General features: G+C 56.8%; 47 protein-coding genes (2 of these 47 running past the window's edge). 13 read left to right on the plus strand and 34 right to left on the minus strand.

What is annotated here, in order from left to right:
* A protein-coding gene (gene katA, locus NR114_RS16755; protein WP_048759292.1) for a catalase KatA crosses the window boundary here: on the plus strand, nt 1–238 show its end. Its footprint begins 1,199 nt before the window's first position; the window shows 238 of its 1,437 coding nt (coding positions 1,200–1,437); its start codon lies off the left edge, out of view; it ends in the stop codon at nt 236–238.
* 178 nt (nt 239–416) lie between these two features.
* Here the strand turns inward: katA and menE are convergent, their stop codons facing one another.
* The 6 genes from menE to menF form a co-directional block, all read right to left on the minus strand.
* Complete coding sequence (menE, locus tag NR114_RS16760; RefSeq protein WP_048763028.1) at nt 417–1,802, minus strand: o-succinylbenzoate--CoA ligase; 1,386 nt, start codon at nt 1,800–1,802, stop codon at nt 417–419.
* Nucleotides 1,790–2,761, minus strand: a complete 972-nt coding sequence (menC, locus tag NR114_RS16765) for an o-succinylbenzoate synthase (protein WP_174574544.1) — start codon at nt 2,759–2,761, stop codon at nt 1,790–1,792. The genes menE and menC overlap by 13 nt, the downstream gene beginning before the upstream one ends.
* Nucleotides 2,762–2,772: 11 nt before the next feature.
* Nucleotides 2,773–3,630 carry a 1,4-dihydroxy-2-naphthoyl-CoA synthase gene (menB, locus tag NR114_RS16770; RefSeq protein WP_020827822.1) on the minus strand — a complete coding sequence of 286 codons (858 nt, stop codon included), beginning with the start codon at nt 3,628–3,630 and terminating at the stop codon, nt 2,773–2,775.
* Between the two features lie 11 nt (nt 3,631–3,641).
* Nucleotides 3,642–4,409 (minus strand): 2-succinyl-6-hydroxy-2,4-cyclohexadiene-1-carboxylate synthase, encoded by a 768-nt coding sequence (gene menH, locus NR114_RS16775; protein ID WP_020827823.1) that lies wholly within the window; start codon nt 4,407–4,409, stop codon nt 3,642–3,644.
* A complete protein-coding gene (gene menD / locus NR114_RS16780; RefSeq protein WP_115058422.1) occupies nt 4,409–6,082 on the minus strand; it encodes a 2-succinyl-5-enolpyruvyl-6-hydroxy-3-cyclohexene-1-carboxylic-acid synthase in 1,674 nt (557 codons plus the stop codon). The genes menH and menD overlap by 1 nt, the downstream gene beginning before the upstream one ends.
* A 251-nt stretch (nt 6,083–6,333) precedes the next feature.
* On the minus strand, nt 6,334–7,626 hold the full coding sequence (gene menF, locus NR114_RS16785) for an isochorismate synthase MenF (RefSeq protein ID WP_234528932.1): 1,293 nt from the start codon (nt 7,624–7,626) through the stop codon (nt 6,334–6,336).
* Between the two features lie 287 nt (nt 7,627–7,913).
* Between menF and NR114_RS16790 the strand changes: the two genes are divergently transcribed.
* The gene (locus NR114_RS16790; RefSeq protein ID WP_256813470.1) at nt 7,914–16,556 is read left to right on the plus strand and encodes a GH36-type glycosyl hydrolase domain-containing protein; all 8,643 of its coding nucleotides are present in this window, start codon (nt 7,914–7,916) and stop codon (nt 16,554–16,556) included.
* 43 nt (nt 16,557–16,599) lie between these two features.
* Here the strand turns inward: NR114_RS16790 and elaB are convergent, their stop codons facing one another.
* The 3 genes from elaB to idnO form a co-directional block, all read right to left on the minus strand.
* On the minus strand, nt 16,600–16,911 hold the full coding sequence (gene elaB / locus NR114_RS16795; RefSeq protein WP_020827827.1) for a stress response protein ElaB: 312 nt from the start codon (nt 16,909–16,911) through the stop codon (nt 16,600–16,602).
* Between the two features lie 86 nt (nt 16,912–16,997).
* Nucleotides 16,998–18,029: an L-idonate 5-dehydrogenase gene (gene idnD, locus NR114_RS16800; RefSeq protein WP_234528930.1), complete on the minus strand. Its 1,032-nt coding sequence runs from the start codon at nt 18,027–18,029 to the stop codon at nt 16,998–17,000.
* Nucleotides 18,030–18,053: 24 nt separating this feature from the next.
* The gene (gene idnO / locus NR114_RS16805) at nt 18,054–18,818 is read right to left on the minus strand and encodes a gluconate 5-dehydrogenase (RefSeq protein ID WP_020827829.1); all 765 of its coding nucleotides are present in this window, start codon (nt 18,816–18,818) and stop codon (nt 18,054–18,056) included.
* A 269-nt stretch (nt 18,819–19,087) separates the two neighbouring features.
* Between idnO and NR114_RS16810 the strand changes: the two genes are divergently transcribed.
* Nucleotides 19,088–20,071, plus strand: coding sequence for a LacI family DNA-binding transcriptional regulator (locus NR114_RS16810; RefSeq protein WP_020827830.1), 984 nt, complete (start codon nt 19,088–19,090; stop codon nt 20,069–20,071).
* Nucleotide 20,072: 1 nt separating this feature from the next.
* On the opposite strand, the gene NR114_RS16815 is transcribed toward NR114_RS16810, so the two are convergent.
* The 5 genes from NR114_RS16815 to NR114_RS16835 form a co-directional block, all read right to left on the minus strand.
* Nucleotides 20,073–20,567: a DUF1097 domain-containing protein gene (locus tag NR114_RS16815; RefSeq protein ID WP_020827831.1), complete on the minus strand. Its 495-nt coding sequence runs from the start codon at nt 20,565–20,567 to the stop codon at nt 20,073–20,075.
* Nucleotides 20,568–20,832: 265 nt separating this feature from the next.
* Nucleotides 20,833–22,077 carry an MFS transporter gene (locus NR114_RS16820; RefSeq protein WP_020827832.1) on the minus strand — a complete coding sequence of 415 codons (1,245 nt, stop codon included), beginning with the start codon at nt 22,075–22,077 and terminating at the stop codon, nt 20,833–20,835.
* Between the two features lie 170 nt (nt 22,078–22,247).
* On the minus strand, nt 22,248–23,111 hold the full coding sequence (locus NR114_RS16825; RefSeq protein WP_115058415.1) for a DMT family transporter: 864 nt from the start codon (nt 23,109–23,111) through the stop codon (nt 22,248–22,250).
* Between the two features lie 112 nt (nt 23,112–23,223).
* Nucleotides 23,224–23,649 carry a cupin domain-containing protein gene (locus NR114_RS16830; protein WP_046373055.1) on the minus strand — a complete coding sequence of 142 codons (426 nt, stop codon included), beginning with the start codon at nt 23,647–23,649 and terminating at the stop codon, nt 23,224–23,226.
* A 90-nt stretch (nt 23,650–23,739) separates the two neighbouring features.
* Nucleotides 23,740–25,569 carry a thiamine pyrophosphate-binding protein gene (locus tag NR114_RS16835; RefSeq protein WP_048763014.1) on the minus strand — a complete coding sequence of 610 codons (1,830 nt, stop codon included), beginning with the start codon at nt 25,567–25,569 and terminating at the stop codon, nt 23,740–23,742.
* Between the two features lie 338 nt (nt 25,570–25,907).
* On the opposite strand from NR114_RS16835, the gene NR114_RS16840 reads away from it, so the two are divergent.
* The 3 genes from NR114_RS16840 (at nt 25,908) to NR114_RS16850 (ending at nt 27,578) form a co-directional block, all read left to right on the plus strand.
* Complete coding sequence (locus NR114_RS16840) at nt 25,908–26,783, plus strand: LysR family transcriptional regulator (RefSeq protein WP_020827837.1); 876 nt, start codon at nt 25,908–25,910, stop codon at nt 26,781–26,783.
* A gap of 129 nt (nt 26,784–26,912) precedes the next feature.
* Nucleotides 26,913–27,173 carry a type II toxin-antitoxin system RelE/ParE family toxin gene (locus tag NR114_RS16845; protein WP_115060981.1) on the plus strand — a complete coding sequence of 87 codons (261 nt, stop codon included), beginning with the start codon at nt 26,913–26,915 and terminating at the stop codon, nt 27,171–27,173.
* Nucleotides 27,174–27,212: 39 nt separating this feature from the next.
* A complete protein-coding gene (locus tag NR114_RS16850) occupies nt 27,213–27,578 on the plus strand; it encodes a helix-turn-helix domain-containing protein (protein WP_020827839.1) in 366 nt (121 codons plus the stop codon).
* A 62-nt stretch (nt 27,579–27,640) separates the two neighbouring features.
* On the opposite strand, the gene nuoN is transcribed toward NR114_RS16850, so the two are convergent.
* The 14 genes from nuoN to lrhA form a co-directional block, all read right to left on the minus strand.
* Nucleotides 27,641–29,098: an NADH-quinone oxidoreductase subunit NuoN gene (nuoN, locus tag NR114_RS16855; RefSeq protein ID WP_044552632.1), complete on the minus strand. Its 1,458-nt coding sequence runs from the start codon at nt 29,096–29,098 to the stop codon at nt 27,641–27,643.
* Between the two features lie 6 nt (nt 29,099–29,104).
* Nucleotides 29,105–30,634, minus strand: coding sequence for an NADH-quinone oxidoreductase subunit M (gene nuoM / locus NR114_RS16860; protein WP_020827841.1), 1,530 nt, complete (start codon nt 30,632–30,634; stop codon nt 29,105–29,107).
* Between the two features lie 100 nt (nt 30,635–30,734).
* The gene (nuoL, locus tag NR114_RS16865) at nt 30,735–32,582 is read right to left on the minus strand and encodes an NADH-quinone oxidoreductase subunit L (protein WP_020827842.1); all 1,848 of its coding nucleotides are present in this window, start codon (nt 32,580–32,582) and stop codon (nt 30,735–30,737) included.
* A complete protein-coding gene (nuoK, locus tag NR114_RS16870; protein ID WP_012146014.1) occupies nt 32,579–32,881 on the minus strand; it encodes an NADH-quinone oxidoreductase subunit NuoK in 303 nt (100 codons plus the stop codon). The genes nuoL and nuoK overlap by 4 nt, the downstream gene beginning before the upstream one ends.
* On the minus strand, nt 32,878–33,438 hold the full coding sequence (nuoJ, locus tag NR114_RS16875; RefSeq protein ID WP_020827843.1) for an NADH-quinone oxidoreductase subunit J: 561 nt from the start codon (nt 33,436–33,438) through the stop codon (nt 32,878–32,880). Before nuoJ ends, nuoK begins: the two co-directional genes overlap by 4 nt.
* Before the next feature lie 13 nt (nt 33,439–33,451).
* A complete protein-coding gene (gene nuoI / locus NR114_RS16880; protein WP_004947256.1) occupies nt 33,452–33,994 on the minus strand; it encodes an NADH-quinone oxidoreductase subunit NuoI in 543 nt (180 codons plus the stop codon).
* A gap of 14 nt (nt 33,995–34,008) precedes the next feature.
* Nucleotides 34,009–34,986: an NADH-quinone oxidoreductase subunit NuoH gene (gene nuoH / locus NR114_RS16885; RefSeq protein ID WP_020827844.1), complete on the minus strand. Its 978-nt coding sequence runs from the start codon at nt 34,984–34,986 to the stop codon at nt 34,009–34,011.
* On the minus strand, nt 34,983–37,721 hold the full coding sequence (gene nuoG / locus NR114_RS16890) for an NADH-quinone oxidoreductase subunit NuoG (protein WP_115060980.1): 2,739 nt from the start codon (nt 37,719–37,721) through the stop codon (nt 34,983–34,985). Before nuoG ends, nuoH begins: the two co-directional genes overlap by 4 nt.
* A 79-nt stretch (nt 37,722–37,800) precedes the next feature.
* Nucleotides 37,801–39,153: an NADH-quinone oxidoreductase subunit NuoF gene (gene nuoF / locus NR114_RS16895; RefSeq protein WP_020827846.1), complete on the minus strand. Its 1,353-nt coding sequence runs from the start codon at nt 39,151–39,153 to the stop codon at nt 37,801–37,803.
* Nucleotides 39,150–39,701: an NADH-quinone oxidoreductase subunit NuoE gene (gene nuoE / locus NR114_RS16900; RefSeq protein ID WP_104410952.1), complete on the minus strand. Its 552-nt coding sequence runs from the start codon at nt 39,699–39,701 to the stop codon at nt 39,150–39,152. Before nuoE ends, nuoF begins: the two co-directional genes overlap by 4 nt.
* A gap of 2 nt (nt 39,702–39,703) precedes the next feature.
* Nucleotides 39,704–41,500: an NADH-quinone oxidoreductase subunit C/D gene (nuoC, locus tag NR114_RS16905; RefSeq protein ID WP_020827848.1), complete on the minus strand. Its 1,797-nt coding sequence runs from the start codon at nt 41,498–41,500 to the stop codon at nt 39,704–39,706.
* Nucleotides 41,501–41,596: 96 nt separating this feature from the next.
* Complete coding sequence (locus NR114_RS16910; RefSeq protein ID WP_012146021.1) at nt 41,597–42,271, minus strand: NADH-quinone oxidoreductase subunit B family protein; 675 nt, start codon at nt 42,269–42,271, stop codon at nt 41,597–41,599.
* A gap of 23 nt (nt 42,272–42,294) precedes the next feature.
* A complete protein-coding gene (locus tag NR114_RS16915) occupies nt 42,295–42,732 on the minus strand; it encodes an NADH-quinone oxidoreductase subunit A (protein WP_020827849.1) in 438 nt (145 codons plus the stop codon).
* 711 nt (nt 42,733–43,443) lie between these two features.
* Nucleotides 43,444–44,385, minus strand: coding sequence for a transcriptional regulator LrhA (lrhA, locus tag NR114_RS16920; protein WP_041414784.1), 942 nt, complete (start codon nt 44,383–44,385; stop codon nt 43,444–43,446).
* Nucleotides 44,386–45,244: 859 nt separating this feature from the next.
* Between lrhA and NR114_RS16925 the strand changes: the two genes are divergently transcribed.
* Together NR114_RS16925 and yfbR are read left to right on the plus strand one after the other, a co-directional pair.
* Nucleotides 45,245–46,459, plus strand: coding sequence for a pyridoxal phosphate-dependent aminotransferase (locus NR114_RS16925; RefSeq protein WP_020827851.1), 1,215 nt, complete (start codon nt 45,245–45,247; stop codon nt 46,457–46,459).
* Nucleotides 46,460–46,576: 117 nt separating this feature from the next.
* Nucleotides 46,577–47,176 (plus strand): 5'-deoxynucleotidase, encoded by a 600-nt coding sequence (yfbR, locus tag NR114_RS16930; RefSeq protein ID WP_020827852.1) that lies wholly within the window; start codon nt 46,577–46,579, stop codon nt 47,174–47,176.
* 26 nt (nt 47,177–47,202) lie between these two features.
* Here yfbR and NR114_RS16935 read toward each other — a convergent pair whose 3' ends face one another.
* From NR114_RS16935 to yfbV, 4 genes are all read right to left on the minus strand, one after another.
* A complete protein-coding gene (locus NR114_RS16935; protein WP_234528929.1) occupies nt 47,203–49,035 on the minus strand; it encodes an SLC13 family permease in 1,833 nt (610 codons plus the stop codon).
* A 97-nt stretch (nt 49,036–49,132) separates the two neighbouring features.
* Nucleotides 49,133–49,789 (minus strand): sugar phosphatase, encoded by a 657-nt coding sequence (locus NR114_RS16940; protein ID WP_046373051.1) that lies wholly within the window; start codon nt 49,787–49,789, stop codon nt 49,133–49,135.
* A gap of 16 nt (nt 49,790–49,805) precedes the next feature.
* A complete protein-coding gene (locus NR114_RS16945; protein WP_020827855.1) occupies nt 49,806–50,300 on the minus strand; it encodes a YfbU family protein in 495 nt (164 codons plus the stop codon).
* A gap of 146 nt (nt 50,301–50,446) precedes the next feature.
* Complete coding sequence (gene yfbV / locus NR114_RS16950; protein WP_020827856.1) at nt 50,447–50,902, minus strand: terminus macrodomain insulation protein YfbV; 456 nt, start codon at nt 50,900–50,902, stop codon at nt 50,447–50,449.
* A 354-nt stretch (nt 50,903–51,256) separates the two neighbouring features.
* Between yfbV and ackA the strand changes: the two genes are divergently transcribed.
* Nucleotides 51,257–52,459, plus strand: a complete 1,203-nt coding sequence (ackA, locus tag NR114_RS16955) for an acetate kinase (RefSeq protein WP_020827857.1) — start codon at nt 51,257–51,259, stop codon at nt 52,457–52,459.
* A 74-nt stretch (nt 52,460–52,533) separates the two neighbouring features.
* Nucleotides 52,534–54,696 carry a phosphate acetyltransferase gene (gene pta, locus NR114_RS16960; RefSeq protein ID WP_041415539.1) on the plus strand — a complete coding sequence of 721 codons (2,163 nt, stop codon included), beginning with the start codon at nt 52,534–52,536 and terminating at the stop codon, nt 54,694–54,696.
* Nucleotides 54,697–54,762: 66 nt separating this feature from the next.
* Here pta and yfcD read toward each other — a convergent pair whose 3' ends face one another.
* Both yfcD and yfcE read right to left on the minus strand, forming a co-directional pair.
* A complete protein-coding gene (gene yfcD / locus NR114_RS16965; protein WP_020827859.1) occupies nt 54,763–55,320 on the minus strand; it encodes an NUDIX hydrolase YfcD in 558 nt (185 codons plus the stop codon).
* A 90-nt stretch (nt 55,321–55,410) separates the two neighbouring features.
* Nucleotides 55,411–55,962 carry a phosphodiesterase gene (gene yfcE / locus NR114_RS16970; RefSeq protein WP_234528928.1) on the minus strand — a complete coding sequence of 184 codons (552 nt, stop codon included), beginning with the start codon at nt 55,960–55,962 and terminating at the stop codon, nt 55,411–55,413.
* A gap of 259 nt (nt 55,963–56,221) precedes the next feature.
* Between yfcE and yfcG the strand changes: the two genes are divergently transcribed.
* The 3 genes from yfcG to NR114_RS16985 form a co-directional block, all read left to right on the plus strand.
* Entirely contained in the window at nt 56,222–56,851 is a 630-nt protein-coding gene (gene yfcG, locus NR114_RS16975) for a GSH-dependent disulfide bond oxidoreductase (protein ID WP_020827861.1), read from the plus strand.
* Nucleotides 56,852–56,955: 104 nt separating this feature from the next.
* Nucleotides 56,956–57,327, plus strand: a complete 372-nt coding sequence (folX, locus tag NR114_RS16980; RefSeq protein ID WP_012146035.1) for a dihydroneopterin triphosphate 2'-epimerase — start codon at nt 56,956–56,958, stop codon at nt 57,325–57,327.
* A 28-nt stretch (nt 57,328–57,355) separates the two neighbouring features.
* Nucleotides 57,356–57,671, plus strand: partial view of a TIGR01777 family oxidoreductase gene (locus tag NR114_RS16985; protein WP_234528927.1) — the start only. Its footprint extends 599 nt past the window's final position; 316 of the gene's 915 nt are visible here — the first part of the coding sequence; it begins with the start codon at nt 57,356–57,358; the stop codon falls past the right edge of the window.

Consider the following 57,671-nt stretch of genomic DNA (forward strand, 5'->3'; position numbering starts at 1 on the left):
GTTGAGCATTGAAGGAGCCGCCGACCACTGGAATCACCGTGAAGACGGGGATTACTTCAGCCAGCCGCGCGCGCTGTTCAACCTGTTGAGCGCAGAAGAACATCAGCGTATGTTCACCCGTATCGCCGGTGAGCTATCGCAGGTGCCGGAACAGATCCAGCGCCGTCAGGTCGATTTGTTCACCCAAGTGCATCCGGATTACGGCGCTGGCGTAGCCAAAGCGCTGGGCCTGAAATAACCGTCGGCAGTCACTGAGGCCGTTGAAAAGTGCTCTGTTGTTTAATGGTAGGGGCGCAGCATGCTGCGCCCAATAGCATAATCAATGGGTTAAATCGGGTCGAACATGTTCGACCCCTACCGGTTTAGCCGTTTCGCAGGTTTGTCAGCAGTCTGAGGCCGCCTTTGGGCGGCCTTTTTTATCGATGGGATAGTTGTTCAGCCACCCATTGCTGCAGTTGACGGCGGGAGATCTTGATCCCCCCGGTTTTCAACTCGGCGGGCATCGCCAACAAAGCAACCGGCCGTTGGAAATTCACCAGACGATCCTGCGACCACGCCAGCAGATCTTCCAGCAAAAGCGGTACCCCACTGTCGATCACTGCCACTGGTCGTTGGCCAAACTCGGCGTCATCCACCGGCACCACCACCACCTGCAAGATCTGCGAGTGAGCCGCCAGCACGCGTTCGATATCCTCCGGCTGAATGCCTTCCCCACCGCTGAAAAACAGGTTATCCAACCGGCCAATGATCCGCAGTTCACCCTGTTCCATGACGCCGCGATCGCGGGTATGAAACCAGCCTTGATCATCGACGAGCGGCAGCAACGCACCGCGTTGCCAATATCCCAACGCCAGACTCAGCGCACGGATCCACACTTCCTCATTCACCAGCTTAACTTCCCGACCAGCCAATGGCAGCCCAACGCCTGGCAGCCCGTCAGCGCGCTTGGCACACACCGTGGAAGCCAGTTCGGTCAGGCCGTAGCCGCACCAACAGCGAATGCCTGCCGCCTCCGCCTGCGCGGTCAGCTCTGGCGGGATCATCGCGCCCCCGAGCAGCACTTTCTTCAACGTCAGCGCCGCCAGCGGCTGCGCCAACAAACGCCAAAGCTGTGTCGGCACCAGCGAGGCATGGGTACACCCTGCCAATGCGTCAGCCAGAGGATGCATATCACGCACCACCAGTCCGGCCCCCGCCGCCAGCCAGCGCCAGACAATGCCCTGGCCGGAAACGTGAAACAGCGGTAAAGACAGTAGCCAGCGGTCCTGAGGTTGGAAGTCCATCAGCCGCAGTACCCCTTCGGCGCTGGCCAGATGCGCGGCATAGCTGTGCGCAGCGGCCTTTGGTCTGCCGCTGGAGCCGGAGGTCAAGGTCAGCGTCGCCAGCCTTTGCGCATCCCAACGCGGTGGATTCAGCCAGCGAGATTCGGTAGAGGGAGGGGTTAAAGGGATGACCGTGGCCGGTAAGGTCGGTAACCGGTCCGGACTGAAAGCAAAATCGATATCCAGATCAGGCAGCAACGTCGCCAACTGGGCCGCGGGCAGCGCCGGATTCAACGGCAGCAGCCGCGCACCGCACTGCAACAGCGCCAAATAAGCCAACAGCAACGGGTAGCTGTTCTTGCCGCATAACGCCACGCCACAGCCGGGCTCGACGCCCTGATGCTGAAAATCTGCCGCCAGCCTATCCACCTGACGGCGCAACACCAGCCAACTCACCGGCTGGTGCCCCACCGTCACCGCCGTCGCCTGTGGCCGTCGCTGCGCCCACTGCCGCCACGGCCAGTCTTTTAGCTGCGCCATAAACACTCCAGCGCTGATGTATCCAATAGTGGCAGCTCGCTGTCCGGCCAAGGGCGTAGCAGCTGCGCCTGCATCAGATCCAGCGTGTCCAGTCCAGGTACGGTATTCGGCGTCAGCCAGTGCGCGATGCGTGCCAGTTGCGTCAACCCCAGGCTCGATTCGATGCTGGAGCTGATCACCGCCGTTAACCCCGCCGCATGGGCCTGCTCCACCAGGGTACGGCAACGAACCAGACTGCCGGTCAAGGTTGGTTTAATGACGATCGCTGCCACGCCCGGTTCGGCCTGTACCACAAAGTCCGCCTCGCGCACGCTTTCGTCCCAAGCGATAGCAATGCCGGTCGCCAGCGCGAAATCCCGCGATTCATCACGGGTTTTGCAAGGCTCTTCAAGGAAAGCAATGCGTTCACGCAGCGCCGGTGCCACGTATTTAGCGAACCCGTCCGCCTTGGCACGAGTCCAACTGCGGTTAGCGTCCAGCCGCAGACGCAAATCGGGCAGGGCTTCCAGCAAGACGTTGACTATCATGCCGTCGCGCACCGCCTCATACAGCCCAACCTTCACCTTGGCAACTTTCTCTCCCGGCAGCGCGGTCAATACCGCGAACAGCTCGTCAGGATCGCCGGTACACAGCGGCGCTTTGCGGTAATCTGCCTGCAGCGGCAACCGCTGTTCCAATTCCGCCAACGCGCAGCTGGTGCCGAACGCTACCGAAGGCAACGGGCTGTCTGACGGCAAGGTCCCGCCTTGCCAGTCCTGTACCCAGCGCAGCGCAGCCTGCTCGGCCTGCGCCAGCGTTTCCTGGCTGAACTCCGGCAGCGGCGCTATCTCACCCCAGCCTTCCTGCCCGCCCTGCTGCAGATGGATCAGCAAACCATCGCGGGTTTTCAGCCGCTGGTTGCGCAGCACCACGCCAGCCTCCATCGGCAGGCTGTAACGGTAAACGGCGGCGTTACGGATCGGAGCATTCATTACGGATTACGCTTGAATTTGCTGAAGTCCGGCTGGCGTTTTTCGTTGAACGCGTTGCGCCCTTCCTGACCCTCATCAGTCATGTAGAACAGCATGGTGGCGTTACCCGCCAGCTCCTGCAGACCGGCCTGACCGTCGCAGTCGGCATTCAGGGCCGCTTTCAGGCAGCGCAGCGCCATCGGGCTGTTTTGCAGCATTTCACGACACCAGCGTACGGTTTCTTTTTCCAGACTCGCCAAGGGCACCACGGTGTTGACCAGGCCCATGTCCAGCGCGGCGGCAGCATCATACTGACGGCACAGGAACCAGATCTCGCGCGCTTTCTTCTGGCCGACGATACGTGCCATGTAAGAAGCGCCCCAACCGCCGTCGAACGACCCCACTTTCGGCCCGGTCTGGCCGAAGATGGCGTTATCCGCCGCGATGGTCAGGTCGCACATCATATGCAATACGTGACCGCCGCCGATCGAATAGCCGGCAACCATCGCCACCACGGGTTTCGGGCAGGTGCGGATCTGGCGCTGGAAGTCGAGCACGTTCAGATGGTGCACGCCGCTTTCATCCTGATAACCGCCGTAATCGCCGCGCACTTTCTGATCGCCGCCGGAGCAGAAGGCTTTGTCGCCGGCGCCGGTGAGAATAATGGTGCCGATGCCGTCGTCGTAGCGGGCATTGGACAGCGCTTCGATCATCTCTTTCACCGTGTGCGGCCGGAAGGCATTACGCACCTGCGGACGGTTAATGGTGATTTTAGCGATGCCGTCGCTGGACTTGTGGTAGAGGATATCTTCGAAATCACCGGAGCAATCCTGCCACTCGATGGCGGCGTACAGCTGTTCTTCATTCGGATAGAGCATGTTCTGTTCCTTTAACCAGGGTTAACGAGAAAAGTGCGCAGTTCGGCGACGAAATCCTGCGGGTTGGCCAGGTGCGAGTTATGCCCGGCCTGCGGCACGATGCGTAACGGCAACCCGGCGTCACGCGCCAACTGCTGAAATTTGTGATCGTCAGCACCGCACAACACCACCAGCGGTATCGCCAGCTGTTGCAATTGCGGCACCAGACAGGGCTGCTTGCCCAGCGAAGTGGCTTCCAGCATGTCCGCCACTGCCGCGCCGGAATTGTCCTTGCGGGCACCGATCAGCGCATCGCGGTGCACCGCGCTGAGATTGGCGAAGACCGGCTGCTGGTACCAGTCCGCCAGCACCTGTTCAATGGGTTCGTGGCGGAAACGTTCCGCCCAGGCCGCATCATGCGTCAGACGTTGAGCACGCAGGGCCGGATCGGCCAGTCCGGGATTGCCGCCTTCAATAATTACCCCTTGCAGGCCGGTAGTGTCGCCGCAGCAGGCGTGGTACATGGCTATGCGCCCACCCAATGAATAGCCCACCAGCCAATAGCGTTCGATACCGTGCATCTGCAAGGTGCTGCTGATTTGCGTGCTGATATCGTCAAAGCTGCTGCAGGTCACCGCAACGGAATCGCCGTGGCCCGGCAGGTCGATCGCCAGCGACGGCCACTCCGGGCAGCGGGAGGCGATCACCCGCCATTCATTGTTGTTGCCCAACAGGCCATGCAGCCAGATTAACCAGGGCCGATCGGCTTCGCCCTGTTGCAAGACTTTTGTCGCCAGCATTATTGCTCCGCCATCTGTTGCACCAGATGCTGCAACGTCTGTGCACCATCGCTCGGCGGCACCTGCAGCTCAATCAGCGTGGCACCGCTGTGGCGCCACCCCTGTTCCACCGCCTGCAGCAACTGTCCCCAGTTTTCCGGGCGGGCGTAAGCGAGTTGGAACATCGCTGCGGCATGGCTGAACTCCACGTCCTGCGGCATGCAGTAGAAACGCTGCCGGTCTTCTTCCGGCGTTGGCAGCAATGAAAAAATCTGGCCGCCATTATTATTGACCACGATCAGCACCGTTGGCGCAGAGCATTGACGCAGCAGCGCCAGCGCGTTCAGGTCATACAGGGCGGAAAGATCCCCCACCACCGCCAGCGTTGGTTTGGCGGTGGCCCGCTGCACGCCTGCGGCGGTAGAGATCAGGCCGTCGATGCCGCTGGCACCGCGATTGCTGAACACCGGATAACCCGCCGGCAAGCGGGTCAAGGCATCAATCAAGCGTACGATCAGGCTGTTGCCCAGAAACAGCTGGCCGTTTTCCGGTAGCAGCTCCGGCAGGCGGTGCGCCAACTGCGCCTCGCCAAAGCGGTTGACCAGGTGGCCCGAGACTGCGTCCAGCGCGTTATCCGCCAGCTGCGTCAGTTCATCCGCCCAAGGGGTGCGAGGCTGGGCCGGATGCAACTCAAGCCACTGCGCCACGCTGGAACGAATGCGCCGCCCCCGGTGGTGCGCCGGGTCGAGTCGCCCCGGTAAATCGTCGATCAACCAATATTCCTGCGGCTGGCACTGCTCCTGCCACTGCAGCAGGCGTTTACCGGTCAGGCTGCTGCCGAACTGCACCACCAGTTGCGCATCCGCCAGCCGTTTTTGCGCCTGCGGCTGAGCCAACCATAAATCGGCACAGGGCAGCGGTTGCCCGGTCTGAGACAAGACGTCGCCTATCAATGGCCAGCCGAGCATGGCGGCCCATTGCGCCACCTGCTCGCCCTCCTCCGCACTCATGCGGCCCGCCACTACCACGCCCCGTTTTTGCCGCCAGAAGAACCAGTCTGGCTGTTTGAGCACCACGTGTGGATCCATTTCACGCAGCCAGGGCTGGCTGCCTTGCCACCAGTCGCCAAGCGTCGCGGACCAATCGTCGTACTGCTGCTCATCGCCGCCGTACAACGGTTCGGCAAAGGGGCAGTTAATATGCAGCGCGCCGTGATGCAAACGTGCCATGGCGCTGTCGAGGGTGGAAACCAGCCAACTGGCGGAAATATCCGGCGTCGGGCGCGGCAGATCGAGACTCAAAGATGGATGGCTGGCATACAGGCCGTTTTGGCGGATGGCCTGATTGGCACCGCAGTTGATCAGCTCAGGTGGACGATCGGCCGTGAGAAACACCAGCCGTTCGCCGGTCAGTCCGGCTTCGATCAAGGAAGGGTACAGGTTGGCGGCCGCAGTGCCGGAAGTGACGATGACCGCCACCGGCTCCCGCGACGCCTTCGCCAGGCCAAGCGCCAAATGGCCCAGCCCGCGCTCGTCAAAATGGGTATGGCAGATAAAAGACTTGTTGGCCGCCGCAGCCAGCGTCAAAGGCGTAGAGCGCGATCCCGGAGCGATACAAACATGCCGCACTCCATGGCGAGCCAGCGCTTCCAACAGCAACGCCGCCCACCGGCGATTAAAAACACTTGTCGACATAGTTCGCTCACAAGTCGGTTAACAGAATCTGCCTCTGGCACCCGCCGATCGGCGGCATGCCAAAATGATGTTCTGCATTATATGAGTAGTTATCTTTACGACTTTTGCGCCAGCGCAAAAACGCCGTACATCCCGGTGACTTTATGGTAGACAATCAATTGATTTAGAACAAAAAATAAACATAAAAATCACACGCAGTTTACACTCACCGCGCCGTTCTCTCAATAAATCCGTAACCCAAGCAGGGAAATTCAGGGCAAAGCGTCTGGTTGTAACAACGTCAGCAACCCGGCGGCCTTGTTTTCGATCTCCAGCCACTCTTCGGCGGCGTCGGAACCGCTCACGATACCGGCCCCGGCGTACAGCCGTAATCGGTCGCCGTCTAACTGCGCGCAGCGTAGCGATACGCAAAACTCGCTGCGGGACGCGGACAAATAGCCGGCAGAACCGGCATACCAGCCGCGGGAGAAGGGTTCATGCTGCAGGATAAATTCGCGTGCTGCCTGACGCGGCAAGCCGGCGACCGCCGCCGTAGGCTGTAACCGATGCAAGCAATCGGCATCGTCCTCACGTTTCAGCCGGCCTTCAATACGGCGCCGCAGGTGCTGCACCTTACGCAAACGCACCACTTCCGGCGGCAACACATCCACGGCATTAGCTCCCCCTTGCAGGCGCTGGCAGATGTCGTCCACCACCAGCAGATTTTCACGCCGGTTCTTGCCATCCTGCAGCAACCATTGCGCCAGGGCCTGAGCCTGTTGGTGTTCGGGGTGATTAGCCACGGTGCCCGCGAGAGCTTCCGTCAGCAGTTGACGCCCCTTGCGCAGATACAGCCTTTCCGGGCTGGAACCGAGAAAGGCGGAATCTGCATCAAATCGCAGCATATAGTGGTAACATCGGTGGTTCACTCTGCGGCTGGCTTCCATCATCGCCGGCGCAAACAACGGGCCATCCAGCGTCAGTAGCGTACTGCGCGCCAACACCACCTTCTCCATCTGTTGCCGATCTATCGCCTTCAGCGCTTCGTGCAACATGGTTTCCCACCCGGCACGTTCCGGTTGATGCTGCACCTTTCTCACTTTCGCCTTTAATGGCGTCATAGGCCGTGCAGCCACGCTATTTTCCAGCCAGCGCTCGGCGACGAGCGCATCGTCGCGTAGCGAGCTTTCAGAAAACAGATTCAGCATTAATTGTGTTTCACCCTCGCGGGTCAAAATTTCCAGGCGTGGCAAAAATAAATGCGCCGTGCCATCGAAGGCGTTCAGCCCCCACACCCGCGCACCTTCATGCGCCTTGAGAAATGCCTGTGCTTGTTCCGGTTGGGTAAACAGGCGCAGTGCACCGCAGGCCGCGGCCTCTTCATGCCCGTCGCGATGATGCCAGTAAAACTGAGGGAATGTCGGCTGTGCCGCTAACCATGCCAGCAAGGGGGTGGTCAACGGCGCGGGAACGGGAAGTGCAAGCTGGCGGAAGCCGCCCGCCACGGGAAAATGTTGTTCAAACTGCCGGCGTAATAGCCGCAGCAATGCCGAAAGTTGTTCCACGGCCACCTCAATAACCAAACTTAATGTAGGGAATTATACGGTAAATCAAGGATCAACGGCGGAAAAATAGCGTCATAACGCCAACGGCAGGGCCCGCAAATTGTTTATTAAAATTAAACAATCAGCTCAAAAAGCGGCCAAGAATGCATTGTACGACTATACTGAGAAAGCATGTTCCTGCCTGCTGTGAACCCACGCCAGATCTTACTGGCGCTAAAAACAGGATGTTCACGCTCTCCCAGCGGTTTCACCGGCTGTCCTTTGGGTCAGATGTAAGGAGCTTTTGTGTGAAAGAAATACTAATCAATTGGTTAAAAAAACAACGTAAAAATTCGAAAATTAAATCATTGCCGCTGCGGCGTCAAAAAGACGCTCCTGACAACAGCGGCGGTGCCATTAAGGCAGAACTGTTTTCTGTCGATCAAATGGAGCGTTACGGGCAACGCCTGGCGCGTTCCCATAAGCTGGCAACGCGCAAAACGCCCTACTACCTGCTGAAGCGTCTGGACGACAACGAACGCATTTTGGCGGAAAGCTGCCACCAGCTCAGCAACGGCAAGAAAGCCAGCATGACTCCCGCCGGCGAATGGCTGCTGGACAATTACTATCTGATTGAAGAACAAATCCGCGTTGTGCGCCACCACTTGCCGAAAACCTTCGGTCGCGGTCTGCCGCAGCTGGCGCCGCCGCATAACTGTCCGCGGATCTATGACGTGGCTGCCGAAGCCATCGCGCACGGTGACGGCCACTGGGACGCCGAAAGCCTCACGCGGTATATCGCCGCCTATCAAAAAGAAGTCAATCTGACGCTCGGCGAACTCTGGGCGCTGCCCGGCATGCTGCGCCTGGCGTTGATCGAAAACCTGCGCCGAGTCAGCGTGGAAGTCGCACAGGCCCAACAGGAACGCAATCTGGCCGACAGCTGGGTGACGAAAATGCTGGAGTCGGCGGAAAACGATCCCGCCAACCTGATCGTGGTGATCGCCGATATGGCGCGATCCAATCCCCCACGCACCAGCGCCTTTGTTGCCGAGCTGGTGCGCCGCCTGCAGGGGCACGGTACCATGCTGGCGCTCCCACTCACCTGGGTAGAGCAGCGTCTGGCGGAAGTCAGCCTGACCTCAGATGAATTGATCCACCGCTTTAACCAGCAACTGGCCGTCAGCCAGCTGTCGGTCAGCAACAGCATCTCCGGCCTGCGCCAGCTAAGCGAAATGGATTGGGCAGAATTTGTCGAAACCATGAGCCAGGTAGAACAGACCCTGCGTGAAGATCCCGCCGGTGTTTACCCTTTGATGCACTTCACAACCCGCGACAACTACCGCCACGTGATCGAAATGCTGGCGCGCTACTGTCCACGTAATGAAGTGCAGGTCGCTCAACACGTGCTTAATATGGCGCGCGTAGCGGCTGAAGACCCGTCCAGCGATCCACGCCGCAGCCACATCGGTTACTACCTGGTTGACGATGGTCGCCCCGAACTTGAGCAGCAATTGGAAGTGCGGCTCGGTAAAATTACCCGGCTGCGCCATGCATTGAATCAGGCACCGTTGCTTTCCTGGCTCGGCAGCCTGAGCCTGATCACCACCGCGTTTTGCGCGGAACTGCTGCGTCACGCATACAGCACCGGCATCAGTTGGGGACTGGTGCTGCTGTTCTTCCCCATGGCTATCGTGGTCAGCCAGTTCGTGCTCAATTTACTCAGCGAGGTCACTACCCGCAGCCGCACGCCGCAACCCTTGCCGCGGTTAGATTTCTCCTGCGGTATTCCCGCTGAATTCCGCACCCTGGTAGCGATCCCGACGTTAATCGACAGCAAAAGCGGCGTCGATAAACTGATCAATGCGCTTGAGGTTTGTTATCTGGGCAACGCGATGAAACATTTGCACTTTGCCCTGCTCACCGACTTCAACGATGCGCCCCAACAACGGCATGCGGACGACGCAGCCCTGCTGGATTACGCCTGCCGACAGATGGAAGCATTGAACGGACGCTATCCCTGCGAAGGGCCCAGCCACTTTTTCCTGTTTCACCGCGACCGCGAATGGAATGAAAAACAGGGAGTATGGATGGGGTTGGAACGAAAACGCGGCAAACTGAATGCGCTCAACGACTGGCTGCGCAACCGAGGTAACGCCTTCTGCACGCAGATTGGCGATGGGCTGGAGGTGCTGAAAAACGTCAAGTATGTCATTACGCTCGACAGCGATACCGTCCTGCCACGCGAAAGCGCCCATCAGCTGATCGCTGCGATGGCGCACCCGCTCAATCAGCCCCAGTACGATGCGCGCCAGCAACGGGTGGTTGAAGGCTATGCCATTTTGCAACCGCGCATGGCCGAAGAAATCCCCAGCTACGGCCAGGGCCGTTATGCCGCCCTGTGCAGCAGCACGCCGGGTAATGACCCCTATACGCTGATGGCCTCGGATATCTATCAGGATCTGTTTGGCGAAGGCTCGTTTATCGGCAAAGGCATTTACGACGTGGACGTGTTCTCCCACAGCCTGAAAGGCACCTGCCCGGCGAACCTGGTACTGAGTCACGATCTGCTGGAGGGCTGTTACGCCCGCTCCGGCCTGCTGAGCGACGTGCTGCTGTACGAGCAATATCCCAGCAATTATCTGGTGGACGTCGCGCGCCGCACGCGCTGGATCCGCGGCGACTGGCAATTGCTCAACTGGCTTCTGCCCAGGGTTAAAACCGAAGATGGCAGCCGCACCGCCAATCCGCTGAGCACCCTGTCGCGCTGGAAGCTGTTCGATAACCTGCGCCGCAGCCTGACCTCACCCAGCCTGTTGCTGTTACTGTTTTGCGGTTTTGTCTGGCTGCCTAACACCCGTTATTGGCTAGGGATTTTCGCTATCATTCTGCTGCTGCCGACGCTGTTGGCCCTGATACAGGATGTGGTGCGCAAACCGCCGCGCAGGCCTTTCTTGCAACATTTGCTGTTGGCGTTGAACGGTTCGCTACATCGCCTTGCACAGGTCGGGCTACGGTTGGCGACCTTGCCGCATGAAGCACTGTATAGCCTGAAAGCGATTGCCGTGACCCTGTGGCGACTGTTGATTAGCAAGCGCAATCTGCAAGAGTGGACCAGCTACGATCAATCCAAGGCTCGTCAGCAGGTCACGCTGGAAAACTTCTATCGTGCGATGTGGATCAACCCGGTCGCCGGTGCCGCACTGCTGTTGTTCAGTTTTCTGCATAATCCAATGGCGCTGTTTATCACACTACCATTCGCCACTCTGTGGATCCTGTCGCCATTCCTGCTGTACTACCTCAGCCAGGAACCGCAGCGCAGCAAAACCGCCATCAACGACGAACAACGGCGCTTTCTGCGCCAAACCAGCCGCCAAACCTGGGACTTCTTCAATACCTTCGTCAACCAGCAGGAAAACTGGCTGCCGCCGGATAACTACCAGGAAATACCGGAGCCGGTGGTGGCGCACCGTACCTCACCGACCAATATCGGCCTGTCGTTATTGGCAAACCTCACCGCCTATGACTTCGGCTATCTGACGCTCAGCGACGCACTGCGGCGCATCGAACTGACGCTCAACACTCTGGATCGGCTGGAACACTATCGCGGCCATTTGTACAACTGGTACGACACCCGCACCCTGGAGCCGCTGAACCCACGTTATATCTCTAGCGTCGACAGCGGCAACCTGGCCGGTCACCTGCTGACGCTCAGCGCCGGCTTGCCGGCACTGGCCCACCAGCCAGCCATAGATCCGCTGCGGGTGCTGACCGGTCTTGGTGACAGCCTGCAACTGCTGGAACAGCACTGGGGCGACGCCGCACCGAAAAACCTGTCGAAGCTGCGCAACCATTGGGAGCAGGCCCACCACAGCCACCCGGCAGCCCTGCTGGCGGAACTGAATGCCATGCGCAACTACAGCAACGGGCTGCAGGAACCGGCGCTAAATCATGATGAGGAAACCAAACGCTGGGCCGGAGCCTTGCACCAGCAGCTTAACGAACTGTGTGCCGAATGGGCACAGTGGTTCGGCTGGCTGAGTGACGGCATGCCCGAACTGGAGCAGGTGCCCAGCCTACACTGGCTGGCTAACCCGCCTGGCCAGTTGACGCTGTCGCCGGAACAGCAAAATCAGCTGAGCGCGGCGGGTGCGCTGGCGCAGGAACGTCTGACGCAGTTGCAAAGCCTGCAGCAGCGGTTGGAAAAAATGGCGCAAATGGATTTCAACTTCCTGTATGACGAATCAACCCATTTGCTGACCGTTGGCTTTAACTGCGATCAAAACAAGATGGACAGCAGTAAATACGACCTGCTGGCCTCCGAGATTCGTTTAACCAACTACGTCGCCATCGCCACCAATCAGGTACCGCAGCGCAGCTGGTTCGCACTTGGCCGCCTGTTCACCGTGATCGACCACGAACCCGCGCTGATGTCGTGGAGTGGGTCGATGTTTGAGTACCTGATGCCACAGTTGGTGATGCCCGCCTACCCTGATTCACTGCTGGTGCAGATGTGCCATGCGGCGGTGGAGCGGCAGATTGCCTGGGGTAAGGAACGCGGCGTTCCCTGGGGTATTTCCGAATCCGGTTACTTCGGTTTCGACGCCGACCAAAACTATCAGTATCACGCCTTTGGCGTTCCGGGCCTGGGCCTGAGACGCGGGCTGGGTGACGATATGGTGGTGGCGCCTTACGCCACGGTGATGGCGCTGATTGTCGATCCAGACGCCGCTTGCAATAACCTAGTTACGTTGGAGAAAAATGGGGCCAAAGGCCGCTACGGTTTCTACGAAGCGCTGGATTACACCACCGCTCGCCTAAGCCGGGGGCAACTGTATGTCATCATCCGTTCCTATATGGCGCACCACCAGGGCATGAGCTTCCTTGCCCTGTCGCATCTGTTGCTGGATGCGCCTATGGTTGCGCGCTTCGCTGAGTATCCGGCGTTCCAGTCAGCGCGGCTGTTGCTGCAGGAACGGGTGCCGGATGCAGTCGAGCTGTACAGCACCCGTCGCCATTTCGAAACCCACGAGGGTACCATCACCCCGGCCAGCTTCGCCGCACGCGAGTTCAACCGTGTGGACTCCCCGATCCCCGAAGTGCAGTTGCTGTCCAACGCCAACTATCACCTGATGCTCACCCAGGCCGGCGGCAGCTACAGCCGCTGGCAGAATCTGGCCTTGACCCGCTGGCGCGAAGACGCCACCTGCGATAACTGGGGCGCTTTCTGTTACCTGCGCGACCCGCAAACCGGTGAGGTCTGGAGCAATACCTGGCAACCGATCGGTGGTGCCGCCAAGGGGTACAGCGCCGTGTTCAACGACGCCGGGGCCGAGTTCCAGCGTCAGCAAGGGTCGCTGTCGGTGAAAACGCAGGTGGTGGTATCGCCGGAAGATGATATTGAGCTGCGCCGCGTGACGTTGGTCAACCGCAGCAAGCAACCGCGCACCATCGAAATCACCAGCTATGCAGAAGTGGTGCTGGCACCGGCCGGCAATGATCTGGCCCACCCGGCGTTCAGCAACCTGTTCGTACAAACCGAGCTGTTGCCGGATCAAGACGCCATTTTGTGCCACCGCCGCCCGCGCGAACCGAAAGAAAAATGCCCGTGGTTACTGCACATGATGACGGTGCAAGGCCGCACCAGCCAGACGTCGTTCGAAACCGATCGCGCCAAATTTATCGGCCGCGGCCGCACCCCGGCCAATCCGCAGGCGCTGTATCAAAATACCCCGCTAAGCAACAGCGCCGGACCGGTCATTGATCCGATCATCGCTATCCGTCAGCGCGTGGTACTGGAACCAAATGTACCGCTCACACTGGATATCTTCTATGGCGTCAGTGAAGACCGCGCCAGCAGCCTGGCGATGCTGGAAAAATACCGCGATCGCCATTTGGCAGACCGGGTGTTTGAACTGGCCTGGTCGCACAGCCAGGTGGTACTGCGTCAACTGAACGCCAATGAGGATGACGCCAACCTGTTCAATCGTCTGGCCAGCGCGGTGGTCTTCCCGGCGCAGGAAATGCGCGCCGCCAGCAGCGAAATCATTAACAACCGCCGTGGCCAGTCTGGGCTGTGGGGATATTCAATCTCCGGCGATCTGCCGATTGTGCTGTTGACCGTGACCGACGGCGAAAACATCGAGCTGGTTCGGCAACTGATCCAGGCGCACAACTACTGGCGTCTGAAAGGGTTGCAGGTGGATCTGGTGATCCTCAATGAAGATATCGGCGGCTACCGTCAGGATCTGCAAAACCAGATCATGGGCCTGATCGCCGCCGGCATGGAATCGACCCAAACCGATAAGCCGGGCGGCATCTTCGTACGCACCAGCGAACATATGTCACCGGAAGATCATCGTCTGCTGCTCAGCGTCGCGCGTATTTACCTCGACGATCGACGCGGCGGTTTAACCGAGCAGCTCAACCAGCGCCTGCAGTTGCCACAGATCCTGCAGCAACCGCTGTCGCCGGTGACCGCCTCGTCGAAACTGGCGACGGTGGATAATTTGCCGCGCAACCTGCATTCGCCGCAGTTGCCCGACATTGCCGCGCTGCAGTTCTATAACGGCCTCGGCGGCTTCTCGGAGAATGGCCGCGAATATGTGATTGCGATGAACGAAAGCAAGATCACCCCGGCGCCCTGGTCGAACGTGATGGCCAACCCGATGTTCGGCTCGGTGGTTTCGGAAAGCGGCCAGGCCTACACCTGGTACGAAAACGCCCACGAATACCGTCTCACGCCTTGGGACAACGATCCCATCTGTGACCGCAGCGGCGAAGCTTTCTACCTGCGCGACGAAGAGAGCGGCCATTTCTGGTCGCCAACCCCGCTGCCCGCCCGGGGCCGTGGCCATTACCTGACCCGTCACGGTTTCGGCTACAGCGTTTTCGATCACCGCGAAAGCGGCATCGACAGCCAGTTCACCCTGCTGGTGGCCAAAGATGCCCCGGTAAAACTGTTCCTGCTGACGCTGACCAACACCTCAGGACGCACCCGCAAGCTCTCGGCTACCGGTTATGTGGAGTTTATCCTCGGCGATCTGCGGCAAAAGTCGGCCATGCATATCGTCACCCAGGCGGCTTCGTCTGAAAACGGCTGCGGTATCCTGGCGACCAACCACTATGGGGGCAACGGATCGGATCGCACCGCGTTCTTCGGCGTCTCGGGGGCGCATTGTTCGCTCACTGGCGACCGGCGTGAATTTATCGGTCGTAATGGTTCGCTGACCAATCCGGCGGTGCTAAAACTGCGGCGCCTGTCTGACAAAGTCGGCGCCGGTATGGATCCGTGCGGCGCGGTGCAGTCGGCCATCAGCCTGATCGACGGCGATCAACGCAGCTTTGTGTTCGCCCTCGGGTTGGGGCAAAACGCCGAAGAAGCCGAAGCGCTGCTGCACAAATACCTCCAGGAGGACAACCTGCAGGATGAGTTGCAACAGGTGTCTGCGCACTGGGACGGTATTCTCAACAAAGTGCAGATAGGGACGCCGCAACCGGCCGTCGATTTACTGGCCAATGGCTGGCTGCTGTACCAGACCCTTGCCTGCCGTATTCAGGCGCGCAGCGGTTACTACCAATCCGGCGGTGCCTTTGGCTTCCGCGATCAACTGCAGGATACTTTGGCACTGACTCACGCCGCCCCGGAACGGCTGCGGGAACAGATCCTGCTGTGCGCTTCGCGCCAGTTCGTCGAAGGCGACGTGCAACACTGGTGGCATCCGCCGCAGGGCAACGGCGTGCGCACCCGCTGTTCGGATGACTATTTGTGGTTGCCGCTGGCCATTTGCCACTATCTGGACGCCACCGACGATCAGAGCATCCTGGATGAACAGGTGGGCTATCTGGAGGCGCGCAAACTGGCACCCGGCGAGGAGTCTTCCTATGAACAACCGGCGCAGAGCGTAACGCAAGAAACCTTGTATCAGCATGGCGTCCGGGCGTTAAAACACGGATTGAACTTCGGCGAACACGGTCTGCCGCTGATGGGAGCCGGTGACTGGAACGACGGCATGAATATGGTGGGCCTGGAGGGGCGTGGCGAGAGCGTCTGGCTTGGCTTCTTCCTGTTCCATATCCTGCAGCGTTACGGCAAGTTGGCAACCGCGCGTCATGACGACGAACTGGCGACGCTATGCCGCCAACAGGCCGATACGCTGCGCAATAATCTGCGTGACCATGCCTGGGACGGCGAATGGTACCGTCGGGGCTATTTCGACAGCGGGGAGCCGCTGGGCTCTCATCAGTCGGCGGAGTGCCGTATCGACGCCATTGCCCAAAGTTGGTCAGTACTGTCCGGTGCCGGTGATGCGCCGCGCAGCCTGCAAGCCATGCAGTCGCTGGATAAACACCTGGTCGACAACCAGGCCGGCCTGATCAAACTGCTGACGCCGCCTTTTGACGGCAACGGCCCGAATCCGGGCTATATCCGCGGCTATCTGCCTGGCGTGCGGGAAAACGGCGGACAATATACCCATGGCGCGGTGTGGGCGGTGATGGCCTTCGCCGAAATGGGCAATATCGAGCGCGCCTGGGAACTGATGGCGCTGATCAACCCGATCAATCACAGCCTGGACAGTACCGCGGTGGAACGCTACAAGGTCGAGCCGTATGTGGTTACCGCCGATATTTACGCGGTGGCGCCGCACGTCGGTCGCGGCGGCTGGAGCTGGTATACCGGCTCTGCCGGTTGGATGTATCGGCTGATCCTCGAATCACTGCTGGGACTGAAACGCCATGGCGATCGGCTGAGCGTCAACACCCGCCTGCCGGCAGACTGGCCACAGGTGACGCTTAACTACCGGGAGGGTAGCAGCGAATATCGGTTGGTTGTTCGTCAGGGGCAAGGCGCGGCACAGGTCAGCGTCGACGGTGAAAAACAGTCGGAAGCCGTGATAACGCTGGTAGACGATGGCAAAATCCATCAGGTGGAAGTGACATTGGGGCAGTAAATATCGGGGCGCGGCGGGTGCCGCGCCCAACGTCTACAGGCCGTTATTTACGCGCCAGCAACAAGCCCAGTACCAGACCAACCGTGGCGCCAATCCCTACGCTGCACCAGGGGTTTTCACGCACGTAACCGTCGGTTCGGCAAACGGCGTCCTTGGCACGCGCATAGTAGGACTCGGTGGTGTCAGCCAACCGCGACTTGACCTCACTCAATGCCTCTTCGGCATGAGCTTTGATATCGATATAGGCCTGATCGGCACGATCGCCGGAGTACTTCAACACTTCTTCCAGCGTGTCGCTCAGCATTCTCAGATCGTCATCGAGCGTGGTTTGATCCGCATCCGTATTTCTCGCCATGGTAAGTTCTCCGTGTTTAAAAAAAGAAACGGCCCTTAACTATAGACAAGGATCGCCGATCCCCGCCATCAGACTGATGCCTAAAATCAGAACACCAGTTGGACTTTGGCGGCCCGGCTCTTGTCGCCGGCAAACGTCAGCGCCTCAGCCAGTTGACGATTGTCGAACTCGGCGGACAGCAGCGGCAGCGGATTGACTGTTCCCTCGGCCAACCACGTCACCGCCAAGGCGAACTCTTCAACAAACCGGAAGGATCCCAGCAGATTCAGCTCTTTGGCGATCAACAGCATCAGCGGGAAATCCGGGAAGCTGCTTCCCATACCGACTTGCACCACCGTCCCCTTGGCGCGGGTGACCTCCAGACAACGCTGCAACGACAGTGGATGGCCGGAGACTTCAAAAGCGATATCGAAGTACCCTTTTTCCTGCTGATAGCTGCTGAAATCGTCATTGCCGGCGTGCAGACAGCGGGATGCCCCCATCTCTCCAGCGATATCCAGGCAACGCGGGCTGAGATCGGCGCAGACAATTTCGTCGGCACCCAACGCCTTCAGCGCCGCCACCAGCAGGCAGCCGATCGGGCCGACGCCGGACACAAATACCTTTTTCCCTTTCACTTCACCGGGCTGCCTGGCGGCATGTATCGCCACCGCCAGCGGCTCGGCAAAAACCATCACCTTCTCGTCGCAGTTGGCGTCGAACGCAATGCACTGCGCGCTATCAACCACCTTGTACTGGGTAAAAGCGCCGTCAACATGTGGGAAGTACATCGCGCTGCCGAAAAAGCGCATTTGAGTACATTGATTTTGTTGATCCGCCAGGCAATACTTACACTCCCCGCAGGGCTTGCTGGGGTTTAACGCCACTTTCTGGCCCACGGGCAGACGAGCCGTGTCGCTGGCGACCACTTCACCGATCACCTCATGGCCCAGCACCATCGGCTGAAGCACCTGAAAACTGCCGACTTTACCCTCCTGATAATAATGCAGGTCTGATCCGCAGATGCCACCACGGGTGATTTTCACCAGCGTGCCGTGGCCCTGATACTCAACCTCCTGCTCCACTACCGCCACGTCATATTTGCCGTTGACCACGCAGGATTGGGTTTGAATTTTCATCATCATATTCTCATAAGCAGGCGGCTATACCGCGGCCGACATTCCGCCATCGACAAACAGCAGGTGACCATTGACAAAATCAGAGGCTTTGGACGACAGGAACACCGCCGCGCCAATCAACTCCTGCGGATCGCCCCAACGGGCAGCCGGGGTACGCTTGGTCAGCCAGGCGGTAAACTCTTGGTTGTCCGCCAGTGCCTGAGTCATTTCGGTTTTGAAGTAGCCCGGGGCAATACCATTGACCTGAATGTTGTAGCGCGCCAGCTCTACGCACATGCCGCGCGTGAGCATTTTCACCGCCCCTTTGGAAGCGGCATAGGGGGTGATGGTGTCGCGGCCAAGTTCGCTCTGCATCGAGCCGATATTGATGATTTTACCGCTTTGACGCTGCACCATATGGCGGGCTACGGCTTGTGACACCATAAATACCGCCTTCTGGTTGACGGCAATAATGTCGTCCCAGTCTTTTTCCGGGAATTCGGTAAACGGGTGGCGACGCTGTATGCCCGCGTTGTTAATCAACACATCGATCCCACCGCTTTGCGCCTCAATTTTCTCAATAGCGGCATGAATGGCCTGGGAGTTAGTGACATCAAAGGCCGCGGCATCGGCGCGGAAGCCCTCACGGCGCAGTGCTTCAACGGCTCGCTGGGCGTTTTCCTCGGTGGTCGCATTGACCAAGATGTGAGCGCCGTACTCCGCCAGCCCACGCGCCAGCAGAAAACCAATGCCCCGAGAAGCGCCGGTAATCAGTACTTTTTTATTATCCAGTGAAAATAAGTTGTTCATAACGTCCCCGGCAGTGTCATTCAGATAAGACAGGTGCCTATCTCAGCGGATCGCCGCCGGCAAAAACGTGATGACGATCACTTAAAACAGTGTTACTAAAACCTGTTACCTTTAACGTGAAGCCACGCAATCTCGCGGGAAACAAACTCAACACATTTCATTGAAAAATAAGATTTTTATACTTTATGTCGTCGATTGTTATCACTAAATCGATTTGTTAACATGGCGTTATTCGCGATTTCGCCGCCCCACCCTGTTAAGGCCTCAGAATGAAGAACCAACGCGTCACGCTGCAAGATATTGCGCTGCTCGCCGGCGTGACCAAAATGACCGTCAGCCGCTATCTGCGTACGCCGGAAAAGGTGGCGGCCGAAACCGCCGAGAAAATTGCCCAAGTGATGAAGGAAGTTAACTTTACCGACGGCGATGAAGCACGCTCAACGCAAAAGCCGCGCATTGGCGTTTTGATCCCCTCGTTCAACAACCAAATTTTCGCCGATCTGCTGGCCGGAATCGAATCCATCACTCTGGAACAGGGCTACCAAACCCTGGTAGTGAACTATGACTACAGTCGACAGCGCGAAGAAGAGCATATCGTCCAACTGCTGGCTTACCCGATCGCCGGGCTGATCCTGACGGATTCGGAGCATACTCTGCGGGCGGAAAAGTACCTGACGGCCGCCAAAATCCCGGTGGCGCAGGTGATGGATCTGGAAGGTCCGGAAGGAAGGATCGCCGTGGGGTTCGATAACTTCCAGGCGGGTTACGACATGACCGAAGCGCTGCTGGCCAGCGGTAAGCGTCAGGTGGTTTATTTCGGCGCCATGTCCGATGCGCGCGACACCAAACGTTTTCAGGGCTACTGCCGGGCGATGGAAAAACAGGGCCTGACACCGCGCCAAATCACACCGCACCGTGTTTCGTCGGTGACGGTCGGCTCCGACATGCTGGCCATGGCACGGCAGCTCTACCCGGATTTGGACGGTATCTTATGCACCAATGACGATCTGGCCGTTGGGGTCTTACAGGAGTGTCTGCGGCTGGGGCTGCGGGTTCCGCAGGATATCGCTTTGTCGGGATTTCACGGCCTGGATATCGGCAAAGCCACCACGCCGGGCATCGCCAGCGTTATTACACCCAGGTTTGATATCGGCAAGGTGGCCACAGAGATCTTGTTGAAACGCATTAAAGGGGTGCCGTGCATTGAGCGCGTTGATCTGCACTACCGCATCTCACTCGGCGGCACCATTTAACTCAGCGGTTAACATGTTCGGTAACAGCGGCCGCCGGTTTCGGTTTTTCGCTGCGCGCCGCCAGCCACAGACCGCTGTTTTTCATCGCGTAGCCAAACACTAATCCCACCAACAGGGAAAGGGTCACCAGAGACCAATTGCCGCCGCCGGCGAAGGTGGCGCAAGCGCCGATAAAGGTGCCGGGCACAAAACCCAGCCACTGCTGCTTTGCCTGAATGCACATCAGAAAAGCCACCGCGCCGGTCAGCAGATAACCGAGCAGGCTCCAGCCGGGCGCCAGCTCACTGCCGTGAATGATCGCCATCGCCCAAAATACCCCGCTGCAGCAGGTCAGTGTGCTGATCAACAACCCTTTCAGCCCCCCCTGCGGGCAAGCAAAATAGGCCGTACAGCCCAGGAAACCGGCCCAACTGATCAGCCCCAGGCTAACAGCCACCCATCCCCACACGCCGGAGAGGATCCCGGTAGTCACAGCAATGGCAAAAAGAACGTTCATAAACTGACCCGCAGCAAAGAAAGCGCGCAGTTTACGCGAAAATCGGCAAATTCAAGTGATGTAAATCACAAAAATTTTGTAATGAGAAATACTGAAATTGCAGAATTGAGAAATTTGTCACAAAAAAAACCAGCGTGACTAGCACGCTGGAAATGACACACAACAACACCAGGGAAATCGTTCGCCACCTTGCGTGGCTAAAATCGTTGTTCAGCTACCCTGCGAATTTCACGTTGCCGACGGACAACCTGAAACTCGGCGGGTATCAGCGCGGGAAGCCCGCGCGGGTCACCATGAAGCTCAAAGATAAGCAAACCACGGCACTGACCAGAAATAACAGATTGACCGCCAGATGCAGGCTGGCATGGTCGATAACCGCCCCCAGCAGGATCGGAACCCAGTTGGCGATATAGGCGATTACGTAAAACAGTGAAATCAGTCTCGCATGGCTGGCCTTCGGTGAAATCAGGTTCACCAAGGTGGCACTGCCGACAAAAATCGCCCCGTAGGCGTAACCGGCAATCACCATACCGGCACTGGCCAGAGCCAGCGAGTGGATCTGAATCGCCTCGGCGAACACCACCACTGACAGCGCCTGCGCCAGACAGCCAAACATCAGCGAATGGCGCGCATTAACGCGACGGCTCAGGATCTGGCTAATACCGGCAATCACCAGATAAACCGCAATCACATAGCCGTAAACGCCCCGGCTGTGCATGCCCAGCAGCTTTTCCGATACGCTTGGCCCAATCGCCAGAATACTGGCAGCCACTGCCCAGCAGATGAACAACGCGCCGGCACACAGGAAGAACTTGCCTCCGGTAGCGCGCAGGCCATCCGCCAACGAACTTTTTTCTGCCGCGGCTTCTGCTGCCGGTGCCCCACTGAGGGGTACAACAACGGCTTCAACCGGCCATTTCAGCATCACGCCCAGTGCGGCAACTGCCGCCACCGCCATGATGATAATGAACGGCAGCGAAGTCGTGTGGAACCCGGTTTGCAGCGCCACGCCGCTGAAAATCGGCCCCAAAGCCAGACCGGTGGTGAATGACAGCGTGGCAATCAGCGCCGCATTTTTACCGCCGTCCTTCGGCCCGAAACGCACCAGCGCAATGTTAGCCGCACCGGTCAAAGCCCCGGTGCCGATCCCGGCCAGCAGACGCGCCATAAACATCATCAAAAACGAATCGGCCATCGAGAACAGCAAGGCCCCGGCCAAAACCACCAGCAGCGCCGGTACAATCATGCTACGCAGGTCTTTGACCTTGCCGGCCATGTTGCCAACGCCGAACAGCGAAATCAGCACGCCGGCGGCATAGGCGCCATAAATGACGGTCAGGCTGACCGAGCTTAGCGCCAACTCATGTTGATAAAGCGGGTAAAGCGGTGTCGGCGCACTGCTGTTCAGCAATGCTGACATCAATGCCAGGGCTAAAAACAGCAGGATGGCAAAATGCGACTCACCCGACTTCGCTTTAGCGGCTTCATCAACAGCCACACCTTCAGACATTTTTCTCTCCCGAAACAATCTGGATAAACACCTAACCCTGAAAACCAAACTCCTCAGGAAACGCGTTTATCATACCTTTCGGGTATAACGGTCAAAATAGCCAAGAATGCATCATAGTGATTCATTAATGCATTTGCGCTGACGCCCGTCAGCGCTTAATGCCGTGCTCTTTACACCGCCGCTGCCTTCGAGGTTTTTGCCGGAGCGCGCTTCACTATCGCCAACGCACCGGAGAGAATAATCAGCGCCATGCCGCCCGCAGCAATGTAGGACAGCTTCTCGCCAAACAACAGATAGCCGAGCAGCGTGGAGAAAATGATGGTGCTATAGGAAAGAATGCTGACAATCACCGCATTGCCGCTGCCGTAAGCGCGGGTCATGGTTATTTGCCCCAGGCTGCCGAACACGCCGATGGCGCAAACGCACAGCATCATGGCGCTGTCCAGCGCGGTAAACCCCACCACTGAGGTCATCATGCCGCCCACCAGGGTGCCCACCAACGAGAAGTAAAACACCACTCGCAGTTCGGGTTCGCCGCTGCGCACCAGCTTACCGACGTTAAAATAGGCCAGCGCGGTCAGCAGGCCGGAAAGCAGGCCAATCAGGGTCGCGGCATACTCGCCGTTCGGCGTATCGGGGCGCAGCAGCACCAAAATGCCGATAAAACCCAGCAGTACCGAGAACAGCAGCTTGCCGGTCAGCTGGCCTTTGCTAGTGACAAAGGCAATCGCCGACTGAAAGATAGGATTCGTGTAGCCCAACGTGGTGGCCGTGGCGATCGGCAGATGGATTAGTGAGTAGAAACCGCAGTACATCGCCGCATTGCCAATGGCGGCGCGTTTCATGTGCAACCCCAAATGCTGGGTGCGGAAACCGAGATTTTTCACATGGATCAGCGCGGCAACGATCAGGACGTTAATCACAGAGCGGTAAAAAATGATGTCGAAAAAACCGACCTTGGCCGAAGCCAGTTTGATGCTGGCCCCCATCAACGCAAAGAACCCGCTGGCGACGACCATCCACAAAGCAACCATGATTTCCTCGGTATATCACCCCAACGGGCAACAAAATAAAACGGGGCGAATTGATTCGCCCCCTACGGCTAATGCAGTCAACAGCGCCGCAGCTTAAAAAACGGCGGGGATATTATTCGGCAGCTTTCACCGTCAGCGGTTTATTATCAGCGCAGGCGAAGAATACCAGCATCTCCGCGCCTTTATCACCAGAAACCCCTTGGTGAACGATATCTACCGTGTCGGTAAAGGAGTCGCCCTGCTTAAAGGTGTGTTTCACGCCGGTTTTCTTGACCGTCAGCGAAACGCTGCCCCCGGTCATATACACCGCGCTGATGCACGGGTGAGTATGCCAGGCGAGCACCTTGTTCGGTTCCACCGTGACCTTCAACATGGTGATCTGCGGAGCGCCGGCCGGATAATGCTGGTACGGCGTCCCCTCCCATGAGGTTTCGGTTTTCAGCAAGGTTTCTTTGTTTATGCCTTCGCCGTGATCCTCTGCGGCCTGTGCAGCGCCTTGAAATGCCATCATTAATGCCAGAAGTGTCAGTTTATACATTGTTATCGCTCCATGACTACGGTGAACAAAATAGAATGGCGTAATACAAAGGACAATGAATGACGACTCCTGGAATCTGGGGTTACGCCTTTACAAGCCTTTGATACGCTGCTCGTATTCTACGATGCTCTCGGCATAGTATCGATTAGGCGCCACATGATTTCCTACCAACACTTCTATCAGGAAAGGCCCCTCGTGCTCAGCCGCGGCGGTCAGCGCCTCGTCCAGTTCCTCCAGCGTCGCCGCTTTGGCGGAGGCAACCCCCAGGCTGTTGGCGAAGGCCTTCCAGTCATGGTTCGGCAACGCGGTATAGTCCGCAGATACCCCACGGTTTTGCAGGGTGTCGATGTGCATCGCTCCGTGAGCGCAGTTGTTCATCACCACAAAGGTCATTTTGACCTGATAACGGGCGGCCGTCTGGATCTCGATGCCGTGCATCAGCATGCAGCCGTCGCCGGTAACCACCACGCAGTCGCGGTGCGGCGCTGCCAGTTTGATGCCAATGCCGGCACAAATCGCCCAGCCCATCGGCGCCAGGGAGCTTGAGGTATGGTAATCGCCCCGGCCGCTGGCCTGCCAGTGGTGCGCCATAAAGATACGGTGTGCGCCGGAATCGACCACCACGTTGGTGTGCTGATTCATACGGCTGCGGATGCGTTTGATGGCGTCGCCGGGGTACATGTTGGCCTCGCCCTCGGCAAGACGCACCTGCAAATCGGGCCGTTGCTGCTCTAGCGGCAGTTGACCCACCTGCTCAAGCCAGCCGTTACGCAAGCGCTTAATGCTGTTCAGGTGCGCGTCATCGTCGCTGACCGCATCCAGCAGGTGGTGCAACGAGCCGGTCAGGCTGGAGAAAATCTGCATATCCGGTTGATAATGCGAGCTGACCTTATCGAAATCCTCGTCAATCACCACCAACGTTTTGGTGCCGTGCAGTCGCGGATTCCAGTTCAGGCTATCGCGTTGGCTCAGATCGCAACCCAGCACCAGCAACACATCCACTTCATCGCCATTGATGGTTTCCACCGCCCGGGTATGACCGGCAAAACCGTACAGCCCCAGCGCCAGCTCGTGCCCTTCGGGAAACGCACCCTTGCCGGACAGCGTAGTGGCAACCGGCAGACGGTATTTCTCCGCCAGGCGCAGCAACAGTGCGGCATCCAGCGGATTATTCATGCGGTTACCCACCAGGCAGGCGACGTTCAGCCCGCGCAGCAGATAGTCATCCAGCACCTGATCCAATGCCTGTGGGTCGATGGCGGCCTCTCGGCACTGGGGCGTGCGTGGCGGGCTAACGTCATGATGGCCGGCCACCTCTTTCTTTTGCATATCGACCGGCACGCTGAGATAGGTGCGACCTTTTCGCTGAGTGTTCAGGCAGGACAAACTGCGCCGCAGTTCGTGCTGCAACGTGAGATTATTTTTCACTTCTATCGCAGCGGAAAGCAGCGGTTTGACGATAGTCAGCTCATCGATGCCACTATTGCTGCCGTCCTGGAAGGCACCCTGCGCCTCATGATAAGTGGCAATGCCGCCGGCCAGATACAACACCGGAATTTTGTCGGCCTGTGCCGCCGCCATCGCCGGCAGGAAATTCATGGTACCGGGACCGGAGATGCCCAGACAAACGCCAAACTTGCGGCTGGCGCGGGCATAACCGTCCGCCATAAAGCCGCAGGCGGTTTCATGGGCGCCGACGATGCCGGCAATGCCTGAATGTTCAATGGATTTTATCAATGGGTACACCAGTTTGCCGGGTACCAGGAATATGTGCTGAATGCCGCGAGCTTCGAGACTCTGGATAATCGCATCAGCGTTGCTTTGCGTTGCCGCTTTCGCACCGGGGGTTGCAATAACTCTGACACCGTCCGCAGTTGCCAGTGCTACGGGGGTGTATAACTTCTCTGCGTGAGACTCCATTTTCAATGTCCAGTCGTGGTGGGCCAACCTAGATTCAGAGTCGATCCCACCAGGCGATTAGCCCACAGAGACAGGCTCTCATGCGCGTCTGCTTACGCGTTCAGGGTAACATTGGCACAAAATGTGCGCCAGATCACAGCATAAACGTTGATAAGCATAAAGATTGTCGGGTAAAAATAAAGATGCAAAACTGCTTCACGTTGATGCATTTATTCATATCCTGAAACATAATTAATAATTATGATACGTGGGCCTCATTTGCAGCCAAAACCAGAGCCGGTACGGTTGCGCAATAATGAACACAGACAAGACCGATAAGCCTGCACAAAGGAAATGGCATGATGAATTGGGATGATGCACGCTTCTTCCTGGCGGTCGCACGCTGCGGCACTTTACGAAAAGCCGCCAATGAACTACACGTCGACCAAGCCACCGTCGGGCGGCGTATTACCGCTTTTGAAGAGAGCCTGGGATCCAAACTGTTTATCCGTACGCCAAAATCATTCTCCCTCAGTCCGTTGGGAGAGGAAATGCTGGCGGACGTGATGAACATGGAGAACTCGGTGCAGGCGATTGGCCGCAAAGCCACCAGTGGCGACGACAGCCTGTGCGGTAACGTACGCATCGCCACCACCGATACCATGGCCGAGGCTTTTGTCATCCCGGCGCTGAAGGCGCTGCGAGAGCAATACCCGTTAATCACAGTCACCATGCTGACGGCGGTCAATATCTCTGATATTTCGTACCGTGGCGCAGATCTGGCGATCCGCGGCGCCCGTCCCGAATCCGATGAGCTGATTATCAAACGCATGGCCACCATCGAAATGGGGCTGTATGCGACGCAGGACTATCTCGACAAACACGGCATGCCGACCAAGGGCGACCATCTGCGGGGTCATGACCTGCTGATGTTCCCGCGAGAACTGGTGCCCCGTCACTGGAACAACTTCTGTGGCGAAACGCTGATCGATCCTAACGTGGTGCTGCAGTGCAATTCGCAGTTGCTGCTGCGCTCTGCAACGCGCAATGGGTTGGGGATTGGCCTGCTGTCCTCGTTCCTGGCGGATAAGGACCCGGACCTGGTGCGAATTTTCCCGGAAAACAAAGACTGGGTAGATATCTGGCTGGTGCTGCATCCTGACCTGCAACGTGCCGCCAGGGTGCGTGCCGTAGTCCAGGCGCTGGAAACCTCATTTACAAATAATCCCGGCTGAACCCCCCTACTCAGGGGTCAGGGTGACTTACCCTGCCCCTCTTATCCCGTTTCACCACATTGTCATGATTAGATAAAAAGCTTATTATCTAATTAACGCACAGGACGTGCCCCCACTGTCGAGGGAATGATGGCAAAGGTTAACTGGTCGCGCAAAGCAGTTAAACAATTGATGACGCTACCTACTCAGGATCGCTCAGCCATTAGAGACAAGGTCGGGCTGTTAAGCGCGTTTCCGGCCGCCAGACTGGATATCAAAAAATTGCATGGTGCTGACAGCCAATTTCGCCTGCGCGTCGGCAGCTATCGCATTATTTTTGAGATGAGTGATGGTGAACCTATTGTCTGTCTAATCCAACAAGTGAAGCGTAGAACGTCGACAACTTACTAAACCGCGTTGAGCTGAAATTTATAATCCGAGGTATGCCAGATGGCGAAGTTACAATATATCCATGATGAATCAGGCAAACCGCTGTACGTGATATTGCCTCTCGATGAATATAAAAAGCTGGTAGGCCGGCAAGATGACTATGAGTCTGTTCCCTATCATAGCGATGCGCACGATGATGAAACTGTACCTCATGAAGTGGTCTCTATCATGCTGGATCAGAACATCAGTCTGATAGCCGCATGGCGAATTTTCCGCGGCTTCTCGCAGTACGATGTGGCGACAAAACTGGGGACTACTCAATCTGCCGTTTCTCAGTGGGAAGCCATTGACTCTAAACCGCAAAAAAAAACCCGGGAAAAACTGGCAGAGTTATACCGCTGTAGCCCGTCGCAGATGATGCTCTAATCCGTTCCCCACGCCATAAAAAAAGGTCGCCGAAGCGACCTTTTTTACTGCCCTGATGCCCATCAGAACATCGGTTGTGCCATCTGTACCAGCGTAATCAGCGGCTGCGGATAAACACCCAGCAGCAGCACCAACGCGGCGGAGATCAGCACCACTACGCCGCCTGCGGTCAACGCCCAGTTATTTGGGGTATCGCGCTGCAGCGCTTCCGGCGCGCTGAGGAACAGGCTGACGGTGACGCGCAGGTAGTAGTACAAACCAATGGCGCTACCCAGCACCACGGCGCCGGTCAACCACCACAGGTGAGCGCTGACGCCCATTGCGATCACGAAGAACTTACCGATAAAGCCCAGGGTCATCGGGATACCGGCCAGTGACAGCATCATCACCGTCATGACGGCGGACAGAATTGGCTTATGCCAGAACAGACCGCGGTAGGAGAACAGTGAATCTGCATCCGGGCCACGGTACGGGCTGGACATCAGGCTGACCACGCCGAACGCGCCCAGGCTGCTGAACAGGTACCCGGCCAGGTAAACCCCGGCGGTTTCCAGCGACAGCTGGTGGGTTTGCACCGCAATCAGCGCCACCAGCAGATAACCCAGGTGGGCAATCGACGAGTAACCCAGCAGACGCTTGATGTTGGTCTGGCTGATGGCCATCAGGTTGCCGAACAGAATAGAACAAACGGCAATGATCGACAGCACCATGCGCAGCGCTTCGTTGTCGGCAGCAGGCGCATACAGGAACAGACGCATAACGACCGCAAAGATAGCAATCTTGCTGGCGGTGGCCAGGAAGGTTGAAACCGGCGCAGGCGCCCCCTGATACACATCCGGCGTCCACAGTTGGAACGGCACCAGCGACAGCTTGAAGCCCAGACCGACAATCATCATGCCCATACCGGCCAGGATCAGCGGCTGGTGCATCATGTTTTCTTGCAGGCTCTTGCCCAGGCCGGCCAGCGACAGGTCACCGGACTCCGCATACAGCAGCGCCATACCGAACAGCAGGAACGACGAAGCCGCGGCGGACAGCAGCATGTACTTGATGGCCGCTTCCAGCGGTCGCTTCTGGCGATAGGCGTAGCCCACCAGACCAAACAGCGGCAGCGAGATCAGTTCAATACCGAGGAACAGCGAGGCCAGATGGTTGGCGCTCGCCAGCAGAATGCCACCCAGGGTAGCAATCAGCACCAGCAGGTAGAACTCTTCGCGGTTGTCCGGGTAACCGACCAGCCACGGATAGGCAAAGGTACAGGTCGCCAGACTCGCCAATATCACCAGCCCGGTATAGAACATCGAGTAGCCGTCAACCCGCAGCAGCGGGGTGACGTCCATTGGGCCTGCCTGGCCGACAAAGTACAGCGAAAGCAGCGCCAGGTTTAGCCCGATCACGGTCAGGGTGGCGTTGATAAAGTGGTCGCGTCGCCACGCAATGCCTAGCATCACAACCACCACCGTCAATCCGACGATCAACAGCGGCAACAGTGCGATCAGTTGTTGAGGAGTTATTGTCATGGCGAATTACGGCCTTGTTGTTGAAATTGCTGAAACTGACGAACCAAACCAGTGTTGCACGTTGCTCATCGCCGCATTAGAAGTGTCCAGAATCGGTTGTGGGTAGAACCCCAACAGAACCAGCAACACCACCAACAGCAGAATGATGAACAGCTCACGCGCGGTCATGCCCGGCAAAGGTTGGTCAGACTTGGCTTTGCCGTAGTAGGCACGCTGCATCATGATCAACGAGTAAACCGAAGCAAACACCAGACCGAAGGTAGAAATCACGGTGATCACCGGCACAACCTGATAGCTGCCGAACAGGATCATGAATTCACCGACGAAGTTACCGGTACCCGGCATCCCCAGCGTAGCCACCGCGAAGAACAGCGACAGCGCAGGGATATATTTGATACGCCCCCACAGGCCGCCCATTTCACGCATGTCGCGAGTGTGCAGACGTTCGTACAACTGGCCACAGATGATGAACATACCGGCCGCAGACAGGCCGTGTGCAATCATCTGGATCACTGCACCCTGGTAAGCCAGTTGGCTGCCGGTGTAGATGGCGATCAGGACGAAGCCCATATGGGAAACCGAGGTGTAAGCGATCAGACGCTTGATATCGGTCTGCGCAAACGCCATCCAGGCGCCGTAGAAGATACCGATAACACCCAGCCACATGGCGATTGGCGCGAACTCATGCGAAGCTTCCGGGAACAGCGGCAGGCTGAAGCGCAACAGGCCATAGGCCGCAGTCTTCAGCAAAATCCCTGCCAGGTCGACAGAACCTGCGGTAGGAGCCTGGCTGTGCGCATCCGGCAACCAGCCGTGCAACGGCACCACCGGCATTTTCACCGCGAAGGCAATGAAGAAGCCCAGCATCAACAGGTATTGCACGTTGTGCGACATTGGCGTTTGCAGCAGGTCTTCGTAATCGAAGGTCCACACGCCGGTCGCGTTATAGTGCACAAACACCAGGCCCATAATGGCAATCAGCATCACCAGACCGCTGGCCTGGGTATAGATGAAGAACTTGGTAGCCGCAGTGATACGGGTTTTCCCGTCCGACGCCTTGTGACCCCAGAGTGCGATCAGGAAGTACATCGGCACCAACATCATTTCCCAGAAGAAGAAGAACAGGAACATGTCGATGGCGAGGAACACGCCGATAACCCCACCCAGGATCCACAGCAGGTTCAGGTGGAAGAAGCCCTGGTATTTCTGGATTTCACGCCAGGAACAGAGGATAGCCAACACGCCCAGCAGGCCGGTCAGCACTACCATCAGCAGTGAAAGGCCGTCCAGCGCCAGGTGGATGGAAATGCCAAAGCGTGGGATCCACGGCAGCAGGAATTCAGACTGCCACTGCGGAATGCCTTTCGGCGTAGTCAACGTGTAGCCGCCCTGCATCCACAGATGCAGAGAAAGCGCCAATGTCAGCCCCATTGCGATCAACGCAATCCAGCGCGGCACCTTAGTACCGAAGCGCTCAAACTGCCAGCACAGCAGACCGCCAATAAAGGGGATAAGAATTAGCCAAGGTAATAGCATGGCGTTTTGTGTCCCTTATACGAATAATTTCAAACTTTGTACGTAGCGCCTGCCCTGCAGAGCGCTACGCCCGAAAAATGCGTCTGTTTAAATTATTCAATTAAACCAAAATCAACAGAGCCAATACGACCACTGCACCCACACCCATAGACGCTATATACCAACGCACCTGACCGTTCTCGCTCACTGTCAGACCACGGTTCCCCCAGCGGGAGAAAATGGCCGGCAGGTTCATCATCGAGTTCAGCGGATCACGTTGCAGCAACTTCGCAATACCCAGGTACGGCTTGACGAACACTTTGTCGTACAGCCAGTCGAAGCCCCAGGCATGGAACCACCAGGTAGAGAAGAAACGTCCCGGTGCGCTATTGGCGATGCGGGTAACCAGGGTACGTTTGCCCAGCCACAGCGCCGCCGCTAACAGGATGCCAACAATAGCCACTACGCCGGAGGTAATCTCCAGTTGCAGCACGCTACCGTGCGCCAGCTCGGTGGTATCTGGCAGTACGCCCTGCAGTGGCGGAACAATCATCGCGCCAACGAAGGTGGACAGCACAAGCAGAACCAACAGCGGCAGGTGGTGAGTGATGCCTTTACCGGCATGCGCTTTGATTTTCTCTTCGCCATGGAACACGATGAAAATCATACGGAAGGTGTACAGCGAGGTCATGAACGCACCGACCAAGCCGGCAATCATCAGGTTGATGTGACCGTTGGCCATCGCACCCGCCAGGATCTCATCCTTACTGAAGAAGCCTGCGGTGATCAGCGGCAGTGCCGACAGCGCAGCGCCCCCCACCAGGAAGCAGACGTAAACCAGTGGAATGCTCTTGCGCAGGCCGCCCATCTTGAAGATGTTCTGCTCGTGATGGCAAGCCAGGATCACTGAACCGGAGGAGAGGAACAGCAGCGCCTTGAAGAACGCATGGGTCATCAGGTGGAAGATTGCTGCATCCCACGCCTGCACACCCAACGCCAGGAACATGTAACCAATCTGGCTCATGGTGGAGTAGGCAAGTACGCGTTTGATGTCAGTCTGTACCAGCGCGGCAAAGCCGGCCAGCACCAGGGTCACTGCCCCGATAATGCCCACCAGATGCAACACTTCCGGCGCCATCAGGAACAGGCCGTGCGTACGGGCAATCAGGTAAACGCCCGCGGTCACCATGGTCGCCGCGTGGATCAGTGCGGAAACCGGGGTTGGACCCGCCATGGCGTCTGCCAGCCAGGTCTGCAACGGCAGCTGCGCTGATTTACCGACCGCGCCGCCCAGCAACATCAGGGTAGCCCAGGTGATCGCCGTATCGCCGACCGCCAGTTTTTGCGGTGCCAGGATCATCAGTTCGCGGATGTTCAGCGTGCCCAGCTCGTTGTAGAGGATGAACAGCGCGAACGCCAGGAACACGTCGCCGACGCGGGTCACGATGAAGGCTTTCATCGCCGCCGCACCGTTGGCCGGATCCTTGTAGTAGAAGCCGATCAGCAGGTAGCTGCACAGGCCCACGCCTTCCCAGCCCAGGTACATCAGCAACAGGTTGTCTGCCAGTACCAATACCACCATGCTGGCGATAAACAGGTTGGTGTAAGCGAAGAAGCGCGAGTAGCCCTCTTCACCGCGCATGTACCAGGACGCGAACATGTGGATGAAGAAGCCCACGCCGGTAACCACGGACAACATGGTCAACGACAGGCCGTCCAGCGTCAGAGTCACGCCGATATTAAAGTTACCGACGGTCATCCAGTTCCACAGGCTCTGCTCAAACAGCTGCACGCCCGTCGCTTTCTGGGCGAAGAAATCCATCGCCACATGCACCGTGACCAACGCAGCCAAGCCGATAGAGCCTACGCCAATGGTTGCCGAGACGTTCTCAGACCAGCGGCCTCGTGAAAAGGCCAACAGCAGGAACCCGATCAGCGGTAGCAGAATAGTTAAATATAATAGGTTCATCCGCGCATCTCACTGACAGTATCAATATTCAGGGTATGACGGCGACGGTAGAGCTGCAGCAGCAACGCCAGACCGATACTGGCCTCGGCTGCCGCCAAACTGATCGCCAGGATGTACATCACCTGCCCATCCGGTTGGCCCCAGTAACTACCCGCCACGATAAACGCCAATGCTGCGGCGTTGATCATCACTTCCAGACTGATCAGCATAAACAGCAGATTACGACGAACCAGCAACCCGGTCAGACCCAGGACGAACAGGATCGCCGCCAGAATCAGGCCATGTTGAAGAGGGATCATGCTTGCTCCTCCGATTTTCTTCTCGCCATTTCGCCACCGACCGGCGCGTTGCTCAACACCTCACCCGGTTTGTGCTCACGGCCAATGTGGAAGGCAACAACCAGACCTGCCAACAGCAGCATTGAAGCCAGCTCAACCGCCAACACGTAAGGACCGAACAGGCTGATCCCCACGGCTTTGGCGTCTACCATCTCACCGCTGATGCCCTGATCGGACACGCTGCGAATCGCGAAAATCAGCACCGCCAGCAGCAGCAACGACAGCAGGCCCGGGCCGATCCATACCGACGGCTTCAGCCAGTCGCGCTCTTGCTTTTGTACCGCGCTGCCGAGGTTCAACATCATGACCACGAACACGAACAGCACCATGATGGCACCGGCGTAAACGATGATCTCCAACGCCGCTGCGAAGTACGCGCCGAGTGAGAAAAAGACTGCAGAGATCGCCAACAGCGAGACGATCAGATACAGCAACGCATGCACAGGATTGGTATGCGAGATCACGCGAATGGTCGCGATCACCGCAATCAAACCTGCCAGATAAAAGGCAATTTCCATGCTTGCTGGCTCCTTAAGGCAACAGACCTTTGACGTCGATCGGTTTGGCTTCGTTTTCGGCTTCGCCCTTGGCTTTGCCGTCAATCGCCATACCGGCCATCCGGTAGAAGTTATATTCCGGATATTTACCCGGCCCCGAGATCAACAGATCTTCTTTTTCGTACACCAGGTCCTGGCGTTTGAACTCACCCATTTCGAAATCCGGCGTCAGCTGGATCGCGGTAGTTGGGCAAGCTTCTTCGCACAGGCCGCAGAAAATGCAGCGCGAGAAGTTGATGCGGAAGAACTCCGGATACCAACGGCCATCTTTCTGTTCTGCTTTTTGCAGCGAGATACAGCCCACCGGGCAGGCAACCGCACACAGGTTACAGGCTACGCAACGCTCTTCACCGTCCGGATCGCGCGTCAGCACGATACGGCCACGGTAACGCGGCGGCAGGTAAACCGGTTCTTCCGGATACATCTGGGTTTCGCGCTTGGCGAAGGCATGCAGGCCTATCATCCAAATGCTGCGCACCTGGGTGCCGAAACCAACCAATAACTCTTTCAATGTCATGGTTTATTCACCCCTTATTGAGCGTTGTACAAAATGACTGCGGCAGTTGCCAGCAGGTTCAGCAGCGTCAGCGGCAGACACACTTTCCAGCCGAAGGCCATTACCTGGTCATAGCGCGGACGTGGCAGAGCAGCACGAATCAGAATGAACATCATCATGAAGAAAGCCGTTTTCAGCGCGAACCAGATGAATGGCGGCAGGAATGGACCCTGCCAGCCACCGAAGAACAACGTCACAATCAGGGCAGAAACGGTGACGATACCGATGTACTCACCCACGAAGAACAGACCGAACTTCATGCCGGAGTATTCAATGTGGTAACCGTCAGCCAGTTCCTGCTCGGCTTCCGGTTGGTCAAACGGGTGACGGTGACACACCGCAACGCCGGCAATCGCAAAGGTCACGAAACCGAAGAATTGCGGGATGACGTTCCACAGATGCGCCTGAGATTCAACAATGGTCTGCATGTTGAAGGAGTCCGCCTGCGCCACCACACCCATCAGCGACAGGCCGATGAACACTTCGTAGCTCAGGGTTTGCGCAGAAGCACGCATCGCCCCCAACAGCGAGTATTTGTTGTTGCTCGACCAGCCGGCGAACAGCACGGCGTATACCGCCAGGCCGGCCATCATCAGGAAGAACAAAATACCGATGTTGAGGTCGGACACCGCCCAGGTCGGACTGACCGGGACGATGGCAAATGCCAGCAACAGGGAAGTGAAGGCGATCATCGGCGCCAGGGTGAAGATCACCCGGTCGGAGAATTTCGGAACCCAGTCTTCCTTGAAGAACATTTTGATCATGTCGGCGACCAGCTGCAGCGAACCGCCCCAGCCGACACGGTTTGGTCCGTAACGGTTCTGGAACAGGCCGAGCAGGCGACGTTCGCCGAAGCTCATGAAAGCACCGCAGGTGACGACGACCAGCAGGATCACTACCGCTTTAAGCACGGAGATCAGAATGTCGATCACCTCAGGGGTAAACCAGCTCATCGTGTTGCCTCCCGCAGATTTTCAACCGTCGCACCCACCAATACCGGCGGGATCCCTGGCAAGCCGAGCGGTAAGCCCACCTGGCCCTGGGTCAGCGTTTCACTCAGGCGCACCGGCAGACGCAGCGTCTGGCCCGCACAGCTGAACTCCACCAGCGCACCGGCATTCACGCCAAGCGTAGCGGCATCCGCCGGGTTCACCATCACGTAGGCCTCTGGCATACGCTGCTGGATCACGCCGGAACGCTGTGACATTTCATCACTGCCGAACAGGTGGTAATAAGGCGCGACACGCCAGCCTTGCTCATGATCAAAGGCGGCAGGCACCTGGGTGAAGTAATCCAGCTTGCCCTCCCCTGCTTCGATCAGACGCACGCCCGGATCGCCATGACGCAGCTTGCCGCCCACTTCGGCCTGGAACTTGTTCCATGCCTGCGGTGAGTTCCAACCTGGTGCCCAGGCGAACGGGATCTGCTGACGATCGGCCAGCGGGCTGTTGTTCCCTTCCATCGAGAAGGCGAACATGGTGTCTTTATCCTGCGGCTGACGCGGCTCGTGCACGCTGATGTTGGCGCGCATTGCCGTACGACCACTGGAACGATGTGGCGAACGTGCCAGCTTTTGACCGCGAATGCGGAAACTCGCATCCGGCGCGGCTTCAACAATGCCTTGCAGCTGCGGCAACGCGGTAACACAAGCTTCGATAACGTGATCGAGCTGCGTCCAGTCCACGTGACGGCTGGTATAGGTGGAATGCAGCGAGTGCATCCAACGCCAGCTTTCCAGCATTACGGTGTAAACGTCTTTTTTCGCGTCGTCGTAGTAGGCCGGATCGTAAACCTGGAAGAAACGCTGTGCGCGACCCTCCTGGTTGACCAGGGTACCGTCGCTTTCTGCAAAGCTGGCCGCCGACAGGATCAGGTTGGCCCGATCCATGATCGCGGTACGCTGATGATCAACCACGATCAGGTTGCTGACCTTGGCCAACGCGGCGTCCACTTTTGCCGCCTGCGCATGCCGGTAGAGATCGTTTTCCATCACGATAGCGGTGTCTGCTTCGCCGTTTTCCAGCTGCGACAGCGCCTGATCGAGCGAACCACCGCCAATCATCGACAAACCGATGCTGTTGGCCGCGCTGGCCACGAAGGTGATACCCACATCAGAGCCGCGATCCTTCAGCGCTTTGGCGATGTTGGCCGCCGCTTCGATGATGGCTTCGCTGCCGGCGTTGCTACCGGTGACGATCAGCGGTTTACGTGCGTCGGTCAGCGCCTGCACGATGATATCGACTTTCTTGTTCAGGCCGTCAGCCAAATCGTTGACCGCCGGTGCCGCATTATCCAGCCCGTGGGCGATGGCGAAGCCGAGACGCGCTTGCTCATCCACCGGTGCACGGTAGTTCCACGCAGCGATGTCGTCCAGACGGGTGTTGTCCACGTTGGTGACGAACAGTGGGTACTTGGCATGCTGGCCAATGTTTTGTATCGCGGCAATCTGCCAGTCGGCAACGCGCTGGGCTGCAGCCATGGCGCGAGCCTTGCCCTTCACCGCCTGACGTACCGACAAAGCAATACGTGCGCCGGTTTGGGTCAGATCTTCACCCAGCACCAATACCGCATCGTAGCCTTCAATTTCGCGCAGCGCAGGCGTGTGAACGCCGCTGTTTTGCAGCACGTTCAGCATCAGGTTCAGACGACCCTGTTCCGCCTGTGAAATACCGGTGTAGAAATTCTCGGCACCGACCAGTTCACGCAGTGCGAAGTTGCTTTCCAGACTGGCGCGGGGTGAGCCGATACCGATGGTTTTCTTCGCCTGACGCAGGATGTCCGCCGCGCCCTGCATAGCCTGTTCGGCGTTCAGGGTGATCCAGTCGTTGCCGCGCAGCTGCTGTGGCTGACGTGGACGATCTTTCTGGTTCACGTAGCCATAACCGAAGCGGCCGCGGTCGCACAGGAAGTAGTGGTTCACGCTGCCGTTATAGCGGTTTTCGATGCGACGCAATTCACCATAGCGCTCGCCCGGGCTGGTGTTACAGCCGATGCTGCACTGCTGGCAAATGCTTGGCGCAAACTGCATGTCCCACTTACGGTTATAACGCTCGGAGTGGGTTTTGTCGGTGAACACGCCGGTCGGGCATACTTCTACCAGGTTGCCGGAGAACTCGCTTTCCAGCGTGCCGCTCTCAACACGACCGAAGTAGACGTTATCGTGCGCGCCGTACACACCGAAGTCGGTGCCGTCCGCATAATCCTTGTAATAGCGCACACAACGGTAGCAGGCGATGCAGCGGTTCATCTCATGCGAGATAAACGGCCCCAGTTCCTGGTTATTGTGGGTACGCTTACTGAAGCGGTATTTACGGAAGCTGTGGCCGGTCATTACTGTCATATCCTGCAGGTGACAGTTACCGCCTTCTTCACATACCGGACAGTCGTGCGGGTGGTTGGTCATCAACCACTCAACCACGCTTTCACGGAACTGTTTGGCTTCGGCATCGTCGATGGAAATAAAGGTTCCATCGGATGCCGGTGTCATACAAGACATCACCAAACGGCCACGCGTATCTTCCGCGTTTTGGTATTGCTTTACCGCACATTGGCGGCAAGCGCCGACGCTTCCCAGCGCCGGATGCCAGCAAAAGTAAGGAATATCGAGGCCGAGAGAGAGACAAGCCTGCAACAGGTTGTCAGCTCCATCTACGTCGTATTCTTTGCCGTCTACATGAATCGTAGCCATAGTCAGCATGCTTCCAAGTGGCCTGCCTTGCGGCAGGCGTTAATCAAAAATTCTGGCCGTGTCGTCGGGGCGAGTCGGCTTACCAGCGTTGCTTCAGCAGGTTGTTCGGCTGAATGCCGCCAATCGCATGCGCGTTACTGAAATGCTTCACGGCGATGCCCGCTTCGAACTCTTCACGGAAATATTTAATTGCGCTTTGCAGTGGCTCTACGGCACCTGGCGCGTGGGCGCAGAAGGTTTTGCCCGGGCCGAGGGAACGGCACAGCTGCTCGAGGGTTTCGATATCCCCCGGCTGCCCTTGGCCATTTTCCAACGCACGCAGGATCTTCACGCTCCACGGCAGGCCGTCACGGCATGGCGTACACCAACCGCAGGACTCGCGAGCGAAGAACTCTTCCAGGTTGCGCACCAACGGAACCATACCGATTTCGTGGTCCACCGCCATCGCCAGCGCGGTGCCAAGACGGCTGCCAGCTTTACCGATGTTCTCGAAGTCCATCGGCAAATCGAGATGATCGGCAGTCAGGAAGTCGGTCCCTGCACCACCTGGCTGCCAGGCTTTGAAACGCAGTCCGTCACGCATGCCACCGGCGTAATCTTCCAGAATTTCACGTGCGGTGGTACCAAACGGCAGCTCCCAAACGCCTGGGTTTTTCACCCGGCCGGAGAAGCCCATCAGTTTGGTCCCGGCGTCGTTACTTTTGCCGGCGGAGATCCCCTTGTACCAGTCAATGCCGTTCGCCAGAATGGCCGGCACGTTACACAGGGTTTCTACGTTGTTAACGCAGGTCGGTTTGCCCCATACGCCGGAGGAAGCCGGGAATGGTGGCTTGGAGCGCGGGTTGGCGCGGCGGCCTTCCAGCGAGTTAATCAGCGCGGTTTCTTCGCCGCAGATGTAGCGACCGGCACCGGTATGAACAATCAGCTCGAAGTCGAAACCGCTGCCCATGATGTTCTTGCCCAGATACCCGGCTTCGGTAGCTTCGGCAATCGCACGGCGCAAATGCACCGCCGCTTCGATGTACTCACCGCGCAGGAAGATATAGCCGCGGTAAGCCTTCAGCGCGAAAGCCGAGATCAGCATGCCTTCCACCAACAGGTGCGGCATTTGTTCCATCAGCAAGCGGTCTTTGTAGGTGCCCGGCTCCATTTCATCGGCGTTACACAACAGGTAACGGATGTTCATGGATTCGTCTTTCGGCATCAGGCTCCACTTCAGACCGGTGGAGAAACCTGCGCCGCCGCGGCCTTTCAACCCGGCGTCTTTCACCAGGTTGACGATCTCGTCCGGAGCCAGGCCTTTAATGGCCTTTTCGGCGCCCGCATAGCCGTTTTTGCTGCGGTATTCATCCAGCCAGACCGGCTGTTTGTCATCGCGCAGTCGCCAGGTCAGCGGGTGCATTTCGGGAGTGCGTACAATGTCTTTAATCATTGATACTGCTCCAGTAGCGTCTCGATATCTTCAGGCTTCAGCTGACTGTGAGTGTCCTCATCAATCATCATGGTCGGCCCTTTATCGCAGTTGCCCAGACAGCAGGTTGGCAGCAGAGTGAAGCGACCATCAAAGGTGGTTTGACCCGGTTTGATGCTCAGCTTCTTCTCGATGGCGGCCTGAATGCCCTGGTAACCGGTGATGTGACAAACAACGCTGTCACAATAACGGATCACGTGACGTCCTACTGGCTGACGGAAAATCTGGCTGTAGAACGTGGCCACGCCTTCTACGTCGCTGGCAGGAATGCCCAGCACTTCCGCGATGGCATAAATCGCACCGTCCGGAACCCAGCCGCGCTGCTTCTGCACAATTTTCAGTGCTTCGATTGAGGCGGCGCGTGGATCCTCGTAATGGTGCTTTTCGTGCTCGATCGCATCACGTTCTTCCGCGCTCAGCTCAAATGCATCAACGCCGCTCTGAGGAGCGGCCGCATTGATGGGTTCAAGCGCTTCGTTATTCGCGTGATTGTCTTTTTGATCATGCATAGTTAGCGGTCCACATCTGACATTACAAAATCGATACTACCCAGATAGACGATCAGGTCGGAGACCAGGCTGCCACGGATTACCGCTGGGATTTGCTGCAGGTGCGCGAAGCTTGGCGTACGTACCCGGGTGCGGTAGCTCATGGTGCTGCCGTCGCTGGTCAGGTAGTAGCTGTTGATCCCTTTGGTGGCTTCAATCATCTGGAATGATTCGTTGGCTGGCATCACCGGGCCCCAGGAAACCTGCAGGAAGTGGGTGATCAGCGTTTCAATGTGCTGCAGCGTACGCTCTTTCGGCGGCGGCGTGGTCAGCGGGTGATCGGCCTTGAACGGGCCTTCCGGCATGTTGTTCAGGCACTGCTCAAGGATGCGCAGACTCTGGCGCAGCTCTTCTACCTTCAGCATCACGCGGGTGTAGCAGTCGCTGTTGCCGTCGCCGACCGGGATTTCGAAGTCGAAATTCTCATAGCCGGAATACGGACGCCATTTGCGCACGTCGAACTCGATACCGGTGGCGCGCAGGCCGGCGCCGGTCACGCCCCACTCCAATGCCTCTTTGGCATTGTAGGATGCAACACCCACGGAACGGCCTTTCAGGATGCTGTTCTTCAGCGCAGCCTTGACGTAGGAATCCAGGCGTTTTGGCATCCACTCCAGGAATTCACGCAGCAGACGATCCCAACCGCGCGGCAGATCGTGTGCAACACCGCCAATACGGAACCAGGCCGGGTGCATACGGAAACCGGTGATCGCTTCCACCAGATCGTAAATTTTCTGACGGTCGGTAAAGGCGAAGAACACCGGGGTCATGGCGCCGACGTCTTGAATGAACGTACTGATGTACAGCAGGTGGCTGTTGATGCGGAACAGTTCGGACAGCATCACGCGGATAGTGTCAACGCGCTCCGGCACCTTGATACCGGCCAGCTTTTCAACCGCCAACACGTAAGGCATTTCGTTCACGCAGCCGCCGAGGTACTCGATACGGTCGGTGTACGGAATGTAGCTGTGCCAGGACTGACGCTCGCCCATTTTCTCGGCGCCACGGTGGTGGTAACCGATATCCGGAACGCAGTCGACGATCTCTTCGCCATCCAGTTGCAGAATGATACGGAATGCACCGTGCGCAGATGGGTGGTTCGGGCCAAGGTTGAGGAACATGAAGTCCTCGTTCTCGGTGCCACGCTTCATGCCCCAGTCTTCCGGCTTGAAGGTCAGCGCTTCCATTTCCAGATCTTCTTTCTGTTTGGTCAACACAAAGGGATCGAACTCGGTGGCGCGCGCCGGGTAATCCTTACGCAGCGGGTGGCCTTCCCAGGTTTGCGGCATCATGATGCGCGTCAGGTGCGGGTGGCCGTCGAAGGTAATACCGAACATTTCCCAGGTTTCACGCTCATACCAGTTGGCATTAGGGAAAACCTTGGTTGCTGTGGGCACGTGCAGGTCTTTTTCAGACAGCGCCACTTTCAGCATGATATCGCGGTTGCGTTCGATAGAAATCAGATGGTAGAAAACAGAAAAATCCGCGGCCGGCAAACCGTCGCGGTGGGTGCGAAGACGTTCGTCCACGCCATGCAGATCGAACAGCATGACGTAAGGCTTCGGCTGTTTTCTCAAAAACGTCATTACTTCCAGTAACTGGTCAGGCTTGACCCATACCACGGGCATTCCGGTACGGGAGGGCTGAACAGTGAAGGCTTCCGGCCCAAAACGGTTGCGCAGTTCGCCAATCACCGGATCGTCGAGGTGATCTCGGGTCTGCCAGGCCGGCAAGGCGTCGTGCGTCGTTGAATCTGTCATAATTTTTTTTCACCACACTAAAGGGTTATTTCGCCGCAAGTTCACTTTTCGCTGTGTTAACCAATAGCGCACTAAGATGGACGTTAAATGAACGTCTTAAATCTCGTCAGGCGTCCGAAGGTTGGTCACCGCGATACGCTCGCCGTGTTTACGCTCTCTTTCAGACTGCATATTGGCGCGGTAAACGCCCTGATCGCCAACAACCCAGGACAGCGGACGGCGTTCTTTACCGATCGATTCCTGCAGCAGCATCAGCGCCTGCATGTAAGCCTCTGGACGCGGTGGACAACCCGGGATATACACATCGACCGGCAAGAATTTGTCCACGCCCTGCACGACGGAATAGATATCGTACATGCCGCCGGAGTTGGCACAGGCGCCCATGGAGATCACCCACTTAGGCTCCAGCATCTGTTCGTACAGGCGCTGAATAACCGGGGCCATCTTGGTAAAGCAGGTACCGGCTACGACCATCAGGTCAGCCTGACGCGGCGAAGCACGCAATACTTCGGCACCAAAACGAGCCACGTCGTGAACGGCGGTAAACGACGTCACCATCTCCACGTAACAGCACGAAAGGCCAAAGTTATAGGGCCAAATAGAGTTTTTACGCCCCCAGTTCACCATGTCATGCAATGCATGTTCGAGTTTACCCATGTAAACCGTGCGGTGAACCTGTTGATCCAGGGGATCGGCGACGACCTCCTGTTTTTGCAGGGGGTAACGGTCGTTCTCACCGTTCGGGTCTATGCGGGTGAGCGTATAGTCCATCTTAATGCCTCGTTTTTTACCGACTACTGCGGATGACTGTTGGTGTTAGTGATCGTGCCTGGTTTACTCAGACGTTTGGAACGCGACGGTGTCCAGTCCAATGCGCCGATACGCACCAGATAAAACAGACCGGCCAATAGCACCAAAATGAAAATGGCGGCTTCGATGAAGCCAACCCAACCGCTCTCGCGAATGGAGACCGACCAGGCGTACAGGTACAAGGCTTCAACATCGAAAATAACGAAGAACATGGCGACCAGGTAGAACTTGGCGGACAGACGCATACGCGCCGTGCCGACAGAGTCGATGCCTGATTCAAACGGGGTATGTTTGGCACGCGCACGGGCTCTCCCACCCAGGAAGAACGCGCCCAGCAGCATTAAACCGCAAAGCCCGATAGCCACGACAAAAAATACGGCGAACGCCCAGTGATGAGCGATAACTTCAGTGGTTGTTGACATACTCTATGCTTACTCATCAAAAGTGGCGTCGATCGCTCTGCTCTTGTATCTGGCAGTTAGTGCACCACATCGATTTAAGGGAAGGATAAATAAACCACACAAACAAACTGCTTTTACAGCGAGTTAGGCAGCGTTTTACTGTGGGCTTTTTACTCCTTTCTATAACCTTTTGTCAACTTTGACAAAAGTATCTACACACTAGTTTACATACGTATCATTTAATTAACATTTGATGCGCCTAGCTTAGGCTAAATCGTGTCAGTTAATTGCCGTGTAGAAACAGATAGATATAAACCAACATGCACATTTCAGTTTTACTATACCATTGTCTCAGGAATCTCCTGTTCTTCCACTCACTACCTAGGGGTATTTTTTTGATCCAGGACACGTTTTCAGCATAAAACCTCAAAAAAAGTGTGGCCCTTTAATAAATTTTGTCAATTCTGGCGGTAAAAATTGCCGTGACACGCTATCAAAATAACCCTATTTATTCCAGGTCTTTAGCAGCGAAATTAATCGTTCAAAAAAACAGCGAAAGTCATTTTTTTCGTCTGATAACCGTTCTCATTACCCGGCAAAACTTAAATAAATACCCACTTCGATATCTGAATAAAACGAACTCGACATAAATAAAACTTTTACCGAATTTTGGCCAAAAAAAACCTCCGCCGAAGCAGAGGTTTTATCATTCCGTTTTAACGCGTTTCGGCGTTATTCTTCATCATCAACCAAACAAGCATCATCTTGCAACGATGCCCCAGGTCCGTTGAAGCTGTAGTTGTCATTGCCATTCTGCATAGCGCTGAAAATCGCCATAGCCAGCTCGTTACCGCACTGGGAGTCTTTGCACAGGCTATATTGAGTATCAGGAAGTGCTGGCAACCCTTCCGCTGTGCCAAGCACTCGCAGATCCGGACTCATCATTTCGATAGGACGAACGGTAATACCCAGACCGGCCTTGCAGGCAGCGCGAACGGCGGAAAGCGTCGAAGCCACATAGGCGATCCGCCATGGGATCCCAGCGTCGTCCAGGTGTTTGATCGCCATCGCGCGGAACGGACTTGGATCGTCCATCACCACCAACGGGATCGGCTCACCGGCCTGGAAATAGTAATCCGCCGCGCAATACCACAGGGTTGGCGAAGTACGCAGCACAATGTGCGGACGATCGGCTGTCGCTGCCGCTAGAGTGGTAATCGCCAGATCAACTTCACCGTTTTCCAACATGTCGATCATGAACGAGCTCGGCTTTACCCGAACGTCAATCGCCAGTTTTGGATACACCGACGTGACGCGGTTTAGCAGGAAAGGCAGGATGGTATCGGCGGTATCGTCGGAAGCGCCAATAGTCAGAACACCCTTTATATTGTTATACATCAATGAAGTACAAGCTTCGTCGTTGAAACGCAGGATTTTCCTGGCGTAACCGAGAAGCTGAATACCGTGTTCGGTCAGTAATTTGTTGCGCCCATGACGGGCAAACAACTCTTTGCCAACCAGCTGCTCTAACCGCTGCATTTGTTGGCTGACGGCTGATTGAGTACGACAAACGGCGACTGCCGCCGCCGCAAAGGTATTCAAATCAGCAACAGCTACAAAGGTTCTTAGCAGATCGAGGTCGAGATTGAGTATCGGACGATTTGCAGTTGTCATAGTGTTTTCTTCACTTTTTGAATTCTAATTTACAAACTACCCTGGTGTGTTTCTAAGACATCGTTTAAAGGGCGATGTCAGACATGACAGTACCCCACTCATTAGTGGAGGGCAAAAAAATTACTTTTATTTCGTTACCTCTATCGCCTTTTAAAATGTGATCTATCGTAAATGCTTATCGAATGCCGTACTTTATATGTGGTGAAAGTGTTTGATTTTGACCGGGCTAAATATTTTACTCATTCAACGCGTGAGATTTCCACACCAATCGTGCTGCACAACCCCCGCATCCAGACTGGCCTCAGCGTCATTTTATATACTGAAAAGTAAGTAGCTCGCAGCGTAACGTTCGGTTCATTTTTTCACGACTTTAATAAATTCAACCAGTAACATTTTATGCGTGAATAAATCTCTAATAACTACTTAAACGCTGCTTAAGATAGAAACTGAAATATGGCTAATGTAATTCATTGTTGTCTTTCAGTGTGGATCGCCGATTGCCATCCCGCTATCAGACTACTCCGGCATTATCATTTCTTTACATTTTAACTTCTTTAATCTCTGGCGCCGCTTAACAGTTTTCCAAGTTTCCTTTCTCACACGGCGTGAGTGTGGGTAATTATGACTGTACGCCACCCGACAAGCAGAACAAAAAACCAAATAAATAAAAAATTGCAATATTAAAAACCACAAAAACACTTTAATATTGCTTATCTCACTTGGGTTCCTGCGTTCCCCCCTGCGTTTGCACCAAAGGCGTGCATGGCCCTTCAAAAGCGCCCGCGCCAGGAGTACATTGGGCAGGTTGCGGTGTTCCACGGTAGGAACGCCCCCATCCCAGCAAAAGGCTCAACTTTTTATGTCCCCCATTGAGAAATCCAGCAAACTGGACAACGTCTGCTATGACATTCGTGGCCCGGTGCTCAAAGAAGCTAAACGTCTTGAAGAAGAAGGCAACAAAGTCCTTAAACTGAACATTGGCAACCCTGCCCCTTTCGGTTTCGATGCTCCTGATGAAATCCTGGTCGACGTGATCCGCAATTTGCCCACGGCGCAAGGCTATTCTGATTCCAAAGGACTCTTCTCGGCGCGCAAAGCGATTATGCAGCACTACCAGGCCCGCAACATACGCGACGTTACCGTTGAGGATATCTACATTGGCAACGGGGTTTCCGAGCTAATCGTGCAATCCATGCAGGCGTTGCTCAATAGCGGTGACGAAATGCTGGTGCCGGCGCCGGATTACCCACTGTGGACCGCGGCAGTTTCGCTGTCCGGCGGTAAAGCCGTGCATTATCTGTGCGATGAGCAAGCCGGCTGGTTCCCGGATCTGGATGACATCATCAGCAAGATCACTCCACGCACCCGCGGCATCGTGATCATCAACCCGAACAACCCAACCGGTGCGGTGTACAGCAAGGCCTTGCTGGAGCAGATCGTCGAGATCGCCCGTCAGCACAACCTGATCATCTTCTCCGATGAGATTTACGACAAAATTCTGTATGACGAAGCCGAACACCATTCGATCGCCGCGCTGGCACCGGACCTGCTGACCGTCACCTTTAACGGATTGTCCAAAACTTACCGTGTGGCGGGTTTCCGTCAGGGTTGGATGGTGCTGAACGGGCCGAAAAAACACGCCAAAGGCTATATCGAAGGCCTGGAAATGCTGGCGTCGATGCGTCTGTGCGCTAACGTACCGATGCAGCACGCTATTCAAACCGCACTGGGCGGTTACCAAAGCATCAGCGAATTTATTCAACCCGGCGGCCGTCTGTATGAACAGCGTAATCGCACCTGGGAACTGTTGAACGAAATCCCAGGGGTTTCCTGCGTGAAACCTCAGGGCGCGCTGTATATGTTCCCACGCATCGATGCCAAACGTTTTAATATTCACGACGATCAGAAATTGGTGCTGGATCTGCTGCTGCAGGAAAAAGTGCTGCTGGTGCAGGGCAGCGCCTTCAACTGGCCGTACCCGGATCATGTGCGCATCGTTACGCTGCCGCGCGTAGATGAACTGGAAATGGCGGTCGGCAAACTGGGCCGCTTCCTGGAAGGCTATCGTCAATAGTCATGATGGGCGCAGCCTGCTGCGCCCTTCTCCCCCATCACCGCACTGCCTGAGTTGCATAACCCGCCATCACTGCTCACAATGGAACCCTCACTTGCCGTTGTATAAGAGAGCACCATGAGCCAGAGCCACTTTTTTGCCCATCTGTCACGTTTGAAACTGATTAACCGCTGGCCGCTGATGCGCAATGTACGTACCGAGAACGTTTCCGAGCACAGCCTGCAGGTGGCATTTGTCGCCCATGCGCTGGCGGTGATCAAGAACCGGAAGTTCAATGGCAACCTGAGTGCCGAGCGTGTCGCCCTGCTGGCGATGTACCACGATGCCAGTGAAGTGATCACCGGCGATATGCCGACGCCGATCAAATACTACAATCCGCAGATCGCCCACGAGTACAAGAAGATCGAAAAGATCGCCCAGCAGAAACTGCTGGATATGATCCCGGCCGAATTGCGCAACGATTTCCGCTCGATTCTCGACGAGCACTATTACACCGAAGACGAAAAGTTGGTGGTGAAGCAGGCCGATGCGCTGTGCGCCTACCTGAAGTGTCTGGAGGAGCTGTCTGCCGGCAATAACGAATTCAAGCTGGCGAAGGCGCGATTGGACAAGACCTTGCAGCAGCGCAGCAGCCCGGAAATGGACTATTTCATGAACGTGTTTATTCCCAGCTTTAGCCTGTCGCTGGACGAAATCAGCCTCGACTCCTCTCTGTAAATCTTATGGCGCAGCACGCTGCGCCGTTAAAAAGCATACAGCCAGGGCACGATAATCACGCTAACCAGCATCACAAACAGCGTGAACGGCACGCCCATACGCACAAAATCACCGAACTTATAGTTCCCTGGCCCCAACACCAACGTGTTCACCGGTGAAGAAACCGGTGTCATAAAGGCCGCCGAAGCGGCAATGGCGATAATCATGGCAAACGGGTACGGTGACACCCCCATTTCGCGGGCGGCGGCAATGGCGATCGGCGCCATCAACACCGCGGTTGCCGTATTGGAGATAAACAACCCAATAGTGGCGCACAGAACAAACAGGCACACCAGCATCACCCTTGGCCCGGCACCGCCGGCAACGTCCATTAACCCGCGTACGATCAAATCCACCCCGCCAGTCTTCTGCAATGCCTGAGCAAAGGGCATCATGCCGACAATCAAAATAATGCTCGGCCAGTGGATCGATTTGTAGGCACTTTCCATGTCGATACAGCGGAACTTACCCATCAGCAGGCAGGCAATCAATGCGGCGATCGGATTGGGGATCTCGTCGGTCAGCATCATCGCCACCATCAATGCCAGACAGAATAATGCGTGCGGCGCCTGGGTGATGGCTGGTGCAACCTCGTCGACCTCGGCGGGCAGATTGAGCACGATAAAATCGTGGGTTTTCGCCTGCAGCTGGCGAATCGCCTTCCAGTCGCCAATCACCAACAGAATGTCGCCCAACGCCAGGGGCTCATCCACCAGCTTGCCCGCCAGGGTTTCGCCATTGCGGCGGATCCCCACCACGTTCAGATCGTAACGGCTGCGAAAGGCGGATTCGCGCAGGCTTTTGCCCAACAGCGTCGAGTCAGGAATCAACGACACTTCCGCCATACCGACGTTGCGCGACTGCTCGGAAAAATAGTCGCCGCGCAGAACCATCGGTTCCAGTTGCTGCTCACTGCAAAATTCCCGTAAATCGACCTGGCTGTCCGACATGTCGAGCAGCAGCACATCGCCTTCGCGCAGCTCGGTGCTGCCGGATGCGCTGACCATTACCCGCCGAAAGCGCTTCCAGCGTTCAATGCCCACCACATTGGCGCCGTAGCGAGCACGCAGGTGCAGTTCGTCAAGGGAATGTCCCACCAGCGGCGAACCGCTGCGCAGCGCCAGCCGACGCGCCCGGCCGGTCAGCTTGTAGTCACGGATCAAATCGCGGAAAGTGCGTCGCTGCCAGGTTTCGCGCGCCTTATCGCCGTCTTCATTACCCAGCCAACGGCGAGCCACCAGCATATAGCCCACGCCCAACACCAGCACCGCCAGGCCTACCGGCGTCACACCGAAGAAGCCAAAACCGCTGATGCCTTCGCGCACCAGCTCGCTGTTTACCACCATGTTCGGCGGGGTCGCCACCAGGGTCATCATGCCGCTGATCAGGCCGGCAAAGCTCAGTGGCATCATCAACCTTCCCGGGGCAATTTTCATTCGCACCGCCACGCTGAGCACTACCGGGATAAAAATTGCCACCACGCCGGTCGAGCTCATGAATGCCCCCAGGCCGGCGACGGTGACCATCAGCAACATCAGCATTTTGGTTTCGCTACTGCCGGCGACCTTCACCAGCCAGTCTCCCACCTGATAAGCCACCCCGGTACGCACCAGCCCTTCACCAATCACGAACAGCGCAGCAATCAGGATCACGTTGGGGTCGCTGAACCCGACCGTGGCCTCCGGCAGGGTCAGGGTACCGCTCAGCACAAAGGCGATGATCACCAGCAACGCCACTACGTCCATACGCAGTTTATTGGTGGTAAACAACACAATGGCAATCAACAGTAAACTCAGCACCCACAGTAATTCGCTGTTCAAAACGGCCTCACCCGGCAGAGATATCCAAGGGCTTAAAAATTAGCATAAAAAAACCCCGCGGGTGCGGGGTCTAATCAATTTGGGTGAAGATAGCGCGTTACGCCACCAGGTTAATCGCGGCGCCCTGCTCCGTTTTGCTCACGGCGATCTGCTCAAGCGATGACAGCAGCAGATCGACCTGATCCAACTTTGGCGCATCGGCTGGAGCATTGACGGCAATCACCTGGCAGCCTGCGGCCAACCCGGAAAGAATGCCGGCAGCGGCGTCTTCCACCACCACACAATCTTGCGGTGCCAACCCCAGGCGCTCAGCCCCCAGCAGGTACGCATCCGGCTGCGGCTTGCCCTTTTTCACCTGCTCGGCAGTAATGAAAACCTCCGGCTGTGGTAGGCCACCGGCGTTCCGCCGAGCGGTAGCTACCGGGATCGAGCCGGAAGTGACGATCGCCCAGGGAATGTCGAGTTGATTCAAGCGCGCCAGCAAGGCAGCAGCGCCGGGCAGTGCGGTAACGCCCTCGGTGTCCTGCGCTTCCACCTGTTCCAGCAGCAGAAACTCCTGCTGGATCGCCGCCTCGCTTTCACCCGGCATAAAATGACGCAACGAGGTAATGGCCTGTTTACCATGAATAAAATCCAGCACGTCCTGCGGATCAACGCCGCGGCGTTTGGCCCAGTTAACCCAGGCGCGCTCTACCGCAGGCAATGAATCCACCAACGTCCCATCAAGATCGAACAGAAAACCCTTACACTCCACAGGAAACCTCTTTTAATCAGGCATTGATAATTTGCGCTATCTCAACGGCGCTCAAGTGATACTGGCGTGGACATGACAGCCAGATAGCCAGCATACGCTGGTACTTTTCCCACATTTTGGTTTGGGCGTTGAAGCCGTGGCTGCCGGAATCGAAATGAGTATAGCGCCCCTCGGTGTTAACCAGGAAACGCACGTAGCTCAGATGGCGCGCCTCGGTCGCGGCGTCAAAGCCGAGAAACGCCAGGCGGCGGGCTTCAATACCTTGTTTGTCTTTCAGATTGTCCCAGGAAACCTGCAGCGCGTGGTGCATTTCCATCACGTTGATAATGGTGCGGCACACGTCTTCGCTCATTTCGCCGAAGTCGCGATCCAGCTCGCGCATCTGCAGGCCAAAACCGCGTTCGATAATGGTCTGCAAGCGACGGTAACGTTCGGCGTTATCCGGATCCAGCAGGGTCATCATCTTGTATTGGTTCGACAGGATCAGGCGTTGGGCGTGGGTCATTTCCATTATAATTTCCTCGATAAATTACTCATGGCGAAAGCATCGCACAGCGCAATATCACAGGAAATCACAACTCGCCGGTTCTTTGATTTGAACGGGGGTTATTGGCCAGAACGCTAAAATGGCCGCCGGCAATACGGCCATTTTTAGTGTTAAAGGTCATCCAGGAAGGTTTTATCCAGCTGCTTGAAGGCGCGCTTCAGCAGGTCTGCCAACGACTGGTAGGTTGGCGTGCCTTCTACCGGCGCGACGGCCTGACCGGCTTCCGTCAGCTTGTTGCGTACCTCATGGAACCACTGCAGCAGCGTGGGCGGCAACGGGGTAACCGAACGACGGCCCAACCACCACAGACCCTGCATCGGCATGCTGCAGGCAAACAGTGCGGTGGCGATCGCCGGGCCCAGTTGGCCCCCCAGGGCAATCTGCCAGGTCAGGGTAAACACTGCCAGCGGCGGCATAAAGCGGACGGCAAAGCGGGTGGCACTCGCAACGCGATTCTCCGGAAAGACCGGAGCCAGACGTTTGTCTGACGGCCAGGTTTTCATGTAATGCTGCCCGCGCTGGAAGACCTGAAACCAGCTTACGGAACCGGACGGTTTGCTCGTCATCGCGTACCTCAACGTCACAAAGAAAAATAAGGGCACGGCCAACACATACTAAAAAATTTGAAGCTTTAAATTTATTTTGTGTTTGCCTCGGGCTATCGGTATCCTAGGCCGGCCTTTTGGCCGGTAGAAGATGACAATAATTCTGTCAACTTTTAGCCCTATAAAAATCAAGATTATTTAAACCGCAGAGAAATCATCGGTTTTTTCATCGTCATGTGGTTTGTGCAATTCACATGATGTTAATCATAAATGTCAACGGCATTATGCGCTACGCTTGTTGTCTGATTGACGATTAATTCACCACGTGTTTTGGTATTTCCTTTAACAACACGAACTATTTAAGTAGGTACTTCCATGTCGAGTAAGCTAGTACTGGTCCTGAACTGCGGCAGTTCTTCCCTGAAGTTCGCTATCATCGATGCTGTCAACGGTGAAGAACACCTCTCCGGCCTGGCCGAATGTTTCCACCTGCCTGAGGCTCGCCTCAAGTGGAAGATGGACGGCGCCAAACACGAAGCGGCTCTGGGTGCCGGCGCTGCGCACAGCGAAGCACTGAACTACATTGTTAATACTATTCTGGCACAAAAACCGGAGCTTTCTGCACAGCTGACCGCTATCGGTCACCGCATTGTGCACGGCGGCGAGAAGTTCACTTCTTCTGCCGTAATCAATGACGAAGTCTTGCAGGGTATCAAAGATTCGGTGCCATTTGCACCACTGCATAACCCAGCGCACCTGATCGGTATCGCTGAGGCATTGAAATCCTTCCCTAAACTGGCGGATAAAAACGTTGCCGTGTTCGACACCGCGTTCCACCAGACCATGCCGGAAGAATCCTACCTGTACGCCCTGCCGTACAGCCTGTACCGCGACCACAGCGTTCGTCGCTATGGCGCACACGGCACCAGCCACTTCTACGTAACTCAAGAAGCTGCGAAAGTGCTGAACAAGCCGGTTGAAGAAGTTAACCTGATCACCTGCCACCTGGGCAACGGCGGTTCCGTAACCGCAGTGCGCAACGGCAAATGCGTTGACACTTCTATGGGTCTGACCCCGCTGGAAGGCCTGGTCATGGGCACCCGCAGCGGTGACATCGATCCGGCGATCATCTTCCACCTGCACGACTCTCTGGGCATGAGCGTTGATCAAATCAACAAAATGCTGACCAAAGAATCCGGCCTGCTGGGCCTGACCGAAGTCACCAGCGACTGCCGTTACGTTGAAGACAACTACGCAACCAAAGCCGATGCAAAACGCGCTATGGACGTATTCTGCCACCGTCTGGCCAAGTACATCGGCGCTTACAGCGCACTGATGGACGGCCGTCTGGACGCGGTGATCTTCACCGGCGGCATCGGCGAAAACGCCGGTATGGTGCGTGAGCTGACCCTGGACAAACTGGGCCTGCTGGGCTTCGAGATTGACCACGAACGCAACATGGCCGCTCGCTTCGGTAAATCCGGCGCCATCACCAAAGACGGCAGCCGCCTGGCGCTGGTTATCCCGACCAACGAAGAGTTGGTCATCGCGCAAGACGCATCCCGTCTGACCGCGTAACGCTCTCCGACACCGTCAGCCCAGGCTGACGGTGCTGTTTTAGCCTCATGTTAATTCGTGAAGAGGACTATTCTGTGTCACGTACAATTATGTTGATCCCCACCGGCACCAGCGTCGGCCTGACCAGCGTCAGCCTGGGTGTCATCCGCTCCATGGAGCAAAAAGGCGTTAGCCTGAGCGTGTTCAAACCTATCGCTCAACCACGCACCGGCGGCGACTCGCTCGACCAGACCACCACCATCATCCGCAGCAGCAACTCCACCATCACGGCGGCCGAACCGCTGCGCATGAGCTACGTTGAAGGCCTGCTGAGCTCCAACCAGCAAGACGTGCTGATGGAAGAGATCGTGGCGCGCTATCACGAGAACACCAAAGACGCGGAAGTGGTGCTGATCGAAGGCCTGGTGCCGACCCGTAAACACCAGTTCGCCAACGCGCTCAACTATGAAATCGCCAAGACCCTGAATGCGGAAATCGTTTTTGTACTGGCACTGGGCAATGATTCCCCGGCTCAGTTGAAAGAGCGCATCGAGCTGGCTCGCAGCAGCTTCGGCGGCAGCAAGAACAAAAACATCACCGGCGTGATCATCAACAAGCTGAACGCCCCGGTTGACGAGCAGGGCCGCACCCGTCCTGACCTGTCCGAGATCTTCGACGACTCCACCAAGGCCAGCGTAACCAACGTTGACCCGGCGCAACTGTTCGCCAACAGCCCGCTGCCGGTGCTGGGCTGCGTGCCGTGGAGCTTCGACCTGATCGCGACCCGCGCTATCGACATGGCCCGTCACCTGAAGGCCACCGTGGTCAATGAAGGCGACATCATGACCCGTCGCGTGAAGTCTGTAACCTTCTGTGCGCGCAGCATTCCGCACATGCTGGAACACTTCCGTCCGGGTTCACTGCTGGTCACCTCGGCAGACCGTCCTGACGTGCTGGTTTCTGCCTGTCTGGCCGCGATGAACGGCGTGGAAATCGGCGCAGTGCTGCTGACCGGCGGCTACGCTATCGACGAGCCAATCAGAAAGCTGTGTGAACGTGCGTTCCAAACCGGCCTGCCGGTCTTTATGGTCGAAACCAACACCTGGCAGACCTCGCTGAGCCTGCAAAGCTTCAACCTCGAAGTGCCGGCGGACGACCACCAGCGCATCGAGAAAGTGCAGAACTACGTGGCCAGCCACATCAACGCCGAATGGATCGAGTCACTGACTGCGACCTCCGAGCGTTCGCGTCGCCTGTCTCCACCGGCGTTCCGCTATGAGCTGACCGAGCTGGCGCGTAAAGCCGGCAAACGCATCGTGCTGCCGGAAGGCGACGAGCCGCGTACCGTGAAAGCGGCGGCTATCTGCGCCGAACGTGGTATCGCTGAGTGCGTGCTGCTGGGCAACCCGGAAGAGATCCAGCGCGTTGCCGCTGCGCAGGGCGTTGAGCTCGGCAAAGGCATCGAAATTGTTGATCCGGTCGCCGTGCGCGAGCAGTACGTTCCACGTCTGGTTGAGCTGCGTAAGAGCAAGGGCATGACCGAAGTGGTTGCGCGCGAGCAACTGGAAGATAACGTGGTTCTCGGCACCCTGATGCTGGAGAAAGGCGAAGTCGACGGCCTGGTTTCAGGCGCGGTTCACACCACCGCCAACACCATCCGTCCACCGCTGCAGCTGATCAAAACGGCACCGGGCAGCTCGCTGGTGTCCTCCGTGTTCTTCATGCTGCTGCCTGACCAGGTTCTGGTATACGGCGACTGTGCGATCAACCCGGACCCAACCGCAGAACAACTGTCTGAAATCGCGATTCAGTCGGCAGATTCCGCTGCGGCCTTCGGTATCGAACCACGCGTTGCCATGATCTCCTACTCCACCGGCAATTCCGGCGCGGGTAGCGACGTTGAGAAAGTGCGTGAAGCGACCCGTCTGGCGCAGGAAAAACGTCCTGACCTGATCATCGACGGCCCACTGCAGTACGACGCCGCCATCATGGCCGACGTCGCCAAGTCCAAAGCGCCAAACTCTCCGGTTGCAGGCCAGGCTACCGTGTTCATCTTCCCAGACCTGAACACCGGTAACACCACCTACAAAGCGGTACAGCGTTCTGCTGACCTGGTGTCCATCGGGCCAATGCTGCAAGGCATGCGCAAGCCGGTGAACGACCTGTCACGTGGCGCACTGGTAGACGACATCGTTTATACCGTCGCCCTGACCGCCATTCAGTCTTCCCAGGCTGATGCAGCAGCAGTCAAAGCCTGATAATCCCCGGATTATCAGATAAAAAAAACCGGTCAATTGACCGGTTTTTTTATTTGCGCGAACGCATCAGGCATTTTCATCGCTATCGCGCAACGGCTTGCCATAGGCCTGTTCGTTGTTGCGCGTCAGCCATAGCGACAGCGCTTTTAGCGAGTCCGGCGTGAATTCGTCGCAGCGGGCGGTGATTTCTTCCGGCGTCAGCCAGCTAACCTCAACCACTTCTTCTTCCTGCAGTGCAAATGGGCCATGCGAGACACAGCTGAACAGCGCACCCCACACCCGGCACTGCTCTTCTTCAAAGTAGAACAGCCCGTGCTCGGCAAAAGGCACACCGGCAATGCCCAGTTCCTCTTCCGCCTCGCGGCGAGCGGAGTCAAGCACGTTCTCCCCGCTTTGCACTACGCCACCGGCAGTGGCGTCCAGCCAACCCGGATAGAAATCTTTAATGTCGGTGCGACGCTGCACCAGAATTTTTCCCATTCCATCATGCACCACAATATAGGTAGCACGATGACGCAGCCGTTGAGCACGCATCTGTTGGCGACTGGATTGAGCAATCACTTCATTTTGCTCGTTGACGATATCAACCCACTCGGTATCTGCAGCCTGACCCTGTTCCGCCATCCTCTAAAACCTTCTATTTTGGCGCGATGCATCCCGCGCACTGGTTAATCAATGAGTGTTTTTCAAAGATTTTTATTGTGTGTGTATAAATTAGTGCGTTAATGCCACCTCTGCAACAGCCTTGCCGCCGTCCAAAGTGACCACACTTAAAATGCCGTCCTCCAGTATGCCATAGCTGGCGGGAAAGCCCCCTTTCGGAATGCTGACCGACCCTGGATTAAAGCAGTAAATTTCGCCCTGCCGTTCCGCCTGCGGTAAATGGCTGTGCCCATAGACCAGCACATCACCGGCAGATAACGGTGGCAGTGCGGAGGGATGATAAAGGTGTCCGTGGGTTAAAAACAATCGTCTTTTTTGCAATAGCACCTGCTGCCAAGACGCGGTGATGGGAAATGACAATAACATCTGATCAACTTCACTGTCACAGTTGCCGCGAACGGCGATGATCTTGTCGCTATAGCGATTCAATTGTTCAGCAACCTGCGCCGGTTGATAGCCCGCTGGCAGCGCATTTCGCGGCCCGTGATTCAGCAAATCACCCAGCAGGATCAGCCAGTCGGCACCGCTTTGCTCAAAACGTTCCAGCACGCTTTCGGTGGGGGGTAGCGAACCGTGTATATCGGAGGCGAATATCAGCTTCATAACCTTTCCTTTGGCAGGGAAATAACGGCTATTTTATCGCAGTGGCCAGCGACGGCAAGGCTGCCGAGGAAGCGATTCCTGAAGACCCGGAATTGTGATGCATGTTGTAGAGATAGCATCAGACGAATCTCACATAGCCTGCTATTCTTAGCTGCTATTGTTGGTAACCCTATAGAAAGATCTCTGATATACCTTTGTGCGCGGCGAAGACCGCAACAACGTGTAATGACTTACAGATCACCTTACCGCAGGAGGCAACATGATTGACCTGTATTACGCGCCTACTCCCAATGGTCACAAAATTACCCTGTTTCTGGAGGAGGTTGGCTTACCCTACCGTATCCATCGCGTAAATATCAGCGCCGGCGACCAGTTCAAGCCGGATTTTCTGAGCATTTCACCCAACAACAAAATTCCGGCCATCGTCGACCAGCAGCCGGTTGATGGCGGTGCGCCGATCAGCCTTTTCGAATCCGGCGAAATCCTGCTGTATCTGGCGGAGAAAACCGGCAAATTGCTGAGCAAAGGCCTGCGCGAGCGTGCTGCTACGCTTCAGTGGTTGTTCTGGCAAGTCGCGGGCTTTGGGCCGATGCTCGGGCAAAACCATCACTTTAACCATTACGCGCCGCAGCCGGTGCCCTACGCCATCGAACGCTACCATCTGGAAACCAAGCGTCTGTATGCCGTGTTGGAAGCCGAGCTGCAAAAACACCCGTACCTGGGCGGCGACAACTACAGCATCGCTGATATTGCGACTTACCCCTGGGTGGTGTCTCACCCACGCCAGCGCATCGATCTGGCGGATTACCCGGCGGTACGCAACTGGTTTGAACGCATCAGCAACCGTCCCGCTACCGCACGCGCCTACAAGCTGGCCGAACAGGGCTAAATTTCCCGCTCCCCGACCCGCGGGGAGTTTCCTTTAGCTCGTTATCTTTTCCTTACTTTCCGTGTATTCTGAGCGGCAATAATCAGACCTGTGGAGATCTTCTGATGTCATTCAGTCAACCCGACGCCATTATTCGTATAAAAAACCTGCGGTTGCGTACTTTCATCGGTATCAAGGAAGAAGAAATTAACAATCGTCAGGACATCCTGATTAACGTAGTGATCCACTACCCGGCGGATAAAGCGCGCGACAGTGAAAATATCGACGACGCGCTCAATTACCGCACCATCACCAAAGCCATCATCCGCCATGTGGAAGATAACCGCTTCGCCCTGCTGGAAAAATTAACTCAGGATGTGCTCGATATCGTGAAACAACATGCCTGGGTAACCTATGCTGAAGTAGAGATAGATAAACTACTGGCCCTGCGCTACGCCGACTCGGTTTCGATGACCATGAGCTATCGCCGGGCCTGAAAACCACCTGTTTCAGGGAGAATCGACCATGCGGATCCTGATCACCGGCGCCACAGGATTGATAGGGAGCAGCCTGACGCGGCGGCTGTTGGGCCTTTCTCACCAAGTCACGGTGCTGAGCCGTAACGTGCCCCGCGCTCGTGAGCGCTTCGGTGAACAGGTCAGCTACTGGTCAACGTTGCAGGATCAGCCTTCGCTCGATGGCTTTGACGCCGTGATCAACCTGGCCGGCGAGCCGATCGCCGACAAGCGCTGGAGTAAGGCGCAGAAAGAACGCCTGTGCCACAGCCGTTGGGATCTGACCGAGCAGTTGGTGAAATTGATTAACGCCGGCAGTACCCCGC

This window comes from Serratia sp. Ser99 (assembly GCF_024519545.1).
Classification (GTDB): domain Bacteria; phylum Pseudomonadota; class Gammaproteobacteria; order Enterobacterales; family Enterobacteriaceae; genus Serratia; species Serratia liquefaciens.

What these genes read in the sequence shown, in the direction of transcription:
- menE (WP_048763028.1), bottom strand. Translation starts at nt 1,802, where the DNA reads ATGGCGCAGCTAAAAGACTGGCCGTGGCGGCAGTGGGCGCAGCGACGG.
- menB (WP_020827822.1), bottom strand. Translation starts at nt 3,630, where the DNA reads ATGCTCTATCCGAATGAAGAACAGCTGTACGCCGCCATCGAGTGGCAG.
- menH (WP_020827823.1), bottom strand. Translation starts at nt 4,409, where the DNA reads ATGCTGGCGACAAAAGTCTTGCAACAGGGCGAAGCCGATCGGCCCTGG.
- menD (WP_115058422.1), bottom strand. Translation starts at nt 6,082, where the DNA reads ATGTCGACAAGTGTTTTTAATCGCCGGTGGGCGGCGTTGCTGTTGGAA.
- elaB (WP_020827827.1), bottom strand. Translation starts at nt 16,911, where the DNA reads ATGGCGAGAAATACGGATGCGGATCAAACCACGCTCGATGACGATCTG.
- idnD (WP_234528930.1), bottom strand. Translation starts at nt 18,029, where the DNA reads ATGAAAATTCAAACCCAATCCTGCGTGGTCAACGGCAAATATGACGTG.
- idnO (WP_020827829.1), bottom strand. Translation starts at nt 18,818, where the DNA reads ATGAACAACTTATTTTCACTGGATAATAAAAAAGTACTGATTACCGGC.
- NR114_RS16810 (WP_020827830.1), top strand. Translation starts at nt 19,088, where the DNA reads ATGAAGAACCAACGCGTCACGCTGCAAGATATTGCGCTGCTCGCCGGC.
- NR114_RS16815 (WP_020827831.1), bottom strand. Translation starts at nt 20,567, where the DNA reads ATGAACGTTCTTTTTGCCATTGCTGTGACTACCGGGATCCTCTCCGGC.
- NR114_RS16820 (WP_020827832.1), bottom strand. Translation starts at nt 22,077, where the DNA reads ATGTCTGAAGGTGTGGCTGTTGATGAAGCCGCTAAAGCGAAGTCGGGT.
- NR114_RS16825 (WP_115058415.1), bottom strand. Translation starts at nt 23,111, where the DNA reads ATGGTTGCTTTGTGGATGGTCGTCGCCAGCGGGTTCTTTGCGTTGATG.
- NR114_RS16830 (WP_046373055.1), bottom strand. Translation starts at nt 23,649, where the DNA reads ATGTATAAACTGACACTTCTGGCATTAATGATGGCATTTCAAGGCGCT.
- NR114_RS16835 (WP_048763014.1), bottom strand. Translation starts at nt 25,569, where the DNA reads ATGGAGTCTCACGCAGAGAAGTTATACACCCCCGTAGCACTGGCAACT.
- NR114_RS16840 (WP_020827837.1), top strand. Translation starts at nt 25,908, where the DNA reads ATGATGAATTGGGATGATGCACGCTTCTTCCTGGCGGTCGCACGCTGC.
- NR114_RS16845 (WP_115060981.1), top strand. Translation starts at nt 26,913, where the DNA reads ATGGCAAAGGTTAACTGGTCGCGCAAAGCAGTTAAACAATTGATGACG.
- NR114_RS16850 (WP_020827839.1), top strand. Translation starts at nt 27,213, where the DNA reads ATGGCGAAGTTACAATATATCCATGATGAATCAGGCAAACCGCTGTAC.
- nuoN (WP_044552632.1), bottom strand. Translation starts at nt 29,098, where the DNA reads ATGACAATAACTCCTCAACAACTGATCGCACTGTTGCCGCTGTTGATC.
- nuoM (WP_020827841.1), bottom strand. Translation starts at nt 30,634, where the DNA reads ATGCTATTACCTTGGCTAATTCTTATCCCCTTTATTGGCGGTCTGCTG.
- nuoL (WP_020827842.1), bottom strand. Translation starts at nt 32,582, where the DNA reads ATGAACCTATTATATTTAACTATTCTGCTACCGCTGATCGGGTTCCTG.
- nuoK (WP_012146014.1), bottom strand. Translation starts at nt 32,881, where the DNA reads ATGATCCCTCTTCAACATGGCCTGATTCTGGCGGCGATCCTGTTCGTC.
- nuoJ (WP_020827843.1), bottom strand. Translation starts at nt 33,438, where the DNA reads ATGGAAATTGCCTTTTATCTGGCAGGTTTGATTGCGGTGATCGCGACC.
- nuoI (WP_004947256.1), bottom strand. Translation starts at nt 33,994, where the DNA reads ATGACATTGAAAGAGTTATTGGTTGGTTTCGGCACCCAGGTGCGCAGC.
- nuoH (WP_020827844.1), bottom strand. Translation starts at nt 34,986, where the DNA reads ATGAGCTGGTTTACCCCTGAGGTGATCGACATTCTGATCTCCGTGCTT.
- nuoG (WP_115060980.1), bottom strand. Translation starts at nt 37,721, where the DNA reads ATGGCTACGATTCATGTAGACGGCAAAGAATACGACGTAGATGGAGCT.
- nuoF (WP_020827846.1), bottom strand. Translation starts at nt 39,153, where the DNA reads ATGATTAAAGACATTGTACGCACTCCCGAAATGCACCCGCTGACCTGG.
- nuoE (WP_104410952.1), bottom strand. Translation starts at nt 39,701, where the DNA reads ATGCATGATCAAAAAGACAATCACGCGAATAACGAAGCGCTTGAACCC.
- nuoC (WP_020827848.1), bottom strand. Translation starts at nt 41,500, where the DNA reads ATGACAGATTCAACGACGCACGACGCCTTGCCGGCCTGGCAGACCCGA.
- NR114_RS16910 (WP_012146021.1), bottom strand. Translation starts at nt 42,271, where the DNA reads ATGGACTATACGCTCACCCGCATAGACCCGAACGGTGAGAACGACCGT.
- NR114_RS16915 (WP_020827849.1), bottom strand. Translation starts at nt 42,732, where the DNA reads ATGTCAACAACCACTGAAGTTATCGCTCATCACTGGGCGTTCGCCGTA.
- lrhA (WP_041414784.1), bottom strand. Translation starts at nt 44,385, where the DNA reads ATGACAACTGCAAATCGTCCGATACTCAATCTCGACCTCGATCTGCTA.
- NR114_RS16925 (WP_020827851.1), top strand. Translation starts at nt 45,245, where the DNA reads ATGTCCCCCATTGAGAAATCCAGCAAACTGGACAACGTCTGCTATGAC.
- yfbR (WP_020827852.1), top strand. Translation starts at nt 46,577, where the DNA reads ATGAGCCAGAGCCACTTTTTTGCCCATCTGTCACGTTTGAAACTGATT.
- NR114_RS16945 (WP_020827855.1), bottom strand. Translation starts at nt 50,300, where the DNA reads ATGGAAATGACCCACGCCCAACGCCTGATCCTGTCGAACCAATACAAG.
- yfbV (WP_020827856.1), bottom strand. Translation starts at nt 50,902, where the DNA reads ATGACGAGCAAACCGTCCGGTTCCGTAAGCTGGTTTCAGGTCTTCCAG.
- ackA (WP_020827857.1), top strand. Translation starts at nt 51,257, where the DNA reads ATGTCGAGTAAGCTAGTACTGGTCCTGAACTGCGGCAGTTCTTCCCTG.
- yfcD (WP_020827859.1), bottom strand. Translation starts at nt 55,320, where the DNA reads ATGGCGGAACAGGGTCAGGCTGCAGATACCGAGTGGGTTGATATCGTC.
- yfcE (WP_234528928.1), bottom strand. Translation starts at nt 55,962, where the DNA reads ATGAAGCTGATATTCGCCTCCGATATACACGGTTCGCTACCCCCCACC.
- yfcG (WP_020827861.1), top strand. Translation starts at nt 56,222, where the DNA reads ATGATTGACCTGTATTACGCGCCTACTCCCAATGGTCACAAAATTACC.
- folX (WP_012146035.1), top strand. Translation starts at nt 56,956, where the DNA reads ATGTCATTCAGTCAACCCGACGCCATTATTCGTATAAAAAACCTGCGG.